Raw genomic sequence first — 57,671 nt, 5'->3', positions numbered from 1 at the left:
GGCTTCAAGCTTCAAGCTCGCCGTGCGCAGCCGCCACCCGAGGGCGGGGCTGCGCGGGCTTGCGGTCAGAAGCTGTACTGCATGGTCACCGTGTAGCGGCGGCCGGAGGTGAAGTAGTTGTGCCCCAGCATGCCGATGTGCTGCTGCATGAACTGCTTGTAGGTCTTGTTGGTGATGTTCTGCGCCTCCAGGCCCACCGACACGCCACTGTCGAACTTGTAGTGGAAGCCGGCGTCCAGCTGGCCGTAGCTGTCGGCCCACAGCGGCAGGCCCAGGGGGATGCCGACGTCGTGCTGGTTGTAGGTGGCGCTGGCGGGGTTGGTGTCCAGCACGTTGGTCTGGTTCGGACCGGTGTTGTCCGAGTTCAGCGCCACGCCGTACAGGTACTTGCCGCGCCAGCTGTAGGCCAGGCGTGCCGAGATGGGCCCGCGGTCGAACAGCAGCGAGATGTTGAAGGTGTTCTTCGACAGGTTGGCCAGCGGCACGTCGCCAAAGGCGCGGCCGTCGGTGTCGCAACCGTTGATGTAGAGGTTCAGATTGTCCTGCCCCGCACCCGCGCTGCAATAGGCCGAGTAGACCGAGTTGTAGCGCTTCATCTTGCTGTCGACGAAGGTGTAGTTCGCCTGCAGGCCCAGGCCTTGCAGCATCTCGGGCAGACCGTCGAAGTACTGCTGGTACGCGAACTCCAGGCCGCGGGCGTGGCCCTTGGCGCCGTTGACCGGGCCGTTCAGCACAAAGGTCACGTCCTGGCCGTTGTTGTCTTTGATTTTGTAGTCGTAGGCCTGGTTGACGATGATGTCTTTGAGGCTCTTGTTGAAGGCGGCCACGGTGATGGAGCCGTTCTTCGCGAAGTACCACTCGGCGGTCAGGTCTTCCTGGGTGGACTTGATCGGCGTGAGCATCGGGTTGCCCGAGGCCGAGCCGGTGTAGCTGACCTTCTTGACGTTGGGCGGCACGACCTTTTGGTCGAGCTCGATGCTTTGCGTCATGGGCAGGTAGGCCTGCATCTGGCCGAACTGCGGGCGGGCAATGGCCTTGGCCGCGGCGAAGCGGAACTGCAGGTCCGGCGCGGCCTTGTAGCGCAGGTTCAAGCTGGGCAACACGTCGGTGAAGCTGTTGTTGAACACCTGCGACTTGGCAAACGGCGTGAGCGGGGCCACAGGCAGGCCGGTGGCGCCGTTGGGCACGGTGGCCACTTGCAGCGTGGTGTAGCCGTCGGCCTCGTTCTTGGTGCGCACCACGCGCACGCCCACGTTGCCGTCAATCGGCGCGCCCACTTCGTCGAACGAGAAGCGCAGCTGGCTGTAGGCGGCGGTGGTGTTTTCCTTCTGGGTGTTGCGGCCTTGCGGGTCGGTGCCGAACGAGGTGGGGTTCCACTCCAGGCCGCCCTGGATGCTGTGCCACTGGTCGCAGCCGGTTTGGCCGGCGCCCATCCAGTCGGGCTTGAAGGCCTTGCATTGGTCCAGGTACAGCTGGTGCAGCTTCTTGTAGCTGTTGGGCCAGTCGAACGCGACGGACGGCGCGGGGAAGTACAGCCCCGGCATTTGGTACTGGCCGCCGAAGAAGCCGTTGTAGTTGTTCTTGAAGACCGGGATGTCGGTCTTGTTCACCCAGGCCAAGTCGTTGATGTTCCAGCCCAGCTGCCACGCGTGCGTGACCGAGGCCCAGTTGTAGCTCGGGTTGCTGTTGATGGTTTCGGCATCGCGCTGGGCGATGCGCACGCCCACGCGCAGGTCGTTCAGGATGGGGTGGTCCTTGAATACGTAGCGGGCATCGCCCTTCCACGACTTCTGCGTGCCTTTGCCCTTGTCCAGGTGGTCCATCATCATGGACCAGTAGTACTTGGACGGGTCGTTCAGCGTGGCCAGGTCGCTGGCGTCGAACACCAGGCGGGGCATGCTGCCCGTGAGGTCGATGGTTTCCTTGGGCAGCTGCACGGCGGCGCCCACGGTGGAGTCGAAGTTGTTGGTCTTGGAGCGGATGTACTGGAAGTCGGACGTCAGCGTGAGCTGGTCGTTCACCTTGCCGGCCAGCTTCCAGGCGAGTTCGTCGGTTTTGGACGCGCGCTTGGAGAAGCGGGTCTGGTTCTCGACCTCGATGCCCTGGTAGGTGCCGTCGGCGTTCTTCTTGCCGGTGAGCACGCCCTTTTGCAGCACGCCGGCGTTGTCGTACGTGCCGGACAGCACGTTGACGTCAAACGGGTTGGTTTGCGCGATGACGTTGAACTCGTTCCAGTCGAACTTGTACTTGGAGCGGAAGAAGCTGAGCGAGCTTTCCAGGTCGTCCTTCTTCCACTGCGCGGCGGCGTAGAGGCCGTCCCGCGTGCGGTCGTAGCTTTGCTGGCGCCAGCCCATGTCGCGCGGGTTCCACTGCTTGGAGGTGGCGTTGGCGATGTAGTACGGGTCCACCACCAGGCCGTCGGTGCGGGCGGAGCTGAGCGAGTGCGCCACATCCAGCAGCAGGCCCACCTTGCCGATGTCGGTGTTCCAGCTGTTGGTGATGAGGCCCGAGATGCTGGGCTTGTTCTTGCCGTTGAGCGAGTTGTGCGTGTAGTTGCCCGACAGCGAGGCCTTGAAGCCGTTGAAGTCGAACGGCAGCGCGGTGCGCAGGTTCACCAGGCCGCCAATGGCGCCTTCGATCTGCTCGGCCGAGGGGTTCTTGTAGACGTCCACACCGGCCATCAGCTCGGGCGGCACATCTTCAAAGCCCAGGGTGCGGCCCTGGTTGGCGCTGAAGGTCTCGCGGCCGTTCAGCGTGGAGCTCACGTAGGTGAGGCCGCGGATGATGACGCCCGAGCCTTCGGCCGAGAAGTGCACCGGGTCGTTGGAGGCAGACACGCGGTCCATGGCCACGCCCACCACGCGCTGCAGCACCTCGGTGACGGAGCGATCCGGCAGCTTGCCGATTTCCTCGGCCACAACCGAGTCGACGATTTCGTCGGAGTCTTGCTTGATCTTCTGCGCCGTGGCGAGCGCCGCGCGCCGGCCCGACACCACCACCGCTTCCAGCGTTTGGGCGGGTTTGTCTTTGGCGTCTTTGGCCGCCGGCGTGGTGGCCGCGGCCGGGGCCGCCGTGTTCTGCGCCAGCACCGGCGATGCCGTCCAGACCAAGGCCTGAACTGCCGCCAGCGACAGCGTTGTCCGTTTGAAATGTCTCATCCGTATTGCTCCTCTTTGGTGGGAAACATGCGGCCCTCAAGGGGCTCGTGTCGATCCGCGCCGCCTCACGGCCGCGGGAATGTGGTAACGCTACCAGTCGTCAACGTCACAAACATCAGGGGTATCAGGGATAGGGTGAATCCGCATGGCTGCCTCACCCCTGACGCGTCGCGAGGCTGAAGCGGGTCAGCGGCCGGTCCACGGCCACGGCGTCCACGCTGGCAGGTAGCGCTATCCGAGACTCGATCCAGCGCGGCGCGCCGGGCACGAGGTCGATGAAGTTGTCGGCCAGCTCCAGCCCCGGGCCTTGCAGCCACAGGCCCTTGACCGGTTGCTCGCACGCCACGCGCAGCCCGCCGGCTTCCGCCGTGATGCGCAGCGGCGCGGCGCCCAGGCGGTGGAAGCGGAAGGGCTCGGTCCAGGCGCAGTCACGCGCCAGTTCGGGGCCGCCTTCATGCGCCAGCGCGCACAGCTCGGCCACCACCGGCCCGGCATCAGCGGGCACCGCCAGCGGCCAGGGCTGCTCGGTACTGGTGCTGCCGTCCACAGCCAGAGGTTGGGCGGCTTCGGCCAGCAGGCGGCCGGCCCAGTCAAACACCCGGCAGCGCAGCCACACGGTGCGGGCCTCGGGGCTGCCGTTCATCACCGCCACGCGCACACCGCCAGCTTCCAGCCGCACGGCCACAGCCAGCGGGGCCAGCGCGCGGCGCACCACATGCCAGGCGGGTTTGACGGTGCCGGCCGAGTCGATGAGCGCCCAGCTGGTGACGGGCCAGCAGTCGTTGAGCTGCCACACCAGCGCGCCGCCCACCGCCCGCGCGCCGGGGCGCTGCCAGCGGCGGCGGAAGTCTTGGTAGGCCACGCGCATGGCCTCGGCCTGCACGAACTGCGAGGCGTACACGTGCTCGGCCAGCGTGGGGCCCACGCGCAGGTTGTCCGCCCGGTACACGGCCAGGCGGCGGTGGCCGTCGGGCCCCGTGGGCGAGCCGGCTTTGTTGTGCCACTGCACGGTGCGGCTTTCCGGAAAGCGCTCGGCCTCGGGCAGCACCTGTTCCAGCAGCGCGAAGCTCGGGTGCGACTGCATGCCGAACTCGCTGACGAAGCGGGCCTGCACGTCGCCATAGCGCTGGTAGGGCAGCATTTGCTGATGCCACACCTCCCAGCTGTGGCGGTCGCCCACGGTGGCGTCGGACGACTGCGCGCCCTCGCCCGGCGTGAACGGGCTGCCCGGCCAGTAGGGGCGGTCGGGGTCGAGCGCGGCGCACACCTCGGGCAGCAGGCCTTCGTACAGCGCCCGCGCCTCGAAGCGGTCGGCCGGCACGCCAGGGCCCGCCAGGCCTTGGGACTCGGCGAGCATGTAGTCCTCGTTGTTGCCGCACCAAAGCGCCAGGCAGGCGTGGTGCCGCAGGCGCTTGACCTGGCTTTCGGCCTCGGCCCGCACGCTGGCCTGGAACGCCGGGTTGGCGGGGTACAGGCCGCAGGCGAACATGAAGTCTTGCCACACCAGGATGCCGAGCTCGTCGCAGGCCTCGTAGAAGGCCTCGTGCTCGTAGATGCCGCCGCCCCAGATGCGCAGCATGTTCATGTTCGCGGCGGCGGCCTGGGCCACGCGCTCGCGGTAGCGGGCGGGGGTGATCCGTTCCAGCAGGTTGTCGTCCGGAATCCAGTTGGCGCCGCCGGCAAACACAGGCTGGCCGTTCACCTCGAAGTGAAAGCTCAGGCCCGCCTCATCGGCCACCGGCGCCTGCACCAGGCGCAACTGCCGCAGGCCGATGCGCCGGCGGTCTTCGGCCACCACTTCGGCGCCGGCCAGCAGCCGCGTCACCAGCGTGTACAGCGGCTGCGCGCCCTGCCCCAGCGGCCACCACAACTGGGCCTGGGCCACGGGCAAGCTGCATTGCACGCGGCCCTCGGCGTGGGGCGGCACGGGCAGCACCTCGCCGGCCACGCGCTCGCCGGCGGGGTTCAGCAGCTCCACGGCACAGCGCAGTTCGGTCGCATCGCCCGGCAGGGCTTGCACCGGCACGGCCACCTCCACGGCAACTTCCACGCGGGCTTGCAGCGCAGGCACATCCACCGTGCTGCGCACCTGCACCTCGGCCAGGCGGGCCGCACCGCTGCAGCGCCGCACCGGGCGCCACGGGCCACTCACCAGCAGCTCGGGGCCCCAGTCCCACCCGAAGTGGTACTGCGCCTTGCGGGCGTGCAGGCGGGCGCTGTCGCCGTTCCACAGCGCGCGGCGGCCGTGCACGGCCTCCACCTCGCGGGCGCGGGCCAGGGGCGGGTCAAAGCACAGCAGCAGCTCGTTGGTGCCCACGCGCAGGTGGGGCCGCACGTCCACCCGGTGGGGCACGAACATGTTGTCAGTGCTCAGCACACAGTGGCCGTTCAGCCAAACGCGGGCAAAGGTGTCCAGGCCCTCGAACAGCAGTTCCTCGCGCGGGGCCAACGGGGCCTGCACCTCAAAGCGCAGCCGCCACACCCAGCGGCGCGCGCCCACCCACTGCACCTCGGTCTCGTTGCAGGCGTAGAAGGGGTCGGGCATGCGGCCCGCTTGCAGCAGCGCGCCATGCACCGTGCCGGGCACGGCCGCCGGGCACCAGGCCGCCGCAGGCAGGTCGGCCAGGGCGGGCTCGGGCACGCCGTCGGGCGCCTCGGCCAGCTGCCAGCCGTCATGCAGGTCCATCAGTCGTTCAGGGTTCACAGGGCACGTCTTCGTGGTGGCACCGCCCGCTGGTTGCGCGGTGAAAGACGCCTCGCCGCAGCCCGGTCAGGGCCCGCCGCTTTGTCTCCCGCCTCGCTCAACAGCAAAGCTAAACATTGTTTTGTTGCGCATTCTGTTTCTCCGATTCGCACACCACACTCGGGGATATTCCTGATGGTTACATCACACAACGGCCTATTCCGCAGCGAAACAGCTGAACATAATGCGATTCGTTTAGTAAACGTTGCGCCAAAGGTTGGTGCAACACCCCGCCCCGCATGAACGCCCTTCAAGGACTCGCCCTGGCCTGCTCTCTGCTGCTGCCCGTGGCGGCCCCCGCTGCCCCCGCCGCCAACGCCACCCCGTCGCCCGACACCCGCCTGCAGGCGCTGTGGCAGCGGCTGGACGCCGGCCAGCCGGTGACGGTGGCCACCGTGGGCGGCTCCATCACCACCGGCTACGCCGCCCAGCCGCCGCGCGAGCAGGGCTGGGCCGCGCAGTTGGCCCGGGCGCTGGGCCCGCAGGTGCGGCTGGTGAACGCGGGCGTGAGTGGCACTGACTCCGCCGCCGCCGTGCACCGCCTGCAAACCCAGGTGCTGGACGCCGCGCCCGACCTGGTGGTGGTGGAGTTCGGCGTGAACGACCCGTGGCTGGACCCCGCCGTGCGCGGCAGCAGTTTTGAGGCCCTGCTGCGCCGCCTGCTGCAAGCCTCCAAGCCGCCCGCCGTGGTGGTGCTGGGCCTGACGCAACAAGGCAACCAGCCGCGCGACGCGGTGGACGTGCAACTGCAACTGGCCGCGCACTACGCCCTGCCCGCACTGGACTTTGGCCGCTGGATGCAAGCCCGCGTGGACGCCGGCCACGACCGCTGGGCCGCGCTGTACGACGAACCCGTGCACCCCAACGCCGTGGGCCACCAGCGCATTGCGCAGGCGTTGTTGGAAACCTTGCAAGCCCACCGCCCGCCGCGCGACGCGGCAGTCGCGCCGCCCGCACGCACCGCAATGCCCGAACCCCGCTTCGGCCGCGCGCACGAGTTCACCCGTCTTCTCACAGGCGACACCTGGCCCGCGCCCTTCGGCCACGGCTTTGCGCGCGGCGGCCCGGTGCACCCCGAGTGGCCCGGCCAACAACCCGGCTGGGCGGCCACGGCCGACGACGCCGAAGCCCAATGGCTGGTGCACGGGGCCGAGGTGGCGGTGTTCCATGCCGAGAGCGAGCACTTTCGCAACCTCGAAGCCCGCGTGGACGACGGCCCCTGGGTGACGCTGCAAGGCCAGGTGCCCGAGCGCCGCGGCTACCTGGGCTGGCACTACACCGTGGTGGCGCGCGGCCTGGAGCCCACCGCCCATCTGCTGCAGGTGCGCATGAAGCGCGACACCTGGGCCGGCAGCGGCCGCCCGGCCAGCCTGCTGGCGGTGATGACGGCGGGGCTGTATCCGCCCGCGCTGCGCCCCACCGCGTTCGAGCGCCGCAACGCGCCACCGCCCGGTGCGGTGCAGGTGCCGGCCAACGACGCCCACCTGCGCTGGGTGGGCCGCGTGGGCCCGGCTCCGGGCACCGCGGGCGGCCGGCTGCTGGCCTGGAGCGGCACCGAGCTGCGCGCCCGCTTCACCGGCACTGCGCTGGGCTTGAGCTTTGCGTCCACGCACTGGGGCACCAGCCACTTCACGGTGGAGATCGACGGCCGGCCGCTGTGGCTGGCGGTGCCGGGCCAGGGGGCTTCTCACTGGCAACTGCGCGAGCCGCTGGCGGCGGGCGAACACACGCTTCGGCTGGTGAAGCGGACCGAAGGCTCCATGGCCGAAACCGCGCTGCTGAGCCTGAGCCTGGCCCCGGGCGGGGCCTTGCTGGCGCCGCCGCCGGCACGGCCGCTGCGGCTGGCGTTTTTTGGCGACTCCATCACCGCCGGCGCCTGCAACGGCGACGTGGGCGACGACCAGTACGACGACCTCTACTTCCACGACGGCACCCGCGCCTACGGCGCCCTCACCGCGCAGCGGCTGGGGGCCGATTACGTGGGCATCGCCGTCAGCGGCATCGGCATCACCGCCACCTGGCACGACCTGCTGATGCCCCAGGTGTGGAACCGCGACGCCCCCCGTGCAGACGCCGCCCTCGCCCCGGTCGAAACCCCAGCGCCCGATGTGGTGCTGCTGAACCTGGGCCAGAACGACCACGGCTTCCCGGCCTCCAAGGGCCAGGCGATGGCGGCGGACTTCGCCCCGCGCTACCTCGCCTTTGTGCGGCAGCTGCGCCAGCGCTACCCGCAGGCCCGCCTGGTGCTGCTGCTGGGCGGCATGTCGGCCCCGCGCGAGCAACCCGCCTTGCCGCAAGCCGTGCAGCAGGCCGTGGCCACGCTGCGCGCCGAGGGCGACCTGCGCGTGTGGAGCTACCGCTTCGACGCCTTTGCCTGGGCGCACCCGCGCATCGATGTGCACGCCCGCATGGCCGACGAGCTGACCCGATTCCTGCAAACCGAGGTGCTGAAGTGATGCCCCGCCCTGACCTGCGCCAGCCCGCCGCGCTGCTGGCCCACATGCGCCACACGCTGGCCTTCTACGCCCCGCGCGTGAACGACCCCAGCGGCGGCTGCTTTCAGTTCTTCAAGGACGACGGCACGGTGTACGACCGCCGCACCCGCCACCTCGTCAGCAGCACGCGCTTCGTGTTCAACCACGCGCTGGCCTGGCGCTGGTTTGGCGCGCCGGTGGGCGATGTGACCCACGCGCTGGCCTTTGTGAACGGCGCGCACCGCCAAGCGAACGGCGGCTACGCCTGGGTGCTGGACTGGCACGACGGCCACGCCACCGTCACCGACGGCACGCTGCACTGCTACGGCCTGGCCTTTGTGCTGCTGGCCCACGCCCACGCCGCCGAAGCCGGCGTGGCAGGCGCCCGCGAAGGCGTGGCGGCCACGTTCGACCTGATGGAGCAGCGCTTTTGGGAGCCCGCGCACGGCCTGTACGCCGACGAGGCGACGCCCGACTGGCGCGTGGGCCCCTACCGGGGCCAGAACGCCAACATGCACGCCTGCGAGGCCCTGCTGGCCGCGCACGCCGCCACCGGCAAGGCCCGCTACCTGGCCCGTGTGCTGCAACTGGCCACGTCCATTGCCCAGCGCCAGGCCGCACAGGCCGGCGGCCTGGTGTGGGAGCACTACCACCCCGACTGGACGCCCGACTGGAACTACAACCGCCACGACAAGACCAACATCTTCCGGCCCTGGGGCTTTCAAACCGGCCACCTCACCGAGTGGGCCAAGCTGCTGCTGATGCTGGACCGCCGCCTGGGCGAGGCCGCGCCGGCCTGGCTGGTGCCCACGGCGCAGCACTTCTTTGACACCGCCATGCGCGAGGGCTGGGACGCCACCCACGGCGGCCTGGTGTACGGCTTTGCCCCGCCGCAAGAAGGCGGCGGCGTGTGCGACGGCGACAAGTACTTCTGGGTGCAGGCCGAAAGCCTGGCCGCCGCGGCGTGGCTGGCGGTGCGCACCGGCGACGACACCTACTGGCAGTGGTACGACCGGCTGTGGGACTACGCCTGGGAGCACTTCGTGGACCACACGCACGGCGCCTGGTACCGCATCCTGGGCCCGGCCAACCAGAAGCTCACCGACGAAAAAAGCCCCGCCGGCAAGACCGACTATCACACCCTGGGTGCCTGCCAGGACGTGCTGGCCGCGCTGGGCGTGACGCCGCCCGCTCACGACTGAGGAGCCCTGCCATGCGCCGAAGCCTCATCACCTGCACCCTGGCCGCGTGGCTGGTGTGCGCTTGCGGCGGTGGCAGCGGGGGCGGTGCGACCGCCTCCACCCCCACGCCCACCCCCACGCCGACCCCCACGCCGACCCCCACCCCGGCGCCAGACCCGTGGGCCGCCTACCCGCCGCTGCCCGCAGGCACACCGCCCGGTGCCTCGGCCGCGGCGCGCACGGCTGCGGCGGCTCTGGCCGGCGGCATCAACTTCGGCAACATGCTGGAGGGGCCGACCGAAGGCGCCTGGGGCTTGAAGGTGGAGGACGAGTTCATTCGCCTCTTCGGCCCCGCCCCGGCGGTGAGCCAGGCCGTGCGCCTGCCGGTGCGCTGGAGCAACCACGCCAGCACCGACGCGGCAGCCACGCTGGACCCCGCCTTCCTGACCCGTGTGGAGGGCATCGTGAACCAGTTGCTGGCGCGCGGTGTGACGGTGGTGCTGAACATGCACCACTACCACCAGCTCGACGGCGACGCCCTGGAGGCCGGCGAAGCCGCCGTGGCTGCCGACGTGGTGCAGCTGCGCTTTGTGGCGATGTGGCGCCAGATCGCCGAGCGCTTTGCCTCGGCCGGGCCGCGCCTGGTGTTCGAGCTGTACAACGAGCCGCACAACAAGCTGGAGGCCGACTGGAACACGCTGGCCTCCCGCGCGCTGCGCGTGGTGCGGGCCAGCAACCCGACGCGGGTGGTGATGCTCGGCCCGGTGCAGTGGAACAGCCCGTACGCCCTGGCCAAGCTGCAACTGCCCGCCGATGCCAACCTGGTGCTGACGGTGCACCACTACGAGCCCTTCACCTTCACGCACCAGGGGGCGGAGTGGATCAGCCCCGTCATGCCCACCGGGGTGGACTGCTGCGACACGGCCCAGCTGGCCAAGATTCGCGAAGGGCTAGACCTGGCTGCCAATGCCGCGCAAACCCTGGGCTACCCGGTGGTGGTGGGCGAGTTCGGCGCTTACAGCAAGGCGCCCGCTGCCGCGCGGGTGCGTTACCTGCAGGCGATGCGCCGCGAAACGGCCAGCCGCCAAATGCCCTGGATGTACTGGGAACTGGCCTCGGGCTTCGGCCTGTACGACCCCGTGGCCCACGCTTGGCGCAACGACCTGGTGCAGGCCCTGTACGGCCCCCCTTGAGATCACCGCTCCGCACCGCTGTCGCACCTCTGGAGACCCCATGACCGCCCGACTGTTTGCCGGCGCCTGCCTGGCCGCCATGCTTTTGTCCACCGCACCCACGGTGTCCGCCGCGCCCGCAACACCGGCCACGGAACCCCTGCCCTGGCGCGGCATCAGCCTCTCCAGCGCCGAGTGGGGCGAGAAGCTGCCCTTCCCCGGCGTGCACGGCAAAGACTTCGTCTACCCCAGCGTCGCCAGCACCGCGTACTACCAGGCCCAGGGCATGAACCTCATGCGCATCGCCTTCCGCTGGGAGCGCCTGCAGCCCGTGCTGATGGGCGAGCTGGAGCCCACGGAACTGGCCCGGCTTCGCGCATTCGTGGACGGCACCACCGCCCGCGGCCTGCACGTGCTGCTGGACCCACACAACTACGCGGCCTACAAGGACGTGCACGTGGGCCGGCCCGAAGTGCCCATCGAGGCGTTCGCTGACTTCTGGCGGCGCCTGGCGCTGCAGTTCAAGGCCAACCCCAACGTGCAGTTCGGCCTGGTGAACGAGCCCCGCAACATGCCCACCGAAACCTGGGCCGACGCGGCGCAGGCAGCGATTGACGCCATCCGCGCCACGGGCGCCACCCAGCTCATCACCGTGCCGGGCAACGGCTACACCGGCGCCTGGAGCTGGTTCGAGCGCACCTGGTACGGCACGCCCAACGCCGAGGTCATGGGCCGGGTGCGCGACCCGCTGGACCACATGGTGTACGAGGTGCACCAGTACTTCGACCACGACGGGTCGGGCGGCCACGCCGACTGCGTGAGCCCCGAAATCGGCGCCGAGCGGCTCAAGCGCTTCACCGCCTGGCTGCGCGAGCACAAGCGCCGCGCGCTGCTGGGCGAACTGGGCGGCGGCGCCAACCCGGTGTGCGAGCAGGCGGTGCGCGGCGCACTGCAGCACCTGCAAGCCAATGCCGACGTCTGGACCGGCTGGCTGTGGTGGGCCGGCGGCCCGACCTGGGGCGACTATTTCCTGTCACTGGAACCCACGCCCGACGGCAAAGACAAACCGCAGATGCGTTGGCTGGCGCCCTTCCTGAAACCCGCGCCCTGACGCCGGCCGAGCCACCTCGGCAGGCCGTGATGCGCTTCACAGGCATATGCATCTGACAAAAGCGTTGTTGGGATTTGCGTGCACCGCCGGCAGACTTGCGGCGTTGTCACCGAACCGACCGCTTCCGCCCCCGTCCGATGTGTGAGCTTTTCGCCCTCAACAGCCGCCAACCCGCTGCCGCCACGTTCTCGCTGAGCGGCTTTGCCGCCCGTGGGGGCCGCACCGCCGACCATGTGGACGGCTGGGGTGTGGCCTTTCACGAGGGTGAGCGCTGCGAGGTGACGGTGGAAGACACGCCCGCGGCGGAGTCGGCGCTGGCCCGCCACCTGGGCCAGCACCCGGTGCAGGCACGCAACATCCTGGCGCACATCCGCAAGGCCACGCAGGGCGTGCGGGCGGTGGAGAACTGCCACCCCTTTCGCCGCGAATGGGCGGGCCGCACCTGGGTGTTTGCCCACAACGGCTGCCTGAAGGACTTCCATCCGGCCCTGGACGGCAGCTTCACGCCCGCCGGCCAGACCGACAGCGAACGCGCCTTTTGCTGGCTGATGCAGCGGCTGCAGCAGCACTTCGGTAACCGCCTGCCCGACTGGCCCGAACTCGCCGCCACGCTGACGCCCTGGATCCACGAGGTGGCCGAGCACGGCCGCTTCAACCTGCTGCTGACCGACGGCCGCGCCATGCTGGCGCACGCCTCCACCCGGCTGCACTGGCTGCAGCGCCGCCCGCCGTTTGGCCACGTGGCCCTGCGCGACGGCGACCTGGCCGTGGACCTGGCCACGGTGAACAACCCGGCCGACCGCATGGCGCTGGTGTCCACCGAGCCGCTGACCCACGGCGAAGCCTGGCAGCCGTTCGCCCCGGGCGAGGTGCGTGTGTTTGCTGATGGCGACTGCGTGTTCCTGAGCGAGGGCCTGCAGGCACTGGCCGCGTGAATCTGGCCTGATCGCTGCCTGGGCTCGGCCCCCGGCCAGCCTCAGGCGTCCAGCACCTCGCGCACCCGCGCGGCCAGGTCTTCCAGCGTGAAGGGCTTGGCGATGAGGTGCACGCCGGGTTCCAGCACGCCGTTGTGTTCCACCGCATGGCGGGTGAACCCGGTCGTGTACAGCACCCGCAGCGCCGGGCGCTGGTGGCGGGCTTCGTCCACCAGCTGCCGGCCGTGCATGCCGGGCATCACCACGTCGGTGAAGAGCAGGTCCACCGTGGGGTGAGCGTCCAGCAGGCGCAGGGCGGCGGGGCCGCTGTCGGCCTGCAGCACGCGGTAGCCCAGTTCCTGCAGGGTCTCGACCGACAAGGCCCGCATCTCCGGCTCGTCTTCCACCACCAGAATCAGCTCGCGCATGCGGCCCTGCGGCACCGGGGCGCTGCCGTCGGCGGCCACCGGGTTGGCATCCGCCGGGGCCGGGTCGCGGCGCGGCATGAACAGGTGCACCACCGTGCCCTGCCCGGGGCGGGACTCGATGCAGGCGTCGCCCCCCGACTGCTTCACGAAGCCGTAAACCTGGCTCAGCCCCAACCCGGTGCCGCGACCCACCTCCTTGGTTGTGAAGAAAGGCTCGAAGGCCCGCGCCACCACCTCGGGCGGCATGCCGCTGCCGTTGTCGGCCACCGACACGCGCACGTAGGGCCCCGGGGCCAGCCCCGGCGGGCTGCCGGGCTCGCGGGGCTGCAGGTCGACGTTGGCGGTTTGGATGCGCAGCCAGGCGTCCACGCCCGCGGCCGCAGAGCCGCCGGCGCCCTCGCCCGCCATCGCGTCGCGTGCGTTCACGGCCAGGTTCAGCACCGCGTTTTCCAGCTGGTTGCGGTCCACATGCGTGCACCACAGGCCCTCGGCCAGGTCGGTGTGCAGCGCCACGCCGGTGCCCAGCGCATGGCGCAGCAGGTCGGCCATGCCGGCCACCAACTGGTTCACCTCCACCGGCTCAGGCTGCAGCGGCTGCTGGCGGGCGAAGGCCAGCAGCCGCTGCGTGAGCTGCGCGGCGCGCCGGGCGCCGTTGCGGGCGGCGTCCACGAAGCGCATGGCCTGCGGGTCCTCGCCCACGAACTTGCGGCCCAGCAGGTCCAGCGAGCTCAGCACCACGGCCAGCAGGTTGTTGAAGTCGTGCGCGATGCCGCCGGTCAGCTGGCCCACGGCTTCCATCTTCTGCGCCTGGCGCAGCGCGTCTTCGATGCGCATGCGGTCGGCCACCTCGGCCTGCACACGCCGCTCCAGCGTGTCGTTCAACTCGCGCAGCTGGATCTCGGCGCGGTGGCGCGAGGTGACGTCCTGGAACAGCACCGCCACGCGGCGCAGCGACGGCGGCTCGATGCGGAACGCGGCCAGTTCCAGGTAGCGCGCCGTCTTCACCAGCTCGCGCTCGAAGCGCACCGGCTCGCCGGTGAGCAGCACGCGGCGGTAGATGTCCACCCAGGCGTCGGCCTCGTCGGGCACCATGTCGCGCACCTTCTGGCCCACGACGTTGGCAATGCCGGCATTGGCGAGATACGCCGGGTTGGCCATCACGTGCACGTAGTCGCTCATGGGGCCGTGCGGGCCGTCGAGGAACTCGATGATGCAGAAGCCTTCGTCGATGCGATCAAACAGCGCCTGGAACTGCTGCTCGCTCAGGCGCAGCGCGGCCCGTTGGTCGCGCAGCTCCTGCTGGGCCTGCACTTGCGCGGTGGTGTCCCACACCGTGGCCATGAGGCCGCACACCGCGCCGTCTTCGTTGTGCAGCGGCGTGAACCAGAACGTGAACCACGCCGGCTCGCGCCGGCCGTGGCGCTCCATCTCGAACGGGAAGTGCTCGCGGTACACGCCCTCGCCGGCCAGCGCCGCGGCCACCAGGTCGCCCATCACCGGCCACGCTTCAGCCCACACCTCGCGCAGCGACGCACCCAGCGCCTGCGGGTGCTTGGCGCCCAGCAGCTCGGCGTAGGCGGGGTTGTAGATCAGCGTGAGTTCCGGCCCCCAAGCCAGCCACTTGGGCACGGGCGACGAGGCCAGCAAGGTGGCGGCGGCGCGCAAGGCCGGCGGCCAGTGTTCGGTGGGCCCGAGCGAAGACGCGGCCCAGTCGTGCTGACGCAGCATCTGAGCGCCGGGCGACTGGCCCGCAAAGACCCGCGTGGCATCGTGGCTGCCCGCATCGGCCGGCTCCACGAGCGAGGAAGGATGGCGCATGACACGGCCCGCAGCAACACACCCCCAACCGGGGCGCGGGCAGTATCACACGCGCTCAGGTCACCGGCGCGGGGTTGAACAGCACCAAGGCGTTATGCAGCTTCCAGTGCTCGGCCCAGGTTTTCTTGCGGCCGGAGGCCACATCCAGCAGCAGCTGGAACAGGGCCCAGCCGGTGTCCTCGATGCTGGCCTCGCCGTCCGCGATGCGGCCGGCGTTCACGTCCATCAGGTCGTGCCAGCGGCGGGCCAGGTCGGTGCGGGTGGCCACCTTCACCACCGGGCATTCGGCCAGGCCGTAGGGCGTGCCCCGACCGGTGGTGAAGATGTGCAGGTTCATGCCCGCGGCCAGTTGCAGCGTGCCGCAGATGAAGTCGCTGGCCGGCGTGGCGGCGTAGACGAGGCCGCGCTGGTCGCGCCGCAGCTTGTCGCCCGGCGCCAGCACATGGGAGATGGCCGAGCTGCCGCTTTTGATGATGGAGCCCATGGCCTTCTCGGCGATGTTGGAGAGGCCGCCGGCCTTGTTGCCCGGCGTGGTGTTGGCGGAACGGTCCACGCGGCCGCGGTCGAGGTAGCGGTCGTACCAGCCCAGCTCGCGAACGATGGCCTCGGCCACCTCCGGCGTGGCCGCGCGGCTGGTGAGTTGTTCCACAGCGTCGCGCACCTCGGTGTTCTCGCTGAACATGATGGTGGCACCGGCGCGCACCAGCAGGTCGGCACAGAAGCCCACGGCCGGGTTGGCCGTCACGCCGGAGAAGGCGTCGCTGCCGCCGCACTGCACGCCGACGACCAGCTCACTCGCTGGCACGGTCTCGCGACGGCGGGCGTTCAGACGTTCGAGATGCGGCTTCGCGGTCTGCAGGATGTCGTCCAGCATGGACATGAAGCCCACGTGCGCGTCGTCCTGAAGGCACACGGTCTCGGGGCCGGCCTCCGCGCCGCGCTCGTCGACGATGGCGAAGCTGCCCGGCGGCAGCAGGCGGTTGGGCTGCAGCTTCTCGCAGCCCAGGCTGACCACCATGACCTCGCCGCCGAAGTTGGGGTTCAGCGAGATGTTCTTCAGCGTGCGGATGGGGATGACGGCGTCCGGCGCGTCGATGGCCACGCCGCAGCCGTAGCTGTGCTCCAGGCCGATGACGTCGTCGACGTTGGGGTACAGCGGCAACAACTCGGCCTTGATGCGCGCCACGGCCTGCGCGACGACGCCGGCCACGCACTGCACGGTCGTCGTGATGGCCAGGATGTTGCGCGTGCCGACCGAGCCGTCGCGGTTGCGATAGCCCTCGAAGGTGAAGCCCTCCAGCGGCGTGTGCACCGGCGGCTTGACGGTGGCGATGGGCAGCCCCTCCAGCGCGCGCGCCGACGGCATTTGCAGCAGGCGCTCGTGCACCCAGCTGCCGGCCGGGATGGCTTTCAGCGCATAGCCGATGGGCACGCCGTAGCGCAGCACCACGGCGCCCTCGGCGATGTCCGCCAACGCCACCTTGTGGCCTTGGGGCACCTTGTCACGCAGCACCAGGCCGGCGCCGGGCACGCCGGCGGGCAGCACCGCGCCCTCGGGCAGGCCACCGTCGTTGGCGACGATGGCGACGTTGTCCTCGGCGTGCATGCGCAGGGTCAGCGGGGGGCGGGTGGAAACGGCAGTCATGTCCGGGGGCAGAGTGGCTAAAGTGCGGGTTGGTCTTGTTGTACGTCGTCTAGTTGTCGTACAACTTGCGCCACTGTAGACGCCTCCCTCACTTCAAAGCCCCGGGAAAACCCGCGAATGCACACCCCCACCCCTCGCCGCCGCCCCCGCACCCTGGCCCTGGAATTGGTCGAATCCCTGGGTGACCGCATCCGCGCCGGCACGCTGCAGGCAGGCGACAAACTGCCCACGGAAGCGGCCATCATGGGTGAGTTCGAGGTGAGCCGCACGGTGGTGCGCGAAGCCATTTCCAAGCTGCAGGCGGCCGGGCTGGTGGAAACGCGGCACGGCATCGGCACCTTCGTGCTGGGCCCGGGCGACGGGCCTTCGTTCAAGATCACCCCGGAGCAGTTCAGCACGCTGCAGGACGTGATTGCCGTGTTGGAACTGCGCATCGGCCTGGAAACCGAGGCCGCCGGCCTGGCCGCCCAACGCCGCACAGCCGACAACCTCACCGCCCTGCGCCAGGCGCTGGATGCGGTGATTGCCGCGGTGGAAGCGGGCCAAGACTCGGTGGCGGCGGACTTCCAGTTCCACCTGGAAATTGCCCGCGCCACGCAGAACAGCCACTTCGTGGACCTGATGGGCACGCTGGGGGCGCAGATCATTCCGCGGGCGCGGCTGGAACCCTCGGTGAACATGGACGCCGAACGCCTGGCCTACATGCGCCGTGTGAATGCCGAGCACGAAAGCATCCTGGACGCCATCACCAGCCAAGACGCCGAATCCGCCCGCGCGGCCATGCGCACCCACCTGAGCAACAGCCGCGAGCGGCGCCGCAGGGCGGCTGAGGCCCCTCGTCCGGCCTCGGTGGGCTGACGGCTCACGCGGCAGCGGCCCAGCGCTCGGCCCGAAAACTCGCGTCGCGGGTTTTCACCCATGCCACTCAACTCACCCACAGTTGTACGATGACCTACAACTTAAAACATCGGCGGCTTTCGGTCGTCGAAGCTCATCCCACCTCTCACCCGGAGACCCGCCCATGTCGCCCCAAGAACTCAAAGCCGTCCTCGAAGCCGGTCTGCTGTCTTTCCCGCTGACCGACTTCGACGCGCAGCTGAATTTCGCCCCCGCCGCCTACGCCGACCGCCTGGAGTGGCTGCAGCCCTACGGCGCCTCGGCGCTGTTCGCGGCCGGCGGCACGGGTGAGTTCTTCTCGCTGGAGCCGGGCGAGTACCGCGAGGTCATCCAGGTCGCGCTGGACACCTGCCGCGGCCGCACGCCCATCCTGGCCGGTGCCGGTGGCGGCACGCGCGTGGCCATTCAATACGCCCAGGAGGCCGAGCGCCTGGGCGCGCAGGGCATCCTGCTACTGCCGCACTACCTGACCGAAGCGAGCCAGGAAGGCCTGATCGCCCACGTGGAAGCCGTGTGCAAGAGCGTGAAGTTCGGCGTGGTCGTCTACAACCGCGGCGCCTGCAAGCTCACGCCGGAAAGCCTGCTGGTGCTGGCCGAGCGCTGCCCCAACCTCATCGGTTTCAAGGACGGCCTGGGCGACATCGAGAAGTTCGTCGCCATCCGCCAAACGCTGGGCGATCGCTTCGCCTACCTGGGCGGCCTGCCCACGGCCGAGGTGTTTGCCGGGGCCTACAAGGCCATGGGCTGCCCGGTCTACTCGTCCGCCGTTTTCAACTTCATTCCCAAAACGGCGATGGAGTTCTACAACGCCCACGCGGCCAATGACACCGCCACGACGGACCGCCTGATCCGCGACTTCTTCCTGCCCTACATCGCCATCCGCAACAAGGCCGAGGGCTACGCGGTCTCCATCGTGAAGGCTGGCGCCACGCTGGTGGGCCACAGCGCCGGCCCGGTGCGCCCGCCGCTGAGCGACCTCAAGCCCGCCGAGGTGGACGCGCTGGGCGCCCTGATCTCCAAGCTGGGGCCGCAATGAGCGCCAGCACGCCGGTCATTCGAGACCTGCGCGTCGTGCCCGTGGCCGGGCGCGACAGCATGCTGCTGAACCTCAGCGGCGCGCACGCGCCGTTCTTCACCCGCAACCTGCTGATCCTGACCGACAGCGCCGGCCGCACCGGCGTGGGCGAAGTGCCCGGCGGCGAAAAGATCCGCCAGACGCTGGACGACGCGCGCACCCTGGTGGTGGGCCAGCCGGTGGGCGCCCACCAAGGCCTGCTGCAAACGATCCAACAAGCCTTTGCCGACCGCGACGCCGGCGGCCGCGGCCTGCAGACGTTTGACCTGCGCACCACCATCCACGCCGTCACGGCCATCGAGTCCGCAATGCTGGACCTGCTGGGCCAGCACCTGGGCGTGCCGGTGGCGGCGCTGTTGGGCGAAGGCCAGCAGCGGGCCTCGGTGGAGATGCTGGGCTACCTGTTCTACGTGGGCGACCGCAACAAAACCGACCTGCCCTACGACAGCGCCCCCGACGCCGACAACGCCTGGTTCCGCCTGCGGCACGAGGTGGCGCTCACGCCCGAAGCCATCGTCAAGCTGGCCGAGGCCGCCCGTGAGCGCTATGGCTTCAACGACTTCAAGTTGAAGGGCGGCGTGCTGCGCGGCGACGAGGAAGTGGACGCCGTGCGAGCACTGCACGAGCGCTTCCCCGAGGCGCGTGTGACGCTGGACCCCAACGGCGGCTGGCTGCTGAAGGACGCCATACGCCTGGGTCAGCAGATGCGCGGCATCGTGGCCTACGCAGAAGACCCCTGCGGCGCGGAAGACGGCTTCTCGGGCCGCGAGGTGATGGCCGAGTTCCGCCGCGCCACCGGCCTGCCCACGGCCACCAACATGGTGGCCACCGACTGGCGCCAGCTCACGCACGCGCTGTCGCTGCAGAGCGTGGACATCCCGCTGGCCGACCCGCACTTCTGGACCCTGGCCGGCAGCGTGCGCGTGGCACAAACCTGCCGCGACTGGGGCCTGACCTGGGGCAGCCACTCCAACAACCACTTCGACGTGTCGCTGGCGATGTTCACGCACGTGGGCGCGGCCGCACCGGGCAAGGTCACGGCCATCGACACGCACTGGATCTGGCAGGACGGCCAGCGCCTCACGAAAGACCCGCTGCAAATCATCGGCGGCCACGTGCAGGTGCCGCAAAAGCCCGGCCTGGGCGTGGAGCTGGACATGGTGGAGGTGGAGAAGGCCCACCAGCTCTACAAGCAACACGGCCTGGGCGCGCGTGACGACGCGACCGCGATGCAGTACCTCCTCCCCGGCTGGCAATTCAACCCCAAGCGGCCCGCACTGGACCGCTGACCCACGGCAGCACGCATGTTCAAAAACCTCATCAACGGCGAGTGGCTGGACGGCCATGGTGTCGCCCGCAACATCAACCCGTCCGACACGCGCGACCTGATCGGCGAGTACGCGCAGGCCGACGCCGCGCAAGCGGAGCTGGCCATCACGGCCGCCACCGCCGCCTTCCCGGCCTGGAGCCTGTCCACGCCGCAGCAGCGCTTCGACATCCTGGACGCCGTGGGCACCGAGATCCTGGCGCGCCGCGCCGAGCTGGGTGACCTGCTGGCGCGCGAGGAAGGCAAGACGCTGCCCGAAGCCATCGGCGAGGTCGTGCGCGCGGGCAACATCTTCAAGTTCTTTGCCGGCGAGGCGCTGCGCCCGGGCGGCGAGAGCCTGCCCTCAGTGCGCCCCGGCGTGGGCGTGGAGGTGACGCGTGAAGCGGTGGGCGTGGTCGGCCTCATCACGCCGTGGAACTTTCCCATCGCCATTCCGGCCTGGAAGATCGCCCCGGCCCTGGCCTGGGGCAACTGCGTGGTGTTCAAGCCGGCCGAGCTGGTGCCGGGCTCGGCCTGGGCGCTGGCCGAGATCCTGTCGCGCAGCGGGCTGCCGGCGGGCGTGTTCAACCTCGTCATGGGCCGCGGCTCGGTGGTGGGCGAGAAGCTGCTGAACGACCCGCGCATCGCCGCAGTCAGCTTCACCGGCTCGGTGGCCACCGGCCAGAAGGTGGCGGCCGCCTGCACGGCGCGCATGGCCAAGTTCCAGCTGGAGATGGGCGGCAAGAACCCCATGGTGGTGCTGGACGACGCCGACCTGGGCGTGGCCGTGAACGCGGCCGTGAACAGCGGCTTCTTCTCCACCGGCCAGCGCTGCACGGCGTCCAGCCGCCTCATCGTGACCGAGGGCATCCACGACCGCTTCGTGGCCGCGATGGTCGAGAAGATGCAGGCGCTGAAGGTGGACGACGCCCGCAAGGCCGGCACCGACATCGGCCCCGTGGTGGACGCCAACCAGCTGGGCCAGGACCTGGACTACATCGGCATCGCCCAGGCCGACGGCGGCCGGCTCGTGCAAGGCGGCCAGCGCCTGGAGCACAACGCCGACGGCGCGCCGGGCTTCTACCTGACGCCGGCCCTCATCACCGACACCACGCCCGACATGCGCATCAACCGCGAGGAGGTGTTCGGCCCCGTGGTGAGCGTGCTGCGCGCCCGCGACTTCGAGCACGCGCTGGCGCTGGCCAACGACACGCCCTTCGGCCTGGCCGCCGGCATTGCCACCACCTCGCTGAAGCACGCGACGCACTTCAAGCGCCACTCGCAGGCTGGCATGGTGATGGTGAACCTGCCCACCGCAGGCGTGGACTACCACGTGCCCTTTGGCGGCCGCAAGGGCAGCAGCTACGGCCCGCGCGAGCAGGGCCGCCACGCCGCCGAGTTCTACACCACCGTCAAGACCGCCTACACGCAAGCCTGAACGGGCTCGCCGACGCTGACTCATCAGGCACCGCGCCGCAGAAAGCCGGGCCTGCCTTCCCTTCGGAGACACCCATGACCACCACCGCCCCCGGCCTGACGCCGGCCACCCCCACGTCCTCGGCCACCGCCGCCGCGGCCCGCACGAAGAAGCGCTTTGCCATCCTGGCCATGCTCTTCGTGGTGACCACCATCAACTACGCGGACCGCGCCACGCTGTCCATCGCCGGCCCGGCGCTGAGCAAGGAGCTCGGCATCGACTCGGTGGCCATGGGCTACATCTTCTCGGCCTTCGGCTGGTCTTACGTGCTGGCCCAGCTGCCCGGCGGCTGGCTGTTGGACCGCTTCGGCTCCAAGCGGGTGTACGCGGCCAGCATCTTCCTGTGGTCGGTGTTCACGCTGGCCCAAGGCGGCATCACGGTGTTCACCGCCACGGCGGGCAGCGCGGTGGTGGCGCTCTTTGCGCTGCGCTTCCTGGTGGGGGCGGCGGAGGCGCCGTCCTTCCCGGCCAACGGCCGCATCGTGGCCAGCTGGTTCCCGGCCAACGAGCGCGGCACGGCCTCGGCCATCTTCAACTCGGCCCAGTACTTCGCCACCGTGCTGTTCGCACCGCTGATGGGCTGGATCACCCACACCTACGGCTGGCCGGCGGTGTTTGTGGTGATGGGCGCGCTGGGCATCGTGCTGAGCGTGGTGTGGCTGAAGGCGGTGTTCACGCCCAAGACGCACCCCAGCGTCAACCAGGCGGAGCTGGACTACATCGCCCAGGGCGGCGCGCTGGTGCACATGGACCAGCCCGGCAACCAGAGCCAGAGCTTTGCGCCGCAAACGCCCAAGCTGCGCTACATCAAGCAGCTGCTGTCCAACCGCATGCTGATGGGCGTGTACGTGGGCCAGTACTGCATCACCACGCTGACGTATTTCTTCCTGACCTGGTTCCCGGTGTACCTCGTCAAGGAGCGCGGCATGTCCATCCTGAACGCCGGCTTCGTGGCGGCCTTGCCGGCCATCTGCGGCTTTGCGGGCGGTGTGCTGGGCGGGTTGATTTCGGATGGCCTGCTGCGCCGGGGCAAGACGTTGACCGTGGCCCGCAAGACGCCCATCGTCATCGGCATGCTGCTGTCCACCAGCATGATCCTGTGCAACTACGTCGAAAGTGCGGCGGTGGTGGTGGCCATCATGTCGCTCGCCTTCTTCGGCAAGGGCGTGGGCGCCCTGGGCTGGGCGGTGGTGTCGGACACCTCGCCCAAGGAGATCTCGGGCCTGTCGGGTGCGCTGTTCAACACCTTCGGCAACACCGCCGGCATCACCACGCCCATCGTCATCGGCTACCTGATCCAGGGCACCGGCTCGTTCAATGCGGCCCTGGTGTTCGTGGCGGCCAATGCGCTGGTGGCCGTGTGCTGCTACCTCTTCGTGGTGGGCGACATCCGCCGCCACGAGCTGAAGCGCTAACGCCAGGCCGTGCGCCGCGCGCAGCCGCGCTGTGGTGATCTGTGGTGATGTGAGGTGCGCACGGACTGGGGCTGAGGCCTTCGGATTTCGCGGGAAGTCGGCAATCTGGCCGCGACACCGCGGCCGGCGTCCGGCTACGCTTGCGTGGCTCACCTGCCCCACACCATGAACCCACGCACCTCCTGGGCTGGGCTGGCCGCTGCGCTTGCGCTGGCGGCCTGCAAAGCCCCCGCGCCGGCCCCCCAGCTGGACCTGGCCGACCACACCGGCCAACTCCAGGCCTGGGTTCAGGCCGTGGCGGGGCCGGCCTGGCAGATCCGCGCCCTGACGGACGAAGCGCGCTGCCCTGACGTGCACGCCGACGGGCAGCTGCTGCCCATGACCGAGCGCAGCGCGCCCGGCGTGGAGCCTCCACCGCCCGGCAACACCCAGCCCGAGCGCACGCCCAGCGAATTCCACCTGCGGGCGTGTGAGGCGGCTTGGCCGGTCGGCGCGGCTCAGGTGCAGGTCGGCCCGGTCACGCTGCGAGCGCCGCGCACCACCCTGCGCCGCATCGTTGTGATGGGTGACACCGGGTGCCGCCTGAAGGCCTCCGAGAACGAGTTCCAGCCCTGCAACGACAGCACCGCCTGGCCGTTCCAGCGCGTGGTGGCGCGGGCGCTGGCGCTGCAGCCCGACCTCGTCGTGCATGTGGGCGACTACCACTACCGCGAAAGCCCCTGCCCGCCCGGGCAGGACGGCTGTGCCGGCAGCCCCTGGGGCTACGGCGACGACGCCTGGCAGGCCGACTTCTTCCGCCCCGCACGCGCGCTGCTGGCCGCCGCGCCCTGGGTGTTCGTGCGCGGCAACCACGAGGCCTGCAACCGCGCGGGCCAAGGCTGGCTGCGCTACCTCGACGCCCAGCCCGGCCCCACGCGCAGCTGCCTGTTGGCGGACGGCAGTGGCGGCAGCGGCCTGAACCCGGGCAACTTCACCGAGCCCTTCGCGGTGCCGCTGTCGCCCCGCAGCCAGCTCATCGTGTTCGACTCGTCCCAGATCGGCACCCGAACACCGCCCAAGGAGTCCCCCGCCTGGACCCGCTGGCGCGCCCAGCTGGACCAGGTGGCCGAGCTGTCGCGCAACACGACGCAGAGCCTGTTCGTGGCCCACCACCCGAGCCTGGCGTACAACCCGTCGGCCCTCGGCGTGCCCACCGCCACGCGCTCCGGCCTCACGCCACTGCTGCAAGACGCGTCCGGCGAGCGGCTCTTTCCCGCCGGCGTGCAGGCCACGCTGCACGGCCACATCCACATCCACGAGCTGCTGGGGTTTTCCACCAACCAACCCGCCAGCCTCGTCATCGGCAACGGCGGCTCGTCGGCCTCGGGCCGGCTGCAGCCCAGCCTGGCCCTGCTCAGCCAGCCCCTGCCCCGCGTGAAGCTGGAGACCTTCCAGAGCCACGCCGAGTTCGGCTTCTCGCTGCTCACCGCCACGCCCGAGGGTTGGCAGATTCAGGCCTACAACACGCTCGGGCAGCCGCTGGGGCTGTGCAAGCTGGCCGGGCAGAAGCTGCGCTGCTGACGGCGCCCGGGCCATGACTTTCGGCCCCTGGCAGGCGTCGTAACGCCCGCGCATTCCGTCACTGCCCCGGCGGAATGAAGGGTTTCCGCAGGGTAAATCGGCCTTCCTGCGCAGAGGCGGCCAGTACACTCGGCGCACCTGCCCCGCAGTTTCGGCAGGGTTTCCGTAGAACACAGGACTCGCCTCATGAGCTCCAAATTGAAAGTCGCCGGTTGGGTTGCCCTCGGCGCCGTCGCGGGTGCACTCACCACGATGCAGCTCCAGGCCAATGCGCGCAGCAGCCTCTCGCCCCTGCCGCTGGATGAAATGCAGCAGCTCGCCGCGGTGTTCGGGCTGGTCAAGAGCGATTACGTCGAACCCGTCGACGAGAAAAAGCTGATCAACGACGCGATCGCCGGCATGGTGTCGGGCCTGGACCCGCACTCCCAGTTCTTCGACAAGAAAACCTTCAAGGAATTCCGCGAAGGCACCACCGGCAAGTTCGTCGGCGTGGGCATCGAAATCGGCATGGAAGACGGGCTGGTCAAGATCGTCTCGCCCATCGAAGGCTCTCCGGCCTTCCGCGCCGGGCTCAAGAGCGGCGACCTCATCACCCGCATCGACGAAACCGCCGTGCGCGGCCTGAGCATCGACCAGGCCGTCAAGAAAATGCGCGGCGAGCCGGCGACCAAGGTCAGCCTCACCATCTACCGCAAGGCCGAAAGCCGCACCTTCCCCGTGACGATCACGCGCGAGGAAATCAAGGTGCAGAGCGTGCGCGCCAAGGTGGTGGAACCCGGCTACGCCTGGATTCGCGTCAGCCAGTTCCAGGACCGCACGGTGGACGACTTCGCCAAGAAGCTCGAAGACATCTACAAGCAGGAGCCCAAGCTCAAGGGCCTGGTGCTGGACCTGCGCAACGACCCGGGCGGCCTGCTGGACGGTGCCATCGCCATCTCGGCGGCCTTCCTGCCCAAGGACGTGGAGGTGGTGTCCACCAACGGCCAGATCGCCGAGTCCAAGGCCACCTACAAGGCCAACCCGGACGACTACCGCCGCCGTGGCGGTGACGACCCGATCAAGCGCCTGCCGGCCGCGTTGAAGAACGTGCCGCTGGTGGTGCTGGTGAACGAAGGCTCGGCCAGCGCCAGCGAAATCGTGGCCGGCGCCCTGCAAGACCACAAGCGCGCCACCATCATGGGCGCGCAGACCTTCGGCAAGGGCTCGGTGCAAACCGTGCGCCAGCTGGGCCCGGAGTCGGCGCTCAAGATCACCACCGCGCGCTACTACACGCCCAGCGGCCGCTCCATCCAGGCCAAGGGCATCGTGCCCGACGTGCTGCTGGACGAAACCGCCGAGGGCAATGTCTTCGCCGCGCTGCGCACCCGCGAAGCCGACCTGGAAAAGCACCTGAACAACGGCCCGGAATCGGAAGAGAACGAAGCCCGCGCCAAGGCCCGCGAGGAAGCCCGCCAGAAGCTGGAAGCTGAAATCGCCAAGCGCAACGAGCCGCTCAAGCCGCTGCCCGAGTTCGGCTCTGCCGAAGACTTCCCGCTGGTCCAGGCCCTGAACCAGCTCAAGGGCCAACCGGTGATCGCCTCCAAGACGGCGGTGGAACGCAAGGCCGAAGCCAAGCCCACGCCGTGATGCATCGCGGCCTTCGGGCCGCAGCCACACCTCCCATGACAAGGGGCTCCACACGGAGCCCCTTTGTTTTTCTGGCGACCGTGACCTACATCAGCCCCGGCGGGCCACTGCCCAGGCGCCCACCGCCGCGGCCGCGCCCAGCGCGGGCACCGCCCGCCAGCCCGCATGGGCCAGAAAGAAGCTGCCCGCCGCCGCGCCGCTGGCCATGCCCGCGAACATGCTGCTCACCAAGATGGCGTTGAGCCGGCTGCGGGAGGCCGGGTCCAGGCTGTACACCACGCTCTGGTGCGACACCAACGCCGCCTGCACGCCCAGGTCGAACACCACCGCCACCACCGCGAGCAACACCAGCGAAGCCGGCGCCAGCGCCTGCACCGTGAACGACGCCGCCACCAGCACCGCCGCCGCGCGGATCACCGCCTGCGGGCCGCGCCGGTCGGCCAGCCCACCGGCCAAGGGCGCTGCCAAGGCGCCTGCCGCGCCGGCCAGGCCGAAGGCGCCGGCCACCGCACTGCCCTGGCCGAACTCCGGCCCCGCCAGCACCAGGGCCAGCGTGGACCAGAACGCGCTGAACGCCACCGACAGCAGGCCCTGCGCTACCGCCGCCCGGCGCAGCGCCGCATGCTGCCGCCACAGCGCGCCCATGGACCACAGCAACTGCCCGTAAGGCGCCTGCGTGGCCGGCACGAAGCGCGGCAGGCGCCGCACCAGCAGCGGAATCAACAGCGCCACGGCCACGGCGGCAGCGCCGTACACCGCGCGCCAACCCACCCAGGCCGCCAGCGCGCCGGCCGCCACGCGCGACAGCAAGATGCCCAGCAGCAGGCCCGTCATCACCTGCCCCACCCGCCGGCCGCGCTCGGCTTCCGGTGCCAAGGTGGCGGCGGCGGGCACCAGGTCTTGCGCCAGCGTGGCCGTGAGGCCAATGGCCACGCACGCCAGGCTCAATGCCCCCAGCCCGGGCGCCAGGGCGGCAAACAGCAAGGCCGCCACCAGGGCGCAGGCTTTCACCAGGATGATGCGGCGCCGGTCGATCCGGTCGCCCAGCGGCGACAGCAGCAGGATGGCCCCGCCATAACCCAGCTGCGTCAGCGTGGGCAGCACCCCGATGGCGCCACTGCCCACGCCAAACTGCGTGGCCAGCAAGCCCAGCAAGGGCTGCACGTAATAGATGGAGGCCACGGCCAGCCCGGTGGCGGTGGCCAGGAGCCAGGTCAGGGCCGGCGTCAGCGCCGGGGTCGGCTGGGCCGACGTGGAAGAAACAGTGGACGTCACGGAGGCAGGTACAGGAGAAGGCGCGCTCGCTTGGGGCGGCGCATCAGGCACAGGAGTCATCGGGGCGGCAGTGTGGCGGGTGGCCAATGCCCCTGCTAGACGCATCGGGCGACTGACTGCCATACGCTTGGCGCATGGCCCAACCGTCTGACCGCCTGCTGCTGATGCAGACCTTCATCCGCATCGTCGAAGCCGGCAGCCTGTCGGCCGCCGCGCGGCAACTGGGCACCACGCAGCCCACGGTCAGCCGGCGGTTGCAGGCGCTGGAGCAGCAATTCGGCCAGCCGCTCATCCAGCGCTCCACCCACGCGCTGCGGCTGACGGACATTGGCGAGCGGGCGCTGGCCCGGGCCAAGGCGCTGGCCGCCGAGTGGGAGGAGTTCGAGCATTCGCTGCGGGCCGAACCCGCCCGGCCCGAAGGCCTGCTGCGCGTGCAGGTGCCACATGCCTTCGGGCAGGAGCACCTGATTGCGCCGCTGGTGCGCGCGCTGAAGGACGCGCCGGGCCTGCGGGTGGACTGGCTGCTGAATGACGCCCTGCCCAACTTCATCGAGCAGGGGCTGGACTGCGCGATCCGCGTGGGCGGCCAGGCCGAGGGCGCGGTGGTGGCGATTCCGCTGGCGCGCGTGCCCCGGGTGCTGGTGGCCTCGCCCGAGTTGCTGGCCGGCCGCACGCTGGCCGAGCCCGACGACCTGGCCGACCTGCCCTGGATTGCGATTTCCACCTTCTACCGCCACGAACTGCACCTGGCGCGCGACGACGGCGTGCGCCAGCGCCTGGCCATCCGGCCCGTGCTGGCCACCGACAGCCTCTACGCCACCCGCGAGGCCGCGCGGCTGGGGCTGGGCGCGGCGCTGGTGTCGGGCTGGTCGGTGCGGCAAGACATTGCCGAGGGGCGCCTGGTGCACCTGCTGCCGCGCTGGCGCGGGCCGGACCTGCCCGTGCACCTGCTGTACCCCAACCCGCCCGCCCCCACCGCGCGCTTGCGGTATTTCATCGAGGCGATGCGGCGCAGCATGTGCGAGCCGCTCTGGCCGGATATCTAATCTCGCCCCATGAACGACGACGACCTGCTGCGCTACTCGCGCCACCTGCTGCTGGACGAGATCGGCATCGAAGGCCAGCAGCGCCTGCTGGACAGCCATGCGCTGGTGATCGGCGCGGGCGGCCTGGGCTCGCCGGTGGCGCTGTACCTGGCCTCGGCCGGCGTCGGGCAGATCACGCTGGTGGACCACGACACCGTGTCGCTGACCAACCTGCAACGCCAGATCGCGCACGACATGGCCAGCCTGGACCGGCTCAAGGTCGACTCTGCCGCCGCGCGCATGGCGGCGCTGAACCCGGCCGTGCGCGTGCACACCCATGCCCAGCGTGCGGACGACGCCCTGCTGGCGCAGCTCGTGCCGGCGGCCGATGTGGTGATCGACTGCACCGACAACTTCGCCACCCGCCACCGCGTGAATGCCGCCTGCGTGCAGCACGGCAAGCCGCTGGTGTCGGGTGCGGCCATTGGCTTTGACGGCCAGATCAGCGTGTACGACAGCCGCGGCGGCCGGCACCCTTGCTATGCCTGCCTGTTCCCGCCGGAATCGGGCTTTGAAGACGCGGCCTGCTCCACCATGGGCGTGTTCGCGCCGCTGGTGGGCATCGTGGGCAGTGTGCAGGCCGCCGAGGCCCTGAAGCTGCTGGCCGGCATTGGCGAGCCCCTGGCTGGGCGACTGCTGATGTTGGATGGCCGGCGCATGCAGTGGAGCGAAATCGCCCTGCAACGCGACCCGTCTTGTGCCCTGTGTTCCCATCCCCAACCATGAGCCTCAACCCCGAACAACGCCTGCGCATCCTGGTGGTGGATGACGACGAGAGCGTGCGCGGCAGCGTCGCTTACGTGCTCGACCAACTCGGCCACCAGGTCATCGAAGCGTCCAGCGCCGCCTGGGCGCTGGAGTTGTTCGACCGGCACCAGCCGCACGTGGTGCTGAGCGACGTGGTGATGCCGGGTGAAGACGGCTACTGGCTGGCCCGGCAGCTCCGCGCGCGCGAAGCCGCGCAAGAGGGCTGGACGCCGGTGATCTTCATGTCCACCGTGTCGGAGGCGACGCGCGTGGCCGAGGGCATCGCCGCCGGCGGTGACGACTACCTCACCAAGCCCGTGCACCCCGTGGTGCTGGAAGCCAAGCTGCACGCCATGGAACGGCTGCGCGCCATGCGGGCGCAGCTGCTGGCCCTGACGCAGGAGCTGCACCTCGCCAACCTCGAGCTCAAGCGCCAGGCCTCGCACGACGCCCTCACCGGCCTGCTCAACCGCCGCGGGCTGGACGACCACCTCGACGAAGCGCTGCGCCTGTGCGCCCGCATGCGCAGCCCGCTGACGCTGGTGCTGTGCGATGTGGACTTCTTCAAGCGCTACAACGACACCCTGGGCCACAGCGCGGGTGACGACTGCCTGCGCCAGGTGGGCACCTTGCTGCGCCAGGTGGCGCGCCGGCCGCTGGACTCGGTCGCCCGCTTCGGGGGCGAAGAGTTCGCGCTCATCCTGCCCGACACGCCCCGCTCCGGCGCGCGCATGCTGGCCCAGGCCATCACCCGCGTGTTCCAGGGCGCAGCGCTGCCCCACCCGGCGTCGGACGTGGCGACCCACATCACACTGTCGGGCGGCCTGGTCACCTGCGACCCGGGCGAAACCGCCGACGCCGGCACGCTGCTGGCGCGGGCCGACGAACTGCTCTACCGCGCCAAGACCCTGGGCCGCAACCAGTTCGTCGGGCCCTGAGAGGTTTCGGGTTGAGTGACACTCTCGCCCGCTCGAAGTTTTCCGCTGCCATGAATTCACGCGACACCCACCCGCAACGCAACTTCCCGTCCGCCAAGGACGAATGCGCCACGCTCGCCCCGCACCCCAGCTACGACCGCCCGGGCAGCGCCTACGAGCTGGCGTTCAAGGACGAGAGCTTCCTGCTGCGGGACGACATGCGGCCCATCCGGCTGCAGCTGGAGCTGCTCAAGCCCGAAAAGCTGCTGGACGAGCAAGGCGTGCACGCCACCATCGTGATGTTCGGCAGCGCCCGCATCCTGCCGGAGGACACGGCCCGCACGCGGCTGGCGGCGGCGGAGGCTGACGGCGACCCGGGTGCCATCGCCCGCGCCCGCGGCCAGCTGGCCATGAGCCGCTACTACGAAGAAGCCCGCCGCTTCGCGCAGATCGCCACGCAGGCCTGCGCCGACCGCGGCCGCCCCATCGTCATCGCCACCGGCGGCGGGCCGGGCGTGATGGAAGCCGGCAACCGTGGTGCCTATGAGGTGGGCGGCAAGAGCGTGGGCCTGAACATCGTGCTGCCGCACGAGCAGTACCCGAACCCGTACATCACGCCGGAGCTGTGCTTTCGCTTCCACTACTTCGGCCTGCGCAAGATGCACTTCCTGATGCGCTCCATCGCGCTGGTGTGCTTCCCCGGCGGCTACGGCACGCTGGACGAACTCTTCGAGACGCTCACGCTGATCCAGACCGGCAAAAGCCGCCGCCGCCCCATCCTGCTGTTCGGGCGCGACTTCTGGACCCGCCTCATCAACATCGACCTGCTGCTGGAGACCGGCATGATCAGCCCGGGCGACGAGCAGCTCTTCCAGTACGTGGAGACGGCCGAGGAAGCCTGGGCCGTGCTGTCGCAACAACCTGAACTTGCCGCGTCTGCGGGCGCCTGACCACCATGACCCAACTTCGCAATGTTTCCCTGATCGGCGCCCCCACCGACATCGGCGCCGGCGCCCGCGGTGCCAGCATGGGCCCCGAGGCCATGCGCGTGGCCGGCCTGGCCGAAGCCCTGCGCGCCCGTGGTGTGGACGTGGTGGACCGCGGCAACCTCAGCGGCCCGGCCAACCCCTGGCTGCCGCCGGTGGACGGCTACCGCCACCTCAACGAAGTGGTGGCCTGGAACCAGGCCGTGCACGACGCCGTGTACGCCGAGCTCAAGACCGGCCGCATGCCCATGCTGCTGGGCGGCGACCACTGCCTGGGCCTGGGCTCCATCAGCGCCGTGGCCCGCCACTGCCGCGATGTCGGCAAGAAGCTGCGCGTGCTGTGGCTGGACGCCCATGCCGACTTCAACACCAGCGCCCTCACCCCCAGCGGCAACATCCACGGCATGCCGGTGGCGTGCCTGTCCGGCTTCGGCCCCAAGGAGCTGATCGAGATCGGCGGCCACGTGCCGGCCATCAGCCCGAAGTGGGTGCGCCAGATCGGCATCCGCAGCGTCGACGAAGGCGAGCGCCGCTTCGTGCACGAGCAAGACCTGGAAGTGTTCGACATGCGCTTCATCGACGAGATGGGCATGCGCCACACCATGGAGCTGGCCCTGGCCACGCTGGACGACAACACCCACCTGCACGTGAGCTTCGACGTCGACTTCCTCGACCCCGTGATGGCGCCCGGCGTGGGCACCACCGTCAACGGCGGCCCCACCTACCGCGAAGCCCACCTGTGCATGGAAATGATCCACGACACCGGCCGCATGGCATCCATGGACCTGATGGAGCTGAACCCCGCGCTGGACGTGAAGAACCAGACCGCGCTGGTGGCGCTGGACCTGATCGAAAGCCTGTTCGGCAAGAGCACGCTGATGCGCAAGTGAGCGGCGCGCACGGCGTGACCCGCCCCGTGCTGCCCTTCGTGGCCCAGGCCGATGCAGACAGCACCGCGGCCTGGGTGGCCGCCCTGCAGCGCGCCATGCCGCAGGAGCGCGTGCAACCGCTGGCCGCGCTGAGTGCCGAGGCCCGACGCGACTGCCGCGTGGCCATCGTGGCCAACCCCCACCCCGACGACCTGCGCACCCTGCCCGCGCTGCACTGGGTGCACAGCGTCTGGGCCGGCGTGGAGCGGTTGATGACCGACCTGGCCGACACCCGCCTGCACATCGTGCGCCTGGTGGACCCGCAACTCGCCCAGACCATGGCCGAGGCCGTGCTGGCCTGGACGCTGTACCTGCACCGCGACATGCCAACCTACGCCCGGCTGCAACGCGAGGCCCGCTGGCAGCCGCTGCCCGCCGTGCGCGCGCAGCACCGCACCGTGGGCCTGCTGGGCCTCGGCGCGCTCGGCGCGGCCGCGGCGGCGGCCCTGCGCCAGGCGGGCTTCCCGGTGCTGGGCTGGAGCCGCACGCCCAAGGCCCTGCCCGGCGTGCACAGCCACCACGGCGACGACGGGCTCGATGCGCTGCTGGCCCAGGCCGATGTGCTCGTGTGCCTGCTGCCGCTGACGCCCGACACGCGGGGGCTGCTGAACGCGGCGCGGCTGCAGCGCCTGCGGCCGGGCGCCTCGCTCATCAACTTCGCCCGCGGCGCCCTGGTGGACGACGCCGCGCTGCGCGATGCGCTGGACACCGGGCACCTGCGCCACGCCGTGCTGGACGTGTTCGCCACCGAACCCCTGCCCGCCAGCAGCTGGCACTGGGCACACCCCGCCGTGACCGTGCTGCCGCACATCTCCGCCCCCACCGACCGCGAGAGCGCCTCGGCCCTGGTGGCGGCGCATGTGGCCCAGTACCGCGCCACCGGCGAACTGCCGGCGGGGGTGGACCGCCAACGCGGCTACTGACGCCCACGCCGGCTGCGCGCCGCGCGCACTCAATAGGTCTTGTACGGCAGGAACTTGCCGCTCATGGTGATGCTGACGCGATCGCCCTTGGGGTCGGGCTCGCGCTGCAGGTCCATCTTGAAGTCGATGGCGCTCATGATCCCGTCGCCGAACTCTTCATGGATGAGTTCCTTGAAGGTGCTGCCGTACACGCTGATGAGTTCGTAGAAGCGGTAGATCAGCGGGTCGGTGGGCACGGCGGTGGGCAGGCTGCCTTTGTAGGGCACCACCTGCAGCCAGCGCGCCTCGGCCTCGGTCAACCCGAAGAGGCGTGCCAGCACGGCGGCCTGCTCGGCGGTGAAGGTCATCTGGCCCAGGCAGCCGGCGGTGACCCACTCTTTGCTCAGGCCGACCGCGGCGGCCACATCGGCCCATTTCAGGCCTTGGGCGACTTTGGTGGCGATGATTTTTTCGGTGACGGCGAGACGGCTCATGCAGGGCTCCGGCAGTTGAGGGCAGCCCGCACCGCCGCAGTGCGCGCGCCGCCCGAAGCGGTGCGCCCGCGAGTGCCGCGTGGGGCTCTCAGCCGGTGTGCAATCGCCATGCCACCGGCGCCCGCCTCTCGCTCAGAAGCGCCAGCTCGCGCCCACCGTGAGGTAGCGGCCTACCGCGCCTTCCTGATGCAGCGACGGGTTGTAATGCGCACCGCCGGACGACACGCCACCGCCCGACGAGCCCGACGCAAACGCGTCCACCGGCGCAGCGCGGTCGAACAGGTTGGCCACCGACGCCCGCAGGCTCAAGCCCGGCGTGACCTGCCAGCTGGCGTTGAGGTTGACCGTGGTGAACGAGGGCACGCGGCACAGCGGCGAGCCGCCCGCTGGCAGGCCGTTCGGGAACACGGTGGACAGGGCCGAGGCGCAGTCGGGCAGGTTGTAGCTGGTGTCTTGCACCTTCATGCCGCTGATGTAGTTCAGCGTGCCGTTGAGCTCCACCGGCCCGCGGGCCCAGGCCAGGCCCAGCGAGGCCCGGTCGCGCGGCGTGCCGGTGTTGGTGGACACGAAGCTCGGGCCGTGCGTGCCGGCCATCTCGTACACCTGGCCCGGGCCGCGGTCGATGGTGTAGCGAATCATGTGCGACCACTGCAGCTGCGGCATGAACTGGCCCCAGCCGCCGGCGTCCAGCTTCATGCGCAGGTCCACGTCCACACCGCTGGTGCGGGCACTGCCCAGGTTGATGAAGGGGTAGGTGCCGTAGAGGATGGTGTCGTCGGGCCCGGTGGGCGCGGCGTTCGGCGTGGTGGGGCTGTTCACGCGGTAGAGCTGGGTGCCGTAGGCCTCCGGCGTGTCGATCTGGCCCTGGCCGAACAGGCCCACCGAAACGATCTGGTTGCGGATCTTGATGTCGTAGTAGTCCACCGACACGTTCAGGGTCGGCAGCGGCTCGAACACGAAGCCCAGCGTCATGCTGCGCGACTTCTCCGGCCGCAGGTTCTTGCCCGGCAGCTGCAACTGCGTGCCGCCCACGCCGATGTCGCAGGGCTGGCCGGGCTTCACGAGATTGCACAGCGCCGTGTCCACCAGCGGCGGCAGGTAGCCGGCACTGGACCCGCTGGTGCCGATCTCCACCGGGTTGGGGGCGCGGAAGCCCCCGGCATAGGTGCCGCGCAGCGTCAGTTCCTTGACCGGCACGTACTTGGCACCCACCTTGGGCGTGACGGACGAACCGTAGGTGTCGTAGTGGTCAATGCGCGCGGCGGCGTCCACCTCCAGCTGTTTCGTGAGCGGGGCGGCCAGCTCCACGTAGGCGGCCGAGATGGTCTGCTTGCCCACGCCGAACGCGTAGATGTTGCTGGCCTGGGCGCCGGTGGCGAAGCCGTCCGGGAAGTGCTCGTCCAGCGAGCGCTTCGTGAACTCCAGGCCCGTGCCGAGCGCGAGGTTGCCACCACCCAACTTCATCAGGTCGCGGCTGGCGCGCAGCGAGATGAAATTCAAGGTGTTGGTGGACGTGGAGCGGCCCTCCGGCGTGAGGCTGGCCAACACGGCGGCCGGGTTGTTGGCGCCGATGACGTATTTGCCGCTGTTGAGCGCCGCCTGCAGCGCCGGCAGGCTGATGAAGTTCTTGAGCGTCAGCTCGGTGGCCACGCGCGTGAGGCCCAGCGTGGCCTGCACATCCCAGCCGGCCACGCCGCCCGACACCTCGGCCACCAAGCGCTGCGACTGGGTCGACGTTTGCGATCGCTGGGCCGGCAGGTCGCCGAACTCGTTGTCCACCGGGCTGCCCGTGGCCGGGTCGATCACGTTGGTGCCGTTCAACGCCGTGGGCTGCGGCACCGGGTGCGCCGGGCTGAAGTTGAACGTGGTGATGCCACCCGCCGGCGACACCCAGTTCAGCAGCCCGACCTGCGTGGCCCGGCTGCCCAGCACGGAGGCCGAGACCGCCAGCGTCCAGTCCTGCGGCAACAGGGCCGTGACCTTGCCGAGCAGGCTGTAGGTGCGCGTTTGCGGCGCCACCTGCAACTCGGGGTTGGCCACCAGGCCCAGGTCTTCGCCGCCGTAGCGCGTCCAGTCCGACCCGCCCAGCGCCGGCCGGTCGCTCAGCAGCACCGCGCCCTGGCGCCGAAAGCCGGCGCTCACGTACGCCGCCACGCCGTCGCGCGTGAGGTCGCCAAAGCCGCGAATGCCCGACACCTTCACCATGCGCCCGTCGCCGCGCGACGCACGGCCCACCTCGGCCTGCAGCACCGTGCCTTCGTGGCTGCGCTTGAGGATGACGTTCACCACGCCGGCCATCGCGTCCGAGCCGTAGATGGCCGAGGCGCCGTCCTTCAGCACCTCCACGCGCTCCACGGCCTCGACCGGAATGGACGCGATGTCCACGAAATCGCGCTGGCCGTCGTCCGGCAGCGGGTACGACGCCATGCGGTGGCCGTCGATCAGCACCAGCGTGGCCCCCACGGTCAGCCCGCGCAGCGAGATGCCGCTGCCCCCCGCACCAAAGGCCCCGGGCGTGGCCTGGCCCAGCGAGCCCATGTTGTTGGCCGACAGGTGCTGCAGCACCTCGCCGAGCGTGCTGTAGCCGGTGCGGGCGATGTCGGCCGCGGTGAGGTTTTGCACCGGGCTGGGCGTCTCGGCGCTGGCGCGGCGGATGTTGGAGCCGGTGACCGTGACCCGCCCCAGCGCCGCAGCCGGTGCGTCCGGCGACGCCTGGGCCCACGCGGCGGGCGGCACCGCGCTCAACAACGCGGTCAGCAGAGACAGGCGGGGCAGGCAGCGGGTCAGGTTCACGGTGGGGCACCTCGGCAGGTCGGGTTGGCGGCAGGCCGGTCGGCATGCCAAACCGGCGATTCTGGGATCAGCAAGATCCGCACCCGCACCGCCAGCCCCAAAAAGTGTCGCCCGCGTCGGCTGTGGGCAACGCCCGCCCCGCCCGCTCCCCCGCCCGTCCCGGTCAGGCGCTGACGATCCAGCCCTCCAGCGGGTCGGCCCCCTCCGGCCAGCCGAAGCGCGGCTGCGTGCTGGCCCAGGCGGCCTGCAGCAGCGCCAGCACCGCGTCCAGGCTGTCGCCGCTGGCGTCGGCCACCAGGTCGTCGCGTTGGGCGTGGCTGAGCTTCAGGCGCAGGCCCAGCCGCGTGCGGCCCTGCTCCAGCGCGTCCACCATGTCTTTGCGCGCAATGAGCCGCTCGGTCGTCTGCGCGGCCTTGGTGTCGCTCTTGTACGAGCGCCGGCCGATGAGCTCCCGCGCCAGCAACCCCGGGTAGGCCTCCAGCGCCACGCGGTCGCCACCGGCCGCTTGGTGCCCCGGCAGCCACACGCCCGCCGCCAGCAGGCGCGGCACGCCGGCATGCAGCATGTAGGCCACCGGCGGGTTCACCCACTTCATGCTGGGGCTGGCGTTGGCGGGGCCGTCGCACACGCGATGGGCGAACTTGGAACCCACCGGCCGCGCATCACAAAACGCGGCGAACTGCGTGCGGATCTCGTCGCGGCTGAGCGCGGCGTAGTGCGCCATCAAGGCCGCATGGTCCAGGGGCCAGCCCAGCGTCTGCACCAACTCGCGCGGCAGGCCGAACGGCAGGTCGAACCCGCCCACCCACGGCCCCGGCGTGGCCAGCCACTCTGAAAACGCCTCCAGGCTCAACAGCGACTGCAACCCAGCCAGCCGCACCACCGCACCCTGGCGTTCGCCCCGGGCCACGCGAATGGGTTTGGCCGCACGCGGGGCACTGGTGAAATCGATACCAAAAAGCAGGGCTTGCGTCATGGCGCCGATTTTCAGGCTGTGCACAATGGCCCGGCCCATGCACGACTTGCCCGCTTCGTTCACAGCAGCGGCCCCCGCCCTCCCTCCCGCGGCGGCCGCCCAGAACCCAGGCCCCCTCGACCTGGCGCGTCAACAGGCCGCCTGTGGTGACTACCAAGCCGCGTGCGACACGCTGCAGGCCCTGGTGCTGCAAGCGCCTGCCGACGACCTCGCCACGCGCTGCGCGGCCCTGGCCCAGCTGGCCCACCACAGCCCCCGGCTCGGGCGCCTCACCGCCAGCGCGCGCAGCGCCGCCGAAGCCCTGGCCCTGGCCGAGCGACTGGGCCATGCCGGCCTGCGGGCCGATGCCCTGACCAGCCAGAGCTACGTGTACAGCCAACTGCTCATGGGCCGCGAAGGGCTGGAAGCCGCCGTGAAGGCCCTGGCGGCCGCACGCCAGGCCAGCGACCCGGAGCGCGAAGGCTGGGCCTTGAACCGCGTGGGCGTGGCCTACGCCAGCCTGGAGAACCCGGCGCAGGCCTGCACGTCCACCGAGCAAGCCCTGGAGGTGGCGGCAGCCAGCGGCTCGGCCGAGCTGCGCTTCTCGTGCCACAACAACCTCGCTTACTACTGGCTGCGCCGGGTGGACGACGCCGAGGAGCGCCAGCAGGCCACTGCCGCGGCCGAGGCTGCCGCCCAAGCCCGCCGCACTGCGGAAGACGCCGTGGCCCTGGCCCGTCGGTCGGACAGCCCCTTCCAGGTCGCCGTGGCGCTGTCCAACCTCGTGAATGCACTGCTGGCAGGCGGCCAGCTCAGTGCGGTGCAGCCGTTGATCGAAGAATTCGGCCAGCTGGCCCACCGGCATGGCTACCGCCCGCTGGCGCTGGAGTCCGACGTGCAGCGCGCCGTGCTGCTGCGGCTGCAAGGCCATGCCACCGAGGCGGTGACGCAATTGCAGCAGTTGCTGCACGCCGCCACCGAGCCCCCGCCCAAGCTGCGCCGGCTGCTGGTGCGCCACCTCTACGAAACCTGCCGGGCCACAGCCGAGTACCGCGAGGCCCTGGGCTGGCTGGAGGACCTGGTGGCGCTGGACCGCCAGATCACGCGCGACAACCTCGTGCTGCAAACCGAGGTGATCCTGATCCGCGACCAGGTGCAGCAGGCCCGCGCCCGCGCGGACAGCGCGCTGGCCGATGCCCGGCGCGAGCGCGCCCGCGCGGCGCACCTGGAGAGCGAGCAGCAACGCCTGCGCGAACAGGCCAAGGCCCTGGACCGCGCTGCCCACGAGGACGTGCTCACCGGCCTGCACAACCGCCGCCATGCCGAGTTCGCCCTGCCCCTGCTGGTGGAAGGCGCACGCGTGTCCGGCCAAGTGCTCAGCGTGGCCGCGCTAGACGTGGACCACTTCAAGCAGATCAACGACACCTACGGCCACGGCGTGGGCGACGTGGTGCTGCAACACCTGGCCCAGCTGTTGCGCCACCGGCTGCGCAGCGCCGACCTGCTGGCCCGCATCGGCGGCGAAGAGTTCGTGGCCGTGCTGGTGAACTGCACCCCCACCAAGGCCGCCGAAATCTGTGAACGCCTGCGGCTGGCCGTGGCCGAGCACGACTGGGCCGCCATTGCCCCCGGGCTCAGCGTGCGCATCAGCATCGGCATCGCCGGTGGTGCCCCGCAGGTGCTGGCCCGCAGCGACGACCTGCTGCAACGCGCCGACCGCGCGCTCTACGCCGCCAAGCACGGCGGACGCAACCGGGTGCACGTGGACTGAGCCCGCCCGCCCCCTGGATCCGAACCCAACGCCCTTCCTCCATGAACCCCATCCTCATTGACGTGCTGCGCGGCCGCACCGTCGAATCCACCCACACCGGCGCCCTCGCCATCGTCGACGCCTCGGGCGCCGTGCACACCGCACTCGGCGACATCGACCGGCCCATCTTTCCGCGCTCGGCCGTGAAGATGCTGCAGGCCCTGCCGCTGGTGGCCAGCGGCGCGGCCGAGGCGTTTGGGCTGACCGATGCTGAGTTGTCGCTGGCCTGCGCCTCGCACAGCGGCGAACCCGAGCACGTGGCCACGGCCGCGGGGGTGCTGACGAAGCTGGGGCTCGATGTGAACGCGCTGGAATGCGGCACACAGTGGCCCAGCCGCGAACCCGTGCTCAAGGGCATGGTGGCGCGGGGCGAACACGCCACGGCCCTGCACAACAACTGCTCCGGCAAGCACAGCGGCTTCGTGTGCCTGGCCTGCCTGATGGCGCGCAACGCGGGGGCCGAGCCCACCGAATTTGCGCGCGGCTATGTGGCGGCGGAGCACCCGGTCATGCGCGAAGTCACCGCTGCTCTGTCGGCCACCACGGGCGTGGACGCCGAACGCGCGCCGCGCGGCACCGATGGCTGCTCCATCCCCACCTACGCCCTGCCACTGCGCTCGCTGGCGATGGCGTTTGCCCGCTGCGGCACGGGCCACGGCTTGAGCGACGGCCACGCGCGCGCTGCCCGCCGGCTGCGCCAGGCTGTGGCGGCAGCGCCGTTCATGGTGGCCGGCACTGACCGGTTCGACACCCGCGTGATGCAGGCCCTGGGCGAGCGGCTGTTCTGCAAGATTGGCGCGGAGGGCGTGTACTGCGCCGCGCTGCCCGAGTTGGGGCTGGGCGTGGCGCTGAAGATCGATGACGGCGCCGCCCGCGCCGCCGAAGCCGCCATGGCCGCCGTGGCACGGGCGCTGCTGAAGACCGAGGACGAACTGCTGAGCGGCTACAGCCATCTGCAACTGCGCAACTGGCGGGGCATGGACGTTGGCGCGCTGCGGCCGGCGGACGCCCTGACCCGCGCCCTCGGGGCCGGCTGAGGCGACCCAACCCGGGCACGGGGCCGCCGGTCCGCGAGATAAAACGATACAAAACGAGACCAAGCAAGCGCTTGGTTGGCTTGAGAATCCGGGCCCATGCCCGTCAAGCCACCGCTGCCCCCGTCGGCCGCTCCTTCCGCCCCCGCATCAGCCGCCCCGGCGGCGCTGCCCCCCCGCGAACGCCTGCTGCAAGAGGCCATGCGCCTGTTCGGCGAGCGCGGCGTGGACGCCGTGCCCACCCGCGAGATCTGTGCCGCCGCGGGCGTGAACCCGGGCGCCATCCACTACCACTTCGGCGACAAAGACGGCCTCTACGCCGAGGTGCTGCGCCAGCCGGTGCGCGGCCTGCAGGCGCAGCTCGACGGGTTTGACGACCCGGCCCTGGGCCTGCACGAATCCATCTGCCGCTTCCTGCGGCCCTTCCTGTTCGACGACGGCAGCTGCAATGCGCAGCTGTTCTTCCGCGAAATGCAGGCCCCGAGCCCGGTGTTCATGCACACCGTGGCGCAGGAGGTGGGCCCCATCTTCGACCGCTTTGCGCAGTTGCTGGCCCGCCACGCCGGCCTGGCCGCGCCGGACGCCGCCATCCACCAGCTGGCCATGGGCCTGCAGGCCATGGCGCACGACTACTCCATGACGCGCCCGATGCTGGACGCCTTCCACCCCGAACTGCTGGCCGACGACCCGCTGCTGGAACGCACCTGCCACCGCCTGGCCGACTGGGGTTGCGCCCTGGTGGCCTACGAGCGCGCCCTCCACGCCCAGCCCGCTTTCTCCGAATGACCCCTCCCTTCCGCCTTGCCGCGCTGGCGCTGGCGTTGCCGCTGCTGCTGGCCGCCTGCACCACGCCCACTCCCGTGGCCCCGCCCACGCCCGCCGCCGTGCCAGCCGCCTGGCGCTCGCCCCTGCCGCACGGCGGCAGCACGGCCGCGCTGGCCGACTGGTGGCAGGCCTTTGGTGACCCGGCCTTGACCCGATTGATCGCCCGCGCCGAGGCCCAGAGCCCGACGCTGGAGCAAGCGGCCGCCCGCCGCCGCCAAGCCCAAGCCGGCGCCGCGCAGGCCCGCGCCGGGCTGCTGCCGCAAGGCGGCCTCACCACCCAGGTGCAGCGCGGCCGCACCCTGAACGGCGTGGCAGGCGACAGCACCCAAAGCCACACGCAGTTCACCGCCAGCTGGGAGATCGACCTGTTCGGCGGCCAGCGCGCCGCCGCCCTGGCCGCCACCGCCCAAGCCGGCGCGGCCTCGGCCGACTGGCACGCCGCCCGCGTGAGCCTGGCGGCCGACGTGGCCCAGGCCTACGTGCAGTTGCGCCTGGCGCAGGCGCGTGAAGAGTCGGCCGAGCTGGACACCCGCTTTGCCGAGCAGATGAGCGCCTGGGCGCGCCAGCAACAGGCCGCCGGCCTGATGAGCGCCAGTGACGCCGCCCTGCTGAACACCGAACGCGCTGCTGCCGCCGCCGCCCGCAGCGCGGCCCGCGCCGAGGCGCAGATCGCGCTCAACGCCCTGGCCCAGCTGTGCGCCGAACGGGCCGAGGTGTTGGCCACCGAACTGGCCCCACCGGCCGTGGTGCCCACGGGCTTCGAGATCCACCGCACCCAGCCTCGCGCCCCGGCCTTCACGCTGGACGGCGTGCCCGCCCAAGCGCTGGCGCAACGCCCCGACCTGGCCGCCGCCCACCAGCGCTGGCTGGCCGCCGCGCACACCACCCGCAGCGTGGACGCCCAGCGCTACCCGCAGCTGAGCCTGGGGGCCCTGGCGGGCCAGACCCGCATCAGCGGCACCGCCAAGCCCAGCCAGAGCACGCTCTGGGCCGTGGGCCCGAGCCTGAGCCTGCCGCTGTTCGACGGCGGCGCCCTGGTGGCCGCGGGTGACGCCGCCCGCGCCGCCACCGACGAGGCCGCCGCCGCCCTGCAGGCGCAGTGGCTGGTGGCCGTGCAGGAGGTGGAAGACGCCCTGCAACGCGTGACCGCCGGCGCCGAGCGCGAGCGCGAGGTGGACGCGGTGCGGCTGGAGTGGGAAGGCATTGCCCGCCGCTCCCACGCCCAGGCCTTGGCCGGCCTGCAAAGCGGGCTGCAGCGCAACACCACCTTCCGCAACGCCCTCACCGCCCACGACGTGGCGCTGGGCGTGCGGGCCGAACACGCGCTGGCCTGGATCCGCCTGTACCGCGCCCTGGGCGGGGGCTGGAACGCCGCCAGCCTCGCCACCCCCGACACCCCCGCACCGAACACCGCCCGCTGACCATGAAGTCCTCCAAGTTTCGACTCTCCCTGCTCACCGCGGCCTTGACGGCCGCGCTGGCCCTGGCCTTCGTGGCCGCCACTTCCGGCCCGGTCCAGGCAGACCCTGCGCCCGCGGCAGCCGCCAGCGCCGCCCCCAAGCCCGCATTGACCGTCAAGCGCGTGGTGGCCCAAAGCGGCACCTGGGCGCAAACCCTGGCCGGCACCGGCTCCATTGCCCCGTGGCAGGAGGTGGTGATCGGCGCCGAGATCGGCGGCCAGCGCCTGGCGGCGCTGAACGTGGACGTGGGCGACCGCGTGAAGAAGGGCCAGTTGCTGGCCCAGCTCAGCCCCGGCACGCTGGAAGCCGACCTGGCCGCCAGCCGCGCCGCGCTGCTGGAAGCCGAAGCCAGCGCCCGCGACGCCCACCAGACCGCCACCCGCGTGAAAACGCTGCAAGGCAGCGAGGCGCTGTCGGCCCAGGCGATTGACCAAGCCCTGGCCGCCGACGCCGCCGCCCAGGCCCGCGTGGCCGCAGCGCAAGCCCGCGTGCAGGCCGACCAGCTGCGCCTGGCCTACACCCGCATCACCGCGCCGGACGACGGTGTCATCAGCGCTCGCCTGGCCACGCCGGGGGCGCTGGTGCAACCCGGGGCCGAGCTGTTCCGCCTGCAACGCGGCGGCCGGCTGGAGTGGCGCGCCGAGGTGCCCGGCGCCGAGCTGGCGCAGGTGAAACCGGGCCAGCGCGTGCGACTGCAGCCCAGCGGCGCCCCGGCCGTGGAAGGCCGCGTGCGCCGCGTGGCCCCGCAGGTGGACGCCCAGACCCGCAACGGCCTGGTCTACGTGGACCTGCCGGCGGGCGACGCCCTGCGCGCCGGCCTGTTCGCCCGCGGCGAGTTCCTGCTGGGCGACAGCCCGGCGCTGACCCTGCCGCAAACCGCCGTGCTGCTGCGCGACGGCTTCAGCTACGTGTTCCGCATCGACGGCACCAAGGTGCGCCAGCAGAAGGTGCAGGTGGGCCGCCGCGAAGGCGACCGCGTGGAGATTCGCGCGGGGCTGGCGGCGGGTGCAGCGGTGGTGGAGTCGGGCGTGGGTTTCCTTGCGGATGGGGACACCGTTCGCGTGGCCCCGTAAGGAGAGACCCACCATGTTCAACCTCTCCCGCTGGTCCATCGCCAACCCGGTGCCGGCCCTGATGCTGTTCATCATGCTGACGGCGGCCGGCCTGGTCGGCTTCAGCAAGATGAAGATCCAGCAGTTCCCCGACATCGAACTGCCCACCATCGTCGTCACCGCCTCATTGCCCGGTGCAGCCCCGGCGCAGATGGAAACCGAGGTGGCCCGCAAGATCGAGAACTCGGTCGCCACGGCGCAAGGCGTCAAGCACATCTACACCAAGGTGCAGGACGGCACCGCCACCATCACGGTGGAGTACCGCCTGGAAAAGCCGCTGCAGGAAGCCCAGGACGACACGCGCGACGCCGTGGCTCGCGTCCGCGCCGACCTGCCGGCCGACCTGCGCGACCCGGTCATCACCAAGATGAACCTGTCGGGCACGCCCATCCTGACCTACACCGTCTCCAGCAGCCACATGGACGACGAGGCGCTGAGCTGGTTCGTGGACAACCAGGTCACCAAGCGCCTGCTGTCGGTGCGCGGCGTGGGCTCGGTGGCCCGCGTGGGCGGCGTGAGCCGCGAAGTGCGCGTGGCGCTGGACCCGGCCCGCCTGCTGGCCCTGGGCGTGAGTGCGGCCGAGGTGTCGCGTCAGCTCAAGAGCGTGCAGCAGGAAGCCCCGGGCGGCCGCGCCACGCTGGGTGGCGCCGAGCAGTCGGTACGCACCATCGCCACCGTGCAAAGCGCCGAGCAACTGGCGGCGCTGGACATCCCGCTGGCCAGCGGCCGCCACGTGCGGCTGGACCAGGTGGCCACCGTGAGCGACACCCTGGCCGAAACCCGCAGCGGCGCCTTCCTGAACGGCAAGCCCGTGGTGGGCTTCGAGATCGTGCGCGCCCGTGGCGCTGGCGAGGTGGACCTGGCCGAGCGGCTGCGCGCGGCACTGGCCGAGCTCAAGGCCGCCCACCCGGACATCACCGTCACCGAGGCCTTCAACTTCGTGGACCCGGTGATCGAGAACTACAACGGCAGCCTCTCGCTGCTGCTGGAGGGCGCCTTCCTGGCGGTGCTGGTGGTGTGGTTCTTCCTGCGCGACTGGCGGGCCACGCTGGTCAGCGCGGTGGCGCTGCCGCTGAGCGCGATCCCGACCTTCATGGTCATGCAGTGGATGGGCTTCACGCTCAACGTGGTGACGCTGTTGTCGCTGTCGCTCGTGATTGGCGTGCTGGTGGATGACGCCATCGTCGAGATCGAAAACATCATGCGCCACCTCACCCTGGGCAAGACGCCGCTGGAAGCCGCGCGTGAGGCAGCGGACGAGATCGGCCTGGCCGTGATTGCCACCACCTTCACGCTGATCGCCGTGTTCCTGCCCACCGCCTTCATGAGCGGCGTGGTGGGCAAGTTCTTCGTGCAGTTCGGCTGGACGGCGTCCATCGCGGTGTTCTTCTCGCTGGTGGTGGCGCGGCTGCTCACGCCCATGATGGCGGCCTACCTCCTGAAGGCGCCCAAACACGCCCACAAGGAGCCCTTCTGGATGCCCACCTACCTGCGCGCCGCGCGCTGGGCCTTCACGCACAAGGGCAAGACCATGGCCATCACCGCGGCGTTTGGCGTGGCGGCCTGCACGCCGCTGTTCATGGGCCAGATCCCCGGCGCCTTCCTGCCGCCGGACGACCTGAGCCAGACGCAGATCAGCATCGAGCTGCCGCCCGGCAGCACCTACGCGCAGACGCAAGTGATTGCCGAGCAGGCCCGCGCCGTGGCGGCGGCCCACCCGCACGTGAAGCTGGTCTACACCGCCGTGGGCGGCGGCAGCGCCGGCAGCGACCCCTTCGCCATGGCCGGCGCCGCCGAGGCCCGCAAAGCCACGCTGACGCTCAACCTCACGCCCCGCAAGGAGCGCCGCGGCACCAGCAAGCAGCAGATCGAACGCGAACTGCGCGAGCGGCTGGAGCCGATTGCCGGCGCGCGCCTGAAGGTGACGTTCGGCGGCTCCAACGACAAGTACCAACTGGTGCTGGCCGGGGAAGACGGCGAGGCCCTGGCCCTGCACGCCGCCAAGGTGGAGAAAGAGCTGCGCACGCTGCCCGGCATCGGCCAGGTCACCAGCAGTTCCAGCCTGCAGCGCCCCGAGCTGCTCATCAAGCCCGACGCCGCGCGTGCGGCGGACTTGGGCGTGTCCACCGCCGCCATTGCCGAGACGCTGCGCATCGCCACCGCGGGCGACTACGACCAGTTCCTGCCCAAGCTCAACCTCGCGCAGCGCCAGGTGCCCATCGTCGTGCGCCTGCCCGACGCAGCCCGCGCAGACCTGGCCCTGCTGGGCGAGCTGACCGTGCCTGGGGCCCACGGCCCGGTGCCGGTGCGCCAGGTGGCCGAGCTGAGCCTCACAAGTGGCCCGGCCCAGATCGACCGCTACGACCGGCTGCGCAACGTCAACTTCGAGATCGCCCTGAACGGCCAGCCCCTGAGCGAGGTGCAGGCCGCCGCAGCGGCGCTGCCCAGCCTGTCGCAGCTGCCCCCGGGCGTGACCAAAGCCGAGATCGGCGACGCGGAAGCGTTTGCCGAACTGGGCCAGGGCTTCCTGCTCGCCATGGGCACAGGCGTGGCGTGCATCTACATCGTGCTGGTGCTGCTGTTCCACGCGTGGGTGCAGCCGGTCACCATCCTGGGGGCGTTGGTGCTGTCCATCCCGGGCGCCATCCTGGCGCTGTTCGTGACCGGCACCGACCTGTCCATGCCAGCCATGATCGGCATGATCATGCTGATGGGCATCGCCACCAAGAACTCCATCCTGCTGGTGGAGTACGCCATCGTGGCGCAGCGCGAGCAAGGCCTGAGCCGCCTGGACGCACTGCTGGACGCTTGCCACAAGCGGGCCCGCCCCATCGTCATGACCACGCTGGCCATGGGCGCGGGCATGATGCCCATCGCCCTGGGTTTCGGCACCGACCCGAGCTTCCGGGCCCCGATGGCCATCGTCGTGATCGGCGGGCTCATCACCTCCACGCTGCTGAGCTTGCTGGTGATTCCGGTGCTGTACGAGATCGTGGACGACCTGATCCAGCGCTTCAGCCGCCGGCGCGCGGGCGCGGCCGAGGTGGCCGCTGCCTGACGCCGCGCGGGCGGCACAGCCCGCCCGCCGGCGTGTTCTTGCCGCTCAGCGCTTTTGCAGGGCGGCAAGTTCTGCGCCCATCAGCCGCTCCCGCAGGCTGGGGCCGGACAGGCTGATCGCCGTGCCCACCGCATGGGCCACCAGGCCGATGCCCCAGCCCCAGACCGGGAACGGCAGGTGCAACTCACCGCCCCGCAGGTAGCCCAGCAACGCCAGGCCCGTGTTCACGGCCAGGAACACGCCCAGGTGCGTCAGAAAGCCGAGCTTGAGGTCCACCCGACGCGCCGCCAGGGCGTGCAGGTCGGGCGCCACAGGGGCCGACGCGGGGGTGTGAATCGGGTCGCGGGCGGTGGGGGTGTTCATCAGCGGCTCCAGGGTTTGGGTTGCGATGGCCGCATGGTGCGCCGCCCCCCTCACCCTCACGAGCCCCGCGCGACGAATAACGCCCGGGGCCGCTGAATCGACAGCCACGGCCCGCAAATGGGCCAACCGCTCAACTCAGGCGGAACACCGCCACCGAGCGCGTCAACTCGTCGGCCTGCTGCTGCAGGCTGGCCGCCGCCGCGGCGGACTCTTCCACCAGGGCGGCGTTCTGCTGGGTCATCTGGTCGAGGTTGGCAATGGCCTGGCCGATCTGGCCGATGCCGGAGCTTTGCTCGCCGGTGGCGTGGCTGATTTCGCCCACCATGGTGCTGACCCGCCCGATCGCGCCGATGATTTCGTGCATGGTTTCACCGGCCCGCGCCACCAGCGCCGCGCCGTTGTCCACGTTCTCGCCGCTGGCCAGGATCAGGCCCTTGATCTCCTTGGCCGCCTCGGCCGACCGCTGCGCCAGCGTGCGCACTTCGGCCGCCACCACCGCGAAGCCGCGGCCCTGCTCGCCGGCCCGCGCGGCTTCCACCGCCGCGTTCAGCGCCAGGATGTTGGTTTGGAAGGCGATGCCGTCGATGACGGCAATGATGTCGCCGATCTTGGCGGCTGACGCGCTGATCTGGCCCATGGTCTGCACCACCTCGTCCACCACCGCGCCGCCTCGGCGGGCCACGTCGGCAGCATCCAGCGCGAGTTGGTTGGCCTGACGCGCGGACTCGGCGTTGTGGTTGACGCTGGCGGTTAACTGCTCCATGGCTGATGCGGTTTCCTGCAGGCTGGACGCGGCCTGCTCGGTGCGGTTGCTCAAGTCCTGGCTGCCCACGGCCACCTCGCGCGAGGCCGTGGCGATGCCGTCGGTGCTCTCCCGCACGCCGGTCACGATCTGCACCAGCGAGGCCTGCATGCCCTGCACGCCGCGCATAAGGGCGGCGGTTTCATCGGTGCCCACCACCCGCACGCTTTGACTCAGGTCGTGCCCGGCAATGCGCTCGGCGGACTTCACCGCCGCAGCCAGCGGCATCAAGATGGAGCGGATGTTGACCGTGGTGTAGCCCGACAGCAGCAGCACCGCCACCACCACCACGATCAACAAGTTGCGGCGGATGGATTGCTCGTGCGCGTCAAGCGCCGCGACCTGGGCAGCCGAATGCTTGTCGATCTGGTCGGTCATGTCGGCCAGCACCTTGTCCATCGCACGCACCGAGCCTTTGACCGGCTCCATGGCCTGGTTGGCAGCGGCCGTGTCAGCAAACTCGCCCTGGGCCACGCGCTGCTGGATGCCCGAAAAGCCGGTGCGGTAGTCCTGCAGCGCTTTTTGCAATTCCTGCGGGCGCCGCTTCAGGTCACCCGGCAGATCCAGCGCCTCCATCTTGCCCAGACTCGCAGCCACCTTCTCAAAGGTCTCGTCCCATTCCTTGCGGTACTTGGCCACGGCCTTCGCGTCGGCCAGGTTGATGAGGGAGTCTTTCTCGTAGCGGCGCAAGTTGCCCACGCCGGCCCGCACGCCGGCCAGGTGGGCCAGGGCCTCGACGTCGTTGTCCACGTAGTGCACGAACGCCGCTTTGGAGCTGGACAGGCTCAGCAAGCCTTGCACCCCCACCACCAGCATCGCCAGAACGGCCATGGCCGCCAGGGCCAACAGACGCGCCTTGATCGAGAAATCGCTCAGCTTCATCGCCGCCCTCCGTGGACTTGTGCCCGAAAGCCTAACGACTTCAGCCTGACGCGCCAAGGGTATCTTTAACGGGGTTCGGCGCCTGCCCACAGGGCCTGCATGGCCGCTTCAAACGCCTCGCCCACCCGCTGGGGCGCCCGCCAGGGCCGCGCCCGACCGGCCACCCACACCGACTGCCAGGGCGACCCGTTGCTGCCAAACACCACCGCGTCCAGCAGGGCAGCGTCGGGCAGGCCGCGCAGGCTGTCGGCCTCGCGGTTGAGCACGATGAAGTCCGCCCGCGCGCCGGCCTGGAGCCCCCAGCCGGCCAACCCGGCCGCCCGGGCGCCACCGGCCACGGCCGCGTCGAACAGCCGCGCCGCGCTGGACGGCTGCGAACCCGGCGCCGCCGACACGTTGCGCTGGCGCAGGCTCAGCCGCTGGCCGTATTCCAGCCAGCGCAGTTCCTCCACCCAACCGCGCGTGACCTGGCTGTCGGACCCGACCGTCAGCGGCACGCCATGCTGCAGCCAGCGCGGCAGGTCGCACAGGCCGTCGCCCAGGTTGGCCTCGGTGCCCGGGCAGATCACGATGCCGGCGCCCGCGCGGGCCACCGCGTCGATCTCGGCCGGCTCGGCGTGCGTGGCGTGCACCAGCTGCCAGCGCGCGTCCAGCCAGCCCTGCTGGGCCAGCCACTCGATGGGCCGGCAACCGGTGGCCTGCAGGCAGTCGTCCACCTCGGCGGTTTGCTCGGCCACGTGGATGTGCAGCGGCAGGTCGGCATGGCCCACGGCGCTCAGCAACTGCTCGATGTCGTCCGTGGACGCCCCCCGCAACGAGTGCAGCGCCACGCCCGCGTTCACCCGCGGCAGCCCGGCCGCGCCGATGCGCTGGCAAGCCCGCCAGGCCCAGGCCGCGTCGGCCCGGAAGCGGTGCTGGTCCGGCCGCAAGCCCGTGGCCCCAAAGCCGCTGCGGGTGTAGACCACCGGCAGCAGCGTGAGGCCGATGCCCACCTCCTCAGCCGCCGCGGCCAGGGCCCAGGCCATGTCGAGCTCGTCCTCAAACGGCTGGCCGCCTTGGGCCGCATGGGCGGCGTGGTGCACGTAGTGAAACTCGCACACCTGTGTGTAGCCGCCGCGCAGCAGCTCGGCATACAGCTGCGTGGCCACGGCGCGCAGTTGCTCGGGCGAGATGCGCAGCGCCAGCGCGTACATGCGGTCACGCCAGCTCCAGAAGTCGTCCTGCCCGGCCTCTCGGCGCTCGGCCAGGCCCACGAACGCGCGCTGGAAGGCGTGGCTGTGGGCATTGACCAGGCTCGGAATCACCGGCCCGCCCAGCCGCTCGGCCTCCGCCGGCTGGGGTACGCCGGGCGTGATCTCGGCCCAGTGCCCTTGCGCGTCGGCCACCAGCAACACATCGCGGGCCCAGCGCCCGCCCACCCACGCCAGCGGCGCGTGCCATCGCTTCAAACCGGGCATGCCAGCAAGGCCTCCAGCAACGAGGAAATCACGGCCGACGCGCCCGCCGCACGGGCCTCGTCATAGGCCCCACGCGGGTCGGCGTTCTCGTCCATGTAGCAGCGCTGGCACATCTCCAGCTGCACGGCGTGCACGCCCGTGCCGGGCTGGCCGTAGTGCCGCGTGATGTAGCCGCCCTTGAAGCGGCCGTTCACCACCTGCGTGTAGGCCGACTGCGCCGCCAGCACTGCGCCCAGGCGCTCGGTCACCTGCGGCGCGCAGGAGGCGCCATCGGCGGTGCCGAGGTTCAAGGCGGGCAGCTCGCCGTCAAACAGCCACGGCAGCACGGAGCGGATGCTGTGACCGTCAAACAGAAACGCACGCCCGTGCTGCGCGCGCAGGCGCTGCAACTCCGCCGCCAGCGCATCGTGGTACGGGCGCCAGCAGGCTTCGCGCCGGGCCGCGATCTCGGCGGCATCGGGCTCGGCGCCCTCGCGGTACAGCGGCTCGCTGCTGAAGAAATGCGTGGGCATCAGGCCCGTGCCACCCGACGCGCCGGGGTACAGCGGCCGGTCGTCCGGCGGGCGGTTCAGGTCGATCACGTAACGGCTGTAGCGCGGCACGATGAGGCTGGCGCCCAGGCGCTCGGCCAGCGGCCGGTACAGGCGTTCGAGGTGCCAATCGGTGTCTTCGCTGGCCAGCGCGCGGGGCACGAGGCGGTCGTGCAACTCCGGCGGGATGTCGGTGCCCACATGCGGCAGGCTGATGAGCAGCGGCACCCGGCCGGTCTGCAAGGTGTAGACGGTCATGCGCCTCCCTGAATGCGTCCTTCGTAGACCCGGTGGATGAGCGGGTTGTGGCCAAAGCTGGCCGCCAGCTCGCGCGGGTGGCCCACGTCCCACACGCAGAAGTCGGCCCGCTGGCCCGCCACCAGTTGCCCGCGGTCGCGCAGGCCCAACGCGCGCGCGCCGTTCACGGTCATGCCGCGCAGCGCTTCTTCCGGCGTCATGCGGAACAGCACGCAGGCCATGTTCAGCATCAGCAGGGGCGACAGCGTGGGCGAACTGCCGGGGTTGTGGTCGGTGGCCAGCGCCAGCGGCACGCCCGCATCGCGCAGCGCCTGCAGCGGCGGCAGCTGCGTTTCCCGCAGTGCGTAATACGCGCCCGGCAACAGCACGGCCACGGTGCCCGCGGCGGCCAGCGCCGCCACGCCGTCAGCGCTCAAAAACTCCAGGTGGTCGCACGACAGCGCGCCGTACCGCGCGGCCAGCGCCGCGCCGCCCTGGTCGCTCAACTGCTCGGCGTGCAGCTTGACGGGCAGGCCGAGGGCGCGCGCCGCGTCAAACACCCGCGCCACCTGGGCCGGGCTGAAGGCGATGTGCTCGCAAAACGCGTCCACGGCGTCCACCAGGCCGGCCTGGTGCAGCTCGGGCAGCCAGGCGCACACGGCGTCCACATAGGCATCGGCCGACGTCGCCTCAGGGGGCAGCGCGTGCGCGGCCAGGTAGGTGGTGCGCACCTGCAGCGGCTCATGGGCCAGCGCGCGGGCCACGCGCAGCATGCGGGCTTCGGTGGCGGCGTCCAGGCCGTAGCCAGACTTCACCTCCACCGTCGTTACGCCCTCGGCCATCAGCGCGCGCACCCGGCGGCGTGCCGCCGTCAGCAGATCGGCCTCGCTGGCTGCGCGGGTGGCCGCCACGGTGGACTTGATGCCGCCGCCCGCCTGCGCGATTTCGGCATACGTCGCACCGTGCAGCCGCATCTCGAACTCGTTCGCGCGGTTGCCGCCGTACACCAGATGCGTGTGGCAGTCCACGAGGCCGGGGGTGACCAGGGCGCCGCCCAGGTCCACCACCGCGTCGGCCGCCGGCACCTCGGCGCGCGGCCCCACCCAGCAGAGCCGGCCGGCGTCGTCCACCAACAAGGCGCCGTCGTCGATCAGCCCCCAGCCGCGATCCCCCGCGAGGGTGGCCAATCGCGCGCCTTGCCAGCACTGCATCGCGCTTACGCCTCCGTCCAGGTGAGCCACCAGGCCGCACCTTCGCCGGTGAACACACAGCTCTGGATGACGGGCTGCTCGCACCAGGCGAGTGTCATCGGTGCCATGGGCATGGCGCGGTGGCCGTGCTCCAACAGGCCGCCCTTGACGGTGAACAGCCCCACCCACGGCGTGCGCGGCAACAGCACGTGGTGGGCCGATTCGATCTCCAGGTTGCCTCGGCGCTCCATCACGTTCAGCACATCGCAGCCGCCTTTGACGAGTTCCGCCTGCGGGGCCAAGCCGCCGTCAAAACACAGGGGCTCGTCGCCCTGGCTTTGGGGCCAGTCGAACAAGCGCAGGCCCGCGCCGCCGATCACGGCCAGCCAGCGCTGCACGCCGGGGAAGGCCGAAAACGGCCCGTCCCGCTCCACACGCGCCACGCTCAAGCGCACCGCCCAGTCGTGGGCATGCGGCCACGCCAGCAATTCGCGTGTCGTGCCGCCACCGTTTTTCCAGGTCTGCGGCTGCACATCCACCGCGCTGACCCTGCTCCAACTCATGTTCTTGTCCTCACCGGCTGCCAGTCAGCGCCCATTGTCCGCAGCAAAGCGCACCCGCTCTCATGCGGAAAAGCTCCCTTGCAATTGGTAACGGCCACCGGGGTGGGTGAGGCGAACCGCCGTCACGGCCACGCCGCGGCTGTAGGTGATGCGCTTGACCACGAGGCACGGGTCGCGCCGGCTGATGCCCAGCAGCCGCGCCTCCACCTCGCCGGGCAAGGCGGCCTCGATCATGTAGCGCGCCTCGGACAGCGGCGCCACCTGCAGCAGGTAGTGCGTGGGCGTGATCTGGGTGAAGTCTTGCGCGAGGTAGTCCGGCGCGCAGGCGGGGTTCACGGCCCGCTCTTCCACCTGGATGGGCACGCCGTTTTCCAGGTGCACGATCAAGCTCAGGAACACCGGCGCGCCGCGCTTGAGGCCCAGCTCCGCCGCCTGCTGCGGCGTGGCCTTGCCCTTGGTCAGCGCCTGCACCCGCGCCTCGTGCTGGTGGCCGCGCTCCAGGATTTCCTCGTGCACGTCACGCACGTTCAGCGTGCTTGAGATGCGGTGCAACTGCGCCACGAAGCTGCCCACGCCCTGCACGCGCTCGATCAGCCCCTCCTGCACCAGCTCACGCAGCGCCCGGTTCACCGTCATGCGGCTGACCTCGAACAACCCCACCAGCGCGCCCTCGCTGGGCAGCAAATCGCCCGCCACCCAGTGCCCACTGGCAATGCCTTCGCGCAGGTGGTTCTTGACCTTGAGGTACTGGGGCTCGGAGGTGACCGGTGATCTGGGCATGGCGTGATGCTAGTTGACCTTACTTGTATAGACAAGTAGAGTCAGCGCACTTTCAAGGAGACGCGTGTGACCGCCCTGCCCCGCCCCGTCAAAGCCCCCACCGGCACCCAGCTGCATTGCAAGAGCTGGCTGACCGAGGCCGCCTACCGCATGATCCAGAACAACCTGGACCCCGCCGTGGCCGAGAACCCGGACGCGCTGGTGGTGTACGGCGGCATTGGCAAGGCCGCGCGCAACTGGGAGGCGTTCGACCGCATCCTGGCCACGCTGCGCACCCTGGGCGACGACGAAACCCTGCTGGTGCAGAGCGGCAAGCCGGTGGGCGTGTTCCGCACCCATGCCGACGCGCCGCGCGTGCTGCTGGCCAACTCCAACCTCGTGCCGCACTGGGCCACCTGGGAGCACTTCAACGAGCTGGACCGCGCCGGGCTGATGATGTACGGCCAGATGACCGCCGGCAGCTGGATCTACATCGGCACGCAGGGCATCGTGCAGGGCACCTACGAGACCTTTGCGGAGGCCGCCCGCCAGCACTACGGCGGCGTGGCACAGGGCAAGTGGGTGCTGACCGCCGGCCTGGGCGGCATGGGCGGCGCGCAGCCGCTGGCCGCCACGTTCGCGGGCTTCAGCTCGCTGAACATCGAGTGCCAGCAAAGCCGCATCGACTTCCGCCTGAAGACCCGCTACGTGGACGAACAGGCCACCGACCTGGACGACGCCATCGCGCGCCTGCGCCGCTACGGCGCCGAGGGCAAGGCCATCTCCATCGCGCTGCTGGGCAATGCCGCCGAGGTGCTGCCCGAACTGGTGAAGCGCGTGAAGGCCGGCACCGCACCGGCCCCGCACATCGTGACCGACCAAACCTCCGCCCACGACCTGCTCAACGGCTACCTGCCCGCCGGCTGGACCGTGGAGCAATGGAAGGCCGCCGCGGCAGACCCTGCCCAGCACGCCGCGCTGAAAGCCGCCGCCGCCCAGGGCTGCGCGGTGCATGTGCAAGCCATGCTGGACTTCCAGGCCCTGGGCGTGCCCACGGTGGACTACGGCAACAACATCCGCCAGGTCGCCAAGGATCAGGGCGTGGCCAATGCCTTTGATTTCCCCGGCTTCGTGCCCGCCTACGTGCGCCCGCAGTTCTGCGAAGGGCGCGGGCCGTTCCGCTGGGTGGCGCTGTCGGGCGACCCGGAGGACATCGCCAAAACCGATGCCAAGATCAAGGAACTCTTCCCCGAAGAGACCCGCGTGCACCGCTGGCTGGACATGGCGGCCGAGCGAATCGCCTTCCAGGGCCTGCCCGCGCGCATCTGCTGGCTGGGCCTGGGGCAGCGCCACCTGGCGGGCCTGGCCTTCAATGAGATGGTGAAGCGCGGCGAGTTGAAGGCGCCCATCGTCATCGGCCGTGACCACCTGGACTGCGGCTCGGTCGCCAGCCCCAACCGCGAGACCGAAGCCATGAAGGACGGCAGCGATGCCGTGTCCGACTGGCCGCTGCTCAACGCTTTGCTCAACACCGCCGGCGGCGCCACCTGGGTGAGCCTGCACCATGGCGGCGGCGTGGGCATGGGCTATTCGCAGCACAGCGGCGTGGTGATCGTGGCCGACGGCACCGACGCCGCCGCCCAGCGTCTTGCGCGCGTGCTCTTCAACGACCCGGCCACCGGCGTCATGCGCCACGCCGACGCGGGCTACGACATCGCCGCCGCCTGCGCCCGCAAGAACGACCTCCACCTGCCCTCTCTGTGAACGTCATGCTGCTCAACCCCGGACACCTGACCCTGGCCCAGTTGGCCGACATCGCCGCCGGCACCACCACGCTGGAGCTGACCGACTGGGCCGCCGTGGACCATAGCGCCGCGCTGGTGGCTGCAGCCGCCGCGGGCGACGCCCCCGTCTACGGCGTGAACACCGGCTTCGGCAAGCTGGCCAGCACGCGCATCGCCAAAGACCAACTCGCCGCCCTGCAACTCAACCTCATCCGCAGCCACGCGGTGGGCGTGGGCGCGCCGATGTCGCCGCCGGTCGTGCGGCTGATGCTGGCCACCAAGGCGGGCAGCCTGGCGCGGGGTTTTTCCGGCGTGCGCCGGGTCGTGGTGCAGTCGCTGCTGGATGCGTTGAACGCCGGCTTCATTCCCTACGTGCCCGAGAAGGGCTCGGTGGGCGCGAGCGGTGACCTCGCCCCGTTGGCGCACCTGACGCTGGCGCTGATGGGCGAAGGCGAAGCGCTGGTGGACGGCGCCCGCGTGCCCGCCCGCGACGAACTGGCCCGCCTGGGCTTGGCACCGCTCACACTGGCCGCCAAGGAGGGCCTGGCCCTCATCAACGGCACGCAGGCCAGCACGGCGCTGGCACTGCACGCGCTGATCCGCTTCGAGGGCCTGTTCGCCACGGCGCTGGCCAGCGGCGCGATGACGCTGGACGCCGCCCGCGGCAGCGACGGCCCGTTCGACGCCCGCATCCACGCAGTGCGCGGCCAACCGGGGCAGATCGAAGTGGCCGGCGTGTACCGCGCGCTGGCGGCCGGCAGCGCCATCCGCGCCAGCCACCGCGAGGGCGACGAGCGCGTGCAAGACCCCTACTGCCTGCGCTGCCAGCCCCAGGTCATGGGTGCCGCGCTGGACCAAGCCCGCCACGCCGCGCAAGTGCTGCTGCGCGAAGCCAATGCCGTGACCGACAACCCGCTGGTGTTCGACGACGTGATGATCAGCGGCGGCAACTTCCACGCCGAGCCGGTGGCGTTCGCGGCCGACAACCTCGCACTCGCCATTGCCGAGGTGGGCGCGATTGCCGAGCGCCGCATTGCAATGCTGATCGACCCGGGCATCTCGCGCCTGCCGCCCTTCCTGACGGCGGACGCCGGCCTGCACAGCGGCTTCATGATTGCGCACGTCACGGCCGCGGCCCTGGCCAGCGAGAACAAGAGCCTGGCCCACCCCGGCAGTGTCGACAGCCTGCCCACCAGCGCGAACCAGGAAGACCATGTCTCCATGGCCACCTACGCGGCACGCCGCCTGCACGCCATGATCGACAACACAGCCCACATCGTCGCCATCGAGATGCTGGCCGCGGCGCAAGGCATCGACTTCCTGCGCCCCCTGACCAGCTCCGCCGCGGTGGAGGCGCTGCACGCCCGCCTGCGGCAAGACTGCGCCAGCATGCCGGCCGACCACTACCTGGCGCCCGACATCGAACGCGCCACCGCCCTCGTGCACGCCGGCGCGCTGGCCGCACCGGGCGCGCCGCGCTGGATGCCTGCCGAAGGCGCCCCCCACTGAGCGGCGCAGCGCAGAATGGGGCCATCACCCCAGGACGCCATGCCGCACACCCACCGCCCCTCACGGCCCCAGGCCGCCTCTTGCTCCCGGCCCCTCCTCAGCCGTCTCCTCAGCCCCCGCCTGACGCGGGGGCTGGCATGTGGGGCGGTCTGGCTCGGCACGCTGCTCGGCGCCCTGCCCGCCTGGGCCGAGACGCGGCTCGCGTTCGAGATCGACCTGCGGGCGGAACTGGCCACCGGCCGGTTCGACCCCGCCCGTGACCGCCTGGGCCTGCGCGGCGCCGCCGCACCGCTGTCCTGGGACCGCCCGCTGCTGGCCGCGCCCAGCAGCACACCGGGCATTTACACGCTGACCGTGACACTGCCCGACGACGCCACCGGCGGCCAGCCGCTGGCCTACAAGTTCCGCATCGAACGCGGCCCGGGCCAGGGGCCGGACGAAGGCTGGGAGCCCGGGCGCAACCACGCGCTGCTGCTGCAACCGGGCGCGCAGACGGTGCAACGCGCCTTCGGCCCGCCAGCCGCCCTCGTGCCGGCGCAACGCACGGGCCGCATCGAGCGGCTGGGCGTGGTGCCATCCGCCCACGTGCAGGCGCGCGACGTGCAGGTGTGGCTGCCCCCGGGCTACGAGCGCGACACCGACGCACGCTACCCGGTGCTCTACCTGCACGATGGGCAAAACGTGTTCGACGCCCAAGCCGCCGGCGCCGAATGGCAGGTGGACGAGGCCGCACAGGCCGGCGTGCAGTCGGGCCGGCTGCAGCCCTTCATCGTGGTGGCCGTGGCCAGCACCGAAACGCGCGCCCGCGACTACACCCCCTCGGCCATGCTGGTGCCAGCCGAGCGCCTGGGCACCTCAGCCCCGGAGCGCCAGGGCGGCGGGGTGGCGGCCTACGCGCGCTTCCTGATCGAGGAACTCAAGCCCGCCATCGACGCACGCTTTCGCACACGGCCGGGCCGTGCGAACACCGCCGTCGGCGGCTCGTCGTTCGGCGGGCTGGCGTCCATGTGGCTGGCCCTGCACCGGGCCGACACCTTCGGTGCGGCCCTGGTGGTGTCGCCCTCGGTGTGGTGGGACGACCTGTTCATCCTGCGCGACGCCTCCGCCACCACCGTGGCGCCACGCGAGCGGCCTCGGCTGTGGGTGGACATGGGCGGCGAGGAAGGCCCGCAGGCCGTGCGCCTCGCGCGTGACCTCGCCCACACCCTGGCAC

General features: G+C 70.7%; 42 protein-coding genes (1 of these 42 running past the window's edge). 27 read left to right on the top strand and 15 right to left on the bottom strand.

Features of this window, described 5'->3' with window-relative positions:
* Positions 1 to 65: 65 nt before the first annotated feature.
* Positions 66 to 3,158: a TonB-dependent receptor gene (locus ACG01O_RS19660; RefSeq protein ID WP_394387109.1), complete on the bottom strand. Its 3,093-nt coding sequence runs from the start codon at positions 3,156 to 3,158 to the stop codon at positions 66 to 68.
* A 154-nt stretch (positions 3,159 to 3,312) separates the two neighbouring features.
* Positions 3,313 to 5,862 (bottom strand): glycoside hydrolase family 2 protein, encoded by a 2,550-nt coding sequence (locus ACG01O_RS19655; RefSeq protein ID WP_394387108.1) that lies wholly within the window; start codon positions 5,860 to 5,862, stop codon positions 3,313 to 3,315.
* 278 nt (positions 5,863 to 6,140) lie between these two features.
* Between ACG01O_RS19655 and ACG01O_RS19650 the strand changes: the two genes are divergently transcribed.
* From ACG01O_RS19650 to ACG01O_RS19630, 5 genes are all read left to right on the top strand, one after another.
* Positions 6,141 to 8,357 (top strand): GDSL-type esterase/lipase family protein, encoded by a 2,217-nt coding sequence (locus ACG01O_RS19650; RefSeq protein WP_394387107.1) that lies wholly within the window; start codon positions 6,141 to 6,143, stop codon positions 8,355 to 8,357.
* Entirely contained in the window at positions 8,357 to 9,577 is a 1,221-nt protein-coding gene (locus tag ACG01O_RS19645; protein ID WP_394387106.1) for an AGE family epimerase/isomerase, read from the top strand. Before ACG01O_RS19650 ends, ACG01O_RS19645 begins: the two co-directional genes overlap by 1 nt.
* An 11-nt stretch (positions 9,578 to 9,588) precedes the next feature.
* On the top strand, positions 9,589 to 10,749 hold the full coding sequence (locus ACG01O_RS19640; protein ID WP_394387105.1) for a glycoside hydrolase family 5 protein: 1,161 nt from the start codon (positions 9,589 to 9,591) through the stop codon (positions 10,747 to 10,749).
* A 40-nt stretch (positions 10,750 to 10,789) separates the two neighbouring features.
* The gene (locus ACG01O_RS19635; protein WP_394387104.1) at positions 10,790 to 11,839 is read left to right on the top strand and encodes a glycoside hydrolase family 5 protein; all 1,050 of its coding nucleotides are present in this window, start codon (positions 10,790 to 10,792) and stop codon (positions 11,837 to 11,839) included.
* Between the two features lie 137 nt (positions 11,840 to 11,976).
* Positions 11,977 to 12,774 (top strand): class II glutamine amidotransferase, encoded by a 798-nt coding sequence (locus ACG01O_RS19630; protein WP_394387103.1) that lies wholly within the window; start codon positions 11,977 to 11,979, stop codon positions 12,772 to 12,774.
* A gap of 41 nt (positions 12,775 to 12,815) precedes the next feature.
* Here ACG01O_RS19630 and ACG01O_RS19625 read toward each other — a convergent pair whose 3' ends face one another.
* Together ACG01O_RS19625 and garD are read right to left on the bottom strand one after the other, a co-directional pair.
* A complete protein-coding gene (locus tag ACG01O_RS19625; RefSeq protein WP_394387102.1) occupies positions 12,816 to 14,999 on the bottom strand; it encodes a hybrid sensor histidine kinase/response regulator in 2,184 nt (727 codons plus the stop codon).
* 55 nt (positions 15,000 to 15,054) lie between these two features.
* Complete coding sequence (gene garD / locus ACG01O_RS19620) at positions 15,055 to 16,644, bottom strand: galactarate dehydratase (RefSeq protein ID WP_394387101.1); 1,590 nt, start codon at positions 16,642 to 16,644, stop codon at positions 15,055 to 15,057.
* Between the two features lie 117 nt (positions 16,645 to 16,761).
* Between garD and ACG01O_RS19615 the strand changes: the two genes are divergently transcribed.
* The 7 genes from ACG01O_RS19615 to ACG01O_RS19585 all read left to right on the top strand — a co-directional run bounded on the left by ACG01O_RS19615 (position 16,762) and on the right by ACG01O_RS19585 (position 26,000).
* Positions 16,762 to 17,502, top strand: a complete 741-nt coding sequence (locus ACG01O_RS19615; RefSeq protein WP_394387100.1) for a FadR/GntR family transcriptional regulator — start codon at positions 16,762 to 16,764, stop codon at positions 17,500 to 17,502.
* A gap of 163 nt (positions 17,503 to 17,665) precedes the next feature.
* Positions 17,666 to 18,577: a 5-dehydro-4-deoxyglucarate dehydratase gene (gene kdgD / locus ACG01O_RS19610; RefSeq protein WP_394387099.1), complete on the top strand. Its 912-nt coding sequence runs from the start codon at positions 17,666 to 17,668 to the stop codon at positions 18,575 to 18,577.
* Entirely contained in the window at positions 18,574 to 19,905 is a 1,332-nt protein-coding gene (gene gudD, locus ACG01O_RS19605; RefSeq protein WP_394387098.1) for a glucarate dehydratase, read from the top strand. The genes kdgD and gudD overlap by 4 nt, the downstream gene beginning before the upstream one ends.
* Before the next feature lie 15 nt (positions 19,906 to 19,920).
* Positions 19,921 to 21,360, top strand: coding sequence for an aldehyde dehydrogenase family protein (locus ACG01O_RS19600; RefSeq protein ID WP_394387097.1), 1,440 nt, complete (start codon positions 19,921 to 19,923; stop codon positions 21,358 to 21,360).
* A gap of 74 nt (positions 21,361 to 21,434) precedes the next feature.
* The gene (locus tag ACG01O_RS19595; RefSeq protein ID WP_394387096.1) at positions 21,435 to 22,814 is read left to right on the top strand and encodes an MFS transporter; all 1,380 of its coding nucleotides are present in this window, start codon (positions 21,435 to 21,437) and stop codon (positions 22,812 to 22,814) included.
* A gap of 165 nt (positions 22,815 to 22,979) precedes the next feature.
* Positions 22,980 to 24,374, top strand: coding sequence for a metallophosphoesterase family protein (locus tag ACG01O_RS19590; RefSeq protein ID WP_394387095.1), 1,395 nt, complete (start codon positions 22,980 to 22,982; stop codon positions 24,372 to 24,374).
* 186 nt (positions 24,375 to 24,560) lie between these two features.
* Positions 24,561 to 26,000: a S41 family peptidase gene (locus ACG01O_RS19585; protein ID WP_394387094.1), complete on the top strand. Its 1,440-nt coding sequence runs from the start codon at positions 24,561 to 24,563 to the stop codon at positions 25,998 to 26,000.
* Positions 26,001 to 26,090: 90 nt separating this feature from the next.
* Here ACG01O_RS19585 and ACG01O_RS19580 read toward each other — a convergent pair whose 3' ends face one another.
* Positions 26,091 to 27,335 carry an MFS transporter gene (locus ACG01O_RS19580; protein ID WP_394387093.1) on the bottom strand — a complete coding sequence of 415 codons (1,245 nt, stop codon included), beginning with the start codon at positions 27,333 to 27,335 and terminating at the stop codon, positions 26,091 to 26,093.
* A gap of 74 nt (positions 27,336 to 27,409) precedes the next feature.
* Between ACG01O_RS19580 and ACG01O_RS19575 the strand changes: the two genes are divergently transcribed.
* From ACG01O_RS19575 to ACG01O_RS19550, 6 genes are read left to right on the top strand one after another with little or no spacing between them, the layout of a single operon-like run.
* A complete protein-coding gene (locus ACG01O_RS19575) occupies positions 27,410 to 28,321 on the top strand; it encodes a LysR family transcriptional regulator (protein ID WP_394387092.1) in 912 nt (303 codons plus the stop codon).
* 9 nt (positions 28,322 to 28,330) lie between these two features.
* On the top strand, positions 28,331 to 29,086 hold the full coding sequence (locus ACG01O_RS19570) for a HesA/MoeB/ThiF family protein (protein WP_394387091.1): 756 nt from the start codon (positions 28,331 to 28,333) through the stop codon (positions 29,084 to 29,086).
* Positions 29,083 to 30,045, top strand: a complete 963-nt coding sequence (locus ACG01O_RS19565) for a GGDEF domain-containing response regulator (protein WP_394387090.1) — start codon at positions 29,083 to 29,085, stop codon at positions 30,043 to 30,045. The genes ACG01O_RS19570 and ACG01O_RS19565 overlap by 4 nt, the downstream gene beginning before the upstream one ends.
* Positions 30,046 to 30,095: 50 nt before the next feature.
* Entirely contained in the window at positions 30,096 to 30,974 is an 879-nt protein-coding gene (locus ACG01O_RS19560; protein WP_394387089.1) for an LOG family protein, read from the top strand.
* A 5-nt stretch (positions 30,975 to 30,979) separates the two neighbouring features.
* The gene (gene rocF / locus ACG01O_RS19555) at positions 30,980 to 31,900 is read left to right on the top strand and encodes an arginase (protein ID WP_394387088.1); all 921 of its coding nucleotides are present in this window, start codon (positions 30,980 to 30,982) and stop codon (positions 31,898 to 31,900) included.
* Complete coding sequence (locus tag ACG01O_RS19550) at positions 31,897 to 32,862, top strand: 2-hydroxyacid dehydrogenase (protein WP_394387087.1); 966 nt, start codon at positions 31,897 to 31,899, stop codon at positions 32,860 to 32,862. The genes rocF and ACG01O_RS19550 overlap by 4 nt, the downstream gene beginning before the upstream one ends.
* A gap of 29 nt (positions 32,863 to 32,891) precedes the next feature.
* On the opposite strand, the gene cynS is transcribed toward ACG01O_RS19550, so the two are convergent.
* The 3 genes from cynS to ACG01O_RS19535 form a co-directional block, all read right to left on the bottom strand.
* Positions 32,892 to 33,335 (bottom strand): cyanase, encoded by a 444-nt coding sequence (gene cynS / locus ACG01O_RS19545; RefSeq protein ID WP_394387086.1) that lies wholly within the window; start codon positions 33,333 to 33,335, stop codon positions 32,892 to 32,894.
* Between the two features lie 132 nt (positions 33,336 to 33,467).
* Positions 33,468 to 36,128, bottom strand: a complete 2,661-nt coding sequence (locus tag ACG01O_RS19540; RefSeq protein WP_394387085.1) for a TonB-dependent receptor — start codon at positions 36,126 to 36,128, stop codon at positions 33,468 to 33,470.
* Positions 36,129 to 36,291: 163 nt separating this feature from the next.
* A complete protein-coding gene (locus tag ACG01O_RS19535; RefSeq protein ID WP_394387084.1) occupies positions 36,292 to 37,104 on the bottom strand; it encodes a DUF429 domain-containing protein in 813 nt (270 codons plus the stop codon).
* Between the two features lie 37 nt (positions 37,105 to 37,141).
* Here ACG01O_RS19535 and ACG01O_RS19530 point away from each other — a divergent pair, with 37 nt between their 5' ends.
* The 6 genes from ACG01O_RS19530 (at position 37,142) to ACG01O_RS19505 (ending at position 46,382) form a co-directional block, all read left to right on the top strand.
* Positions 37,142 to 38,854, top strand: coding sequence for a GGDEF domain-containing protein (locus ACG01O_RS19530; protein WP_394387083.1), 1,713 nt, complete (start codon positions 37,142 to 37,144; stop codon positions 38,852 to 38,854).
* A gap of 41 nt (positions 38,855 to 38,895) precedes the next feature.
* Positions 38,896 to 39,930, top strand: a complete 1,035-nt coding sequence (locus ACG01O_RS19525; RefSeq protein ID WP_394387082.1) for an asparaginase — start codon at positions 38,896 to 38,898, stop codon at positions 39,928 to 39,930.
* Between the two features lie 96 nt (positions 39,931 to 40,026).
* Positions 40,027 to 40,713 carry a TetR/AcrR family transcriptional regulator gene (locus tag ACG01O_RS19520; RefSeq protein WP_394387081.1) on the top strand — a complete coding sequence of 229 codons (687 nt, stop codon included), beginning with the start codon at positions 40,027 to 40,029 and terminating at the stop codon, positions 40,711 to 40,713.
* The gene (locus tag ACG01O_RS19515; protein ID WP_394387080.1) at positions 40,710 to 42,173 is read left to right on the top strand and encodes an efflux transporter outer membrane subunit; all 1,464 of its coding nucleotides are present in this window, start codon (positions 40,710 to 40,712) and stop codon (positions 42,171 to 42,173) included. The genes ACG01O_RS19520 and ACG01O_RS19515 overlap by 4 nt, the downstream gene beginning before the upstream one ends.
* A 2-nt stretch (positions 42,174 to 42,175) precedes the next feature.
* The gene (locus ACG01O_RS19510; protein ID WP_394387079.1) at positions 42,176 to 43,285 is read left to right on the top strand and encodes an efflux RND transporter periplasmic adaptor subunit; all 1,110 of its coding nucleotides are present in this window, start codon (positions 42,176 to 42,178) and stop codon (positions 43,283 to 43,285) included.
* A gap of 13 nt (positions 43,286 to 43,298) precedes the next feature.
* Positions 43,299 to 46,382, top strand: a complete 3,084-nt coding sequence (locus ACG01O_RS19505) for an efflux RND transporter permease subunit (RefSeq protein WP_394387078.1) — start codon at positions 43,299 to 43,301, stop codon at positions 46,380 to 46,382.
* Positions 46,383 to 46,427: 45 nt separating this feature from the next.
* On the opposite strand, the gene ACG01O_RS19500 is transcribed toward ACG01O_RS19505, so the two are convergent.
* From ACG01O_RS19500 to hutC, 7 genes are all read right to left on the bottom strand, one after another.
* The gene (locus tag ACG01O_RS19500; protein WP_394387077.1) at positions 46,428 to 46,745 is read right to left on the bottom strand and encodes a 2TM domain-containing protein; all 318 of its coding nucleotides are present in this window, start codon (positions 46,743 to 46,745) and stop codon (positions 46,428 to 46,430) included.
* Positions 46,746 to 46,875: 130 nt separating this feature from the next.
* Positions 46,876 to 48,429, bottom strand: a complete 1,554-nt coding sequence (locus ACG01O_RS19495) for a methyl-accepting chemotaxis protein (RefSeq protein WP_394387076.1) — start codon at positions 48,427 to 48,429, stop codon at positions 46,876 to 46,878.
* A gap of 65 nt (positions 48,430 to 48,494) precedes the next feature.
* A complete protein-coding gene (gene hutF, locus ACG01O_RS19490; RefSeq protein ID WP_394387075.1) occupies positions 48,495 to 49,886 on the bottom strand; it encodes a formimidoylglutamate deiminase in 1,392 nt (463 codons plus the stop codon).
* Positions 49,874 to 50,674, bottom strand: coding sequence for an N-formylglutamate deformylase (hutG, locus tag ACG01O_RS19485; RefSeq protein ID WP_394387074.1), 801 nt, complete (start codon positions 50,672 to 50,674; stop codon positions 49,874 to 49,876). The genes hutF and hutG overlap by 13 nt, the downstream gene beginning before the upstream one ends.
* Entirely contained in the window at positions 50,671 to 51,864 is a 1,194-nt protein-coding gene (hutI, locus tag ACG01O_RS19480) for an imidazolonepropionase (RefSeq protein ID WP_394387073.1), read from the bottom strand. Before hutI ends, hutG begins: the two co-directional genes overlap by 4 nt.
* A 5-nt stretch (positions 51,865 to 51,869) precedes the next feature.
* Positions 51,870 to 52,406, bottom strand: a complete 537-nt coding sequence (locus tag ACG01O_RS19475; protein ID WP_394387072.1) for a HutD/Ves family protein — start codon at positions 52,404 to 52,406, stop codon at positions 51,870 to 51,872.
* Between the two features lie 60 nt (positions 52,407 to 52,466).
* A complete protein-coding gene (gene hutC / locus ACG01O_RS19470; RefSeq protein WP_394387071.1) occupies positions 52,467 to 53,186 on the bottom strand; it encodes a histidine utilization repressor in 720 nt (239 codons plus the stop codon).
* A 66-nt stretch (positions 53,187 to 53,252) separates the two neighbouring features.
* On the opposite strand from hutC, the gene hutU reads away from it, so the two are divergent.
* The 3 genes in view from hutU to ACG01O_RS19455 are tightly spaced (at most 39 nt apart) and all read left to right on the top strand, a layout consistent with a single transcriptional unit that may run on beyond the window.
* Positions 53,253 to 54,929 (top strand): urocanate hydratase, encoded by a 1,677-nt coding sequence (gene hutU, locus ACG01O_RS19465; RefSeq protein ID WP_394387070.1) that lies wholly within the window; start codon positions 53,253 to 53,255, stop codon positions 54,927 to 54,929.
* 5 nt (positions 54,930 to 54,934) lie between these two features.
* Positions 54,935 to 56,458 carry a histidine ammonia-lyase gene (hutH, locus tag ACG01O_RS19460; protein ID WP_394387231.1) on the top strand — a complete coding sequence of 508 codons (1,524 nt, stop codon included), beginning with the start codon at positions 54,935 to 54,937 and terminating at the stop codon, positions 56,456 to 56,458.
* 39 nt (positions 56,459 to 56,497) lie between these two features.
* Positions 56,498 to 57,671: the 5' portion of an alpha/beta hydrolase gene (locus ACG01O_RS19455; RefSeq protein ID WP_394387069.1), read on the top strand. It continues 119 nt past the right edge of the window; 1,174 of the gene's 1,293 nt are visible here — the first part of the coding sequence; the start codon lies at positions 56,498 to 56,500; the stop codon falls past the right edge of the window.

Origin of the sequence: Pelomonas baiyunensis (assembly GCF_043555935.1) — a bacterium.
Taxonomy (GTDB): domain Bacteria; phylum Pseudomonadota; class Gammaproteobacteria; order Burkholderiales; family Burkholderiaceae_C; genus Pelomonas; species Pelomonas baiyunensis.
Note: the sequence above shows the minus strand (reverse complement) of the source record. Positions and strands in the feature narration are given on the sequence as shown.

Coding starts and splice junctions, on each gene's coding strand:
- ACG01O_RS19660 (WP_394387109.1), bottom strand. CDS start 3,158: ATGAGACATTTCAAACGGACAACGCTGTCGCTGGCGGCAGTTCAGGCC.
- ACG01O_RS19650 (WP_394387107.1), top strand. CDS start 6,141: ATGAACGCCCTTCAAGGACTCGCCCTGGCCTGCTCTCTGCTGCTGCCC.
- ACG01O_RS19645 (WP_394387106.1), top strand. CDS start 8,357: ATGCCCCGCCCTGACCTGCGCCAGCCCGCCGCGCTGCTGGCCCACATG.
- ACG01O_RS19640 (WP_394387105.1), top strand. CDS start 9,589: ATGCGCCGAAGCCTCATCACCTGCACCCTGGCCGCGTGGCTGGTGTGC.
- ACG01O_RS19635 (WP_394387104.1), top strand. CDS start 10,790: ATGACCGCCCGACTGTTTGCCGGCGCCTGCCTGGCCGCCATGCTTTTG.
- ACG01O_RS19630 (WP_394387103.1), top strand. CDS start 11,977: ATGTGTGAGCTTTTCGCCCTCAACAGCCGCCAACCCGCTGCCGCCACG.
- ACG01O_RS19625 (WP_394387102.1), bottom strand. CDS start 14,999: ATGCGCCATCCTTCCTCGCTCGTGGAGCCGGCCGATGCGGGCAGCCAC.
- garD (WP_394387101.1), bottom strand. CDS start 16,644: ATGACTGCCGTTTCCACCCGCCCCCCGCTGACCCTGCGCATGCACGCC.
- ACG01O_RS19615 (WP_394387100.1), top strand. CDS start 16,762: ATGCACACCCCCACCCCTCGCCGCCGCCCCCGCACCCTGGCCCTGGAA.
- kdgD (WP_394387099.1), top strand. CDS start 17,666: ATGTCGCCCCAAGAACTCAAAGCCGTCCTCGAAGCCGGTCTGCTGTCT.
- gudD (WP_394387098.1), top strand. CDS start 18,574: ATGAGCGCCAGCACGCCGGTCATTCGAGACCTGCGCGTCGTGCCCGTG.
- ACG01O_RS19600 (WP_394387097.1), top strand. CDS start 19,921: ATGTTCAAAAACCTCATCAACGGCGAGTGGCTGGACGGCCATGGTGTC.
- ACG01O_RS19595 (WP_394387096.1), top strand. CDS start 21,435: ATGACCACCACCGCCCCCGGCCTGACGCCGGCCACCCCCACGTCCTCG.
- ACG01O_RS19590 (WP_394387095.1), top strand. CDS start 22,980: ATGAACCCACGCACCTCCTGGGCTGGGCTGGCCGCTGCGCTTGCGCTG.
- ACG01O_RS19585 (WP_394387094.1), top strand. CDS start 24,561: ATGAGCTCCAAATTGAAAGTCGCCGGTTGGGTTGCCCTCGGCGCCGTC.
- ACG01O_RS19580 (WP_394387093.1), bottom strand. CDS start 27,335: ATGACTCCTGTGCCTGATGCGCCGCCCCAAGCGAGCGCGCCTTCTCCT.
- ACG01O_RS19575 (WP_394387092.1), top strand. CDS start 27,410: ATGGCCCAACCGTCTGACCGCCTGCTGCTGATGCAGACCTTCATCCGC.
- ACG01O_RS19570 (WP_394387091.1), top strand. CDS start 28,331: ATGAACGACGACGACCTGCTGCGCTACTCGCGCCACCTGCTGCTGGAC.
- ACG01O_RS19565 (WP_394387090.1), top strand. CDS start 29,083: ATGAGCCTCAACCCCGAACAACGCCTGCGCATCCTGGTGGTGGATGAC.
- ACG01O_RS19560 (WP_394387089.1), top strand. CDS start 30,096: ATGAATTCACGCGACACCCACCCGCAACGCAACTTCCCGTCCGCCAAG.
- rocF (WP_394387088.1), top strand. CDS start 30,980: ATGACCCAACTTCGCAATGTTTCCCTGATCGGCGCCCCCACCGACATC.
- cynS (WP_394387086.1), bottom strand. CDS start 33,335: ATGAGCCGTCTCGCCGTCACCGAAAAAATCATCGCCACCAAAGTCGCC.
- ACG01O_RS19535 (WP_394387084.1), bottom strand. CDS start 37,104: ATGACGCAAGCCCTGCTTTTTGGTATCGATTTCACCAGTGCCCCGCGT.
- ACG01O_RS19530 (WP_394387083.1), top strand. CDS start 37,142: ATGCACGACTTGCCCGCTTCGTTCACAGCAGCGGCCCCCGCCCTCCCT.
- ACG01O_RS19525 (WP_394387082.1), top strand. CDS start 38,896: ATGAACCCCATCCTCATTGACGTGCTGCGCGGCCGCACCGTCGAATCC.
- ACG01O_RS19520 (WP_394387081.1), top strand. CDS start 40,027: ATGCCCGTCAAGCCACCGCTGCCCCCGTCGGCCGCTCCTTCCGCCCCC.
- ACG01O_RS19515 (WP_394387080.1), top strand. CDS start 40,710: ATGACCCCTCCCTTCCGCCTTGCCGCGCTGGCGCTGGCGTTGCCGCTG.
- ACG01O_RS19510 (WP_394387079.1), top strand. CDS start 42,176: ATGAAGTCCTCCAAGTTTCGACTCTCCCTGCTCACCGCGGCCTTGACG.
- ACG01O_RS19505 (WP_394387078.1), top strand. CDS start 43,299: ATGTTCAACCTCTCCCGCTGGTCCATCGCCAACCCGGTGCCGGCCCTG.
- ACG01O_RS19500 (WP_394387077.1), bottom strand. CDS start 46,745: ATGAACACCCCCACCGCCCGCGACCCGATTCACACCCCCGCGTCGGCC.
- ACG01O_RS19495 (WP_394387076.1), bottom strand. CDS start 48,429: ATGAAGCTGAGCGATTTCTCGATCAAGGCGCGTCTGTTGGCCCTGGCG.
- hutF (WP_394387075.1), bottom strand. CDS start 49,886: ATGCCCGGTTTGAAGCGATGGCACGCGCCGCTGGCGTGGGTGGGCGGG.
- hutG (WP_394387074.1), bottom strand. CDS start 50,674: ATGACCGTCTACACCTTGCAGACCGGCCGGGTGCCGCTGCTCATCAGC.
- hutI (WP_394387073.1), bottom strand. CDS start 51,864: ATGCAGTGCTGGCAAGGCGCGCGATTGGCCACCCTCGCGGGGGATCGC.
- ACG01O_RS19475 (WP_394387072.1), bottom strand. CDS start 52,406: ATGAGTTGGAGCAGGGTCAGCGCGGTGGATGTGCAGCCGCAGACCTGG.
- hutC (WP_394387071.1), bottom strand. CDS start 53,186: ATGCCCAGATCACCGGTCACCTCCGAGCCCCAGTACCTCAAGGTCAAG.
- hutH (WP_394387231.1), top strand. CDS start 54,935: ATGCTGCTCAACCCCGGACACCTGACCCTGGCCCAGTTGGCCGACATC.